Origin of the sequence: Pseudomonas sp. FBF18, from assembly GCF_024261405.1 — a bacterium.
In the GTDB taxonomy this organism is placed as follows: domain Bacteria; phylum Pseudomonadota; class Gammaproteobacteria; order Pseudomonadales; family Pseudomonadaceae; genus Aquipseudomonas; species Aquipseudomonas palmensis.
Map to the genome: position 1 here is coordinate 224066 of NZ_QKRS01000006.1, position 55572 is coordinate 279637.

General features: G+C 64.5%; 56 protein-coding genes (2 of these 56 only partly in view). 31 read left to right on the forward strand and 25 right to left on the reverse strand.

Translation table 11 applies throughout. The annotated features are described in order from the left end of the window. Positions 1–468 carry the 3' end of a hypothetical protein gene (locus DN387_RS12350; protein ID WP_054914964.1) on the forward strand. 753 nt of this gene lie to the left of the window's left edge, so 468 of the gene's 1221 nt are visible here — the last part of the coding sequence; the start codon falls outside the window, past its left edge; the stop codon is at positions 466–468. Here the strand turns inward: DN387_RS12350 and DN387_RS12355 are convergent. From DN387_RS12355 to DN387_RS12365, 3 genes are all read right to left on the reverse strand, one after another. Continuing rightward, complete coding sequence (locus DN387_RS12355; RefSeq protein WP_043864201.1) at positions 465–830, reverse strand: DUF2892 domain-containing protein; 366 nt, start codon at positions 828–830, stop codon at positions 465–467. The genes DN387_RS12350 and DN387_RS12355 overlap by 4 nt on opposite strands. Before the next feature lie 66 nt (positions 831–896). Continuing rightward, positions 897–1367, reverse strand: coding sequence for an RNA methyltransferase (locus DN387_RS12360; protein WP_043864200.1), 471 nt, complete (start codon positions 1365–1367; stop codon positions 897–899). A gap of 65 nt (positions 1368–1432) precedes the next feature. Continuing rightward, positions 1433–1807, reverse strand: a complete 375-nt coding sequence (locus tag DN387_RS12365; RefSeq protein WP_043864199.1) for a YajD family HNH nuclease — start codon at positions 1805–1807, stop codon at positions 1433–1435. Positions 1808–1933: 126 nt separating this feature from the next. Here DN387_RS12365 and DN387_RS12370 point away from each other — a divergent pair, with 126 nt between their 5' ends. Beyond that, entirely contained in the window at positions 1934–2212 is a 279-nt protein-coding gene (locus DN387_RS12370) for a hypothetical protein (RefSeq protein WP_043864198.1), read from the forward strand. Here the strand turns inward: DN387_RS12370 and DN387_RS12375 are convergent. Continuing rightward, the gene (locus DN387_RS12375; RefSeq protein WP_054914963.1) at positions 2209–2682 is read right to left on the reverse strand and encodes a cyclic nucleotide-binding domain-containing protein; all 474 of its coding nucleotides are present in this window, start codon (positions 2680–2682) and stop codon (positions 2209–2211) included. The two genes, DN387_RS12370 and DN387_RS12375, sit on opposite strands and share 4 nt — an antisense overlap. Before the next feature lie 136 nt (positions 2683–2818). Further along, positions 2819–4870, reverse strand: a complete 2052-nt coding sequence (locus DN387_RS12380) for a S9 family peptidase (RefSeq protein WP_054914962.1) — start codon at positions 4868–4870, stop codon at positions 2819–2821. Between the two features lie 84 nt (positions 4871–4954). Here DN387_RS12380 and DN387_RS12385 point away from each other — a divergent pair, with 84 nt between their 5' ends. The 6 genes from DN387_RS12385 to DN387_RS12410 are packed head-to-tail and all read left to right on the forward strand — an operon-like array spanning position 4955 to position 9187. Further along, complete coding sequence (locus DN387_RS12385; RefSeq protein ID WP_043864195.1) at positions 4955–5446, forward strand: hypothetical protein; 492 nt, start codon at positions 4955–4957, stop codon at positions 5444–5446. A 24-nt stretch (positions 5447–5470) separates the two neighbouring features. Continuing rightward, a complete protein-coding gene (locus tag DN387_RS12390) occupies positions 5471–6247 on the forward strand; it encodes a class II glutamine amidotransferase (protein ID WP_043864194.1) in 777 nt (258 codons plus the stop codon). A gap of 12 nt (positions 6248–6259) precedes the next feature. Then, positions 6260–6781, forward strand: coding sequence for a DUF2937 family protein (locus DN387_RS12395; RefSeq protein WP_054914961.1), 522 nt, complete (start codon positions 6260–6262; stop codon positions 6779–6781). Between the two features lie 44 nt (positions 6782–6825). Further along, the gene (locus DN387_RS12400; RefSeq protein ID WP_043864192.1) at positions 6826–7578 is read left to right on the forward strand and encodes a 5-oxoprolinase subunit PxpA; all 753 of its coding nucleotides are present in this window, start codon (positions 6826–6828) and stop codon (positions 7576–7578) included. Beyond that, complete coding sequence (gene pxpB, locus DN387_RS12405) at positions 7575–8270, forward strand: 5-oxoprolinase subunit PxpB (RefSeq protein WP_054914960.1); 696 nt, start codon at positions 7575–7577, stop codon at positions 8268–8270. The genes DN387_RS12400 and pxpB overlap by 4 nt, the downstream gene beginning before the upstream one ends. After that, positions 8267–9187, forward strand: coding sequence for a biotin-dependent carboxyltransferase family protein (locus DN387_RS12410; protein WP_054914959.1), 921 nt, complete (start codon positions 8267–8269; stop codon positions 9185–9187). Before pxpB ends, DN387_RS12410 begins: the two co-directional genes overlap by 4 nt. 40 nt (positions 9188–9227) lie before the next feature. Here the strand turns inward: DN387_RS12410 and DN387_RS12415 are convergent, their stop codons facing one another. The 3 genes from DN387_RS12415 to DN387_RS12425 all read right to left on the reverse strand — a co-directional run bounded on the left by DN387_RS12415 (position 9228) and on the right by DN387_RS12425 (position 12521). Further along, positions 9228–10406: a VWA domain-containing protein gene (locus tag DN387_RS12415; RefSeq protein WP_043864189.1), complete on the reverse strand. Its 1179-nt coding sequence runs from the start codon at positions 10404–10406 to the stop codon at positions 9228–9230. Between the two features lie 18 nt (positions 10407–10424). After that, positions 10425–11270: a MoxR family ATPase gene (locus tag DN387_RS12420; RefSeq protein ID WP_043864188.1), complete on the reverse strand. Its 846-nt coding sequence runs from the start codon at positions 11268–11270 to the stop codon at positions 10425–10427. Positions 11271–11447: 177 nt separating this feature from the next. Next, positions 11448–12521: a DUF748 domain-containing protein gene (locus DN387_RS12425; RefSeq protein ID WP_054914958.1), complete on the reverse strand. Its 1074-nt coding sequence runs from the start codon at positions 12519–12521 to the stop codon at positions 11448–11450. A gap of 130 nt (positions 12522–12651) precedes the next feature. On the opposite strand from DN387_RS12425, the gene cysK reads away from it, so the two are divergent. The 3 genes from cysK (at position 12652) to DN387_RS12440 (ending at position 16005) form a co-directional block, all read left to right on the forward strand. Then, a complete protein-coding gene (gene cysK, locus DN387_RS12430) occupies positions 12652–13626 on the forward strand; it encodes a cysteine synthase A (RefSeq protein ID WP_043864186.1) in 975 nt (324 codons plus the stop codon). Positions 13627–13797: 171 nt separating this feature from the next. After that, on the forward strand, positions 13798–14733 hold the full coding sequence (locus DN387_RS12435) for an aspartyl/asparaginyl beta-hydroxylase domain-containing protein (RefSeq protein WP_043864185.1): 936 nt from the start codon (positions 13798–13800) through the stop codon (positions 14731–14733). A gap of 372 nt (positions 14734–15105) precedes the next feature. Beyond that, complete coding sequence (locus tag DN387_RS12440; protein ID WP_054914957.1) at positions 15106–16005, forward strand: DMT family transporter; 900 nt, start codon at positions 15106–15108, stop codon at positions 16003–16005. Here the strand turns inward: DN387_RS12440 and DN387_RS12445 are convergent. Continuing rightward, positions 15987–16892: a DMT family transporter gene (locus tag DN387_RS12445; RefSeq protein WP_054914956.1), complete on the reverse strand. Its 906-nt coding sequence runs from the start codon at positions 16890–16892 to the stop codon at positions 15987–15989. The genes DN387_RS12440 and DN387_RS12445 overlap by 19 nt on opposite strands. Before the next feature lie 245 nt (positions 16893–17137). Between DN387_RS12445 and aceK the strand changes: the two genes are divergently transcribed. Continuing rightward, a complete protein-coding gene (gene aceK / locus DN387_RS12450) occupies positions 17138–18859 on the forward strand; it encodes a bifunctional isocitrate dehydrogenase kinase/phosphatase (RefSeq protein WP_043864182.1) in 1722 nt (573 codons plus the stop codon). Positions 18860–18935: 76 nt separating this feature from the next. On the opposite strand, the gene DN387_RS12455 is transcribed toward aceK, so the two are convergent. After that, positions 18936–19724 carry a DUF6279 family lipoprotein gene (locus tag DN387_RS12455; protein ID WP_236171545.1) on the reverse strand — a complete coding sequence of 263 codons (789 nt, stop codon included), beginning with the start codon at positions 19722–19724 and terminating at the stop codon, positions 18936–18938. A 186-nt stretch (positions 19725–19910) separates the two neighbouring features. On the opposite strand from DN387_RS12455, the gene DN387_RS12460 reads away from it, so the two are divergent. After that, on the forward strand, positions 19911–20747 hold the full coding sequence (locus DN387_RS12460; RefSeq protein ID WP_043864180.1) for a S1 RNA-binding domain-containing protein: 837 nt from the start codon (positions 19911–19913) through the stop codon (positions 20745–20747). Here DN387_RS12460 and DN387_RS12465 read toward each other — a convergent pair whose 3' ends face one another. Together DN387_RS12465 and DN387_RS12470 are read right to left on the reverse strand one after the other, a co-directional pair. Further along, the gene (locus DN387_RS12465) at positions 20748–21131 is read right to left on the reverse strand and encodes a hypothetical protein (RefSeq protein ID WP_043864179.1); all 384 of its coding nucleotides are present in this window, start codon (positions 21129–21131) and stop codon (positions 20748–20750) included. It lies immediately after the preceding gene. Between the two features lie 132 nt (positions 21132–21263). Further along, the gene (locus tag DN387_RS12470) at positions 21264–22748 is read right to left on the reverse strand and encodes a nitrous oxide reductase family maturation protein NosD (protein WP_054914954.1); all 1485 of its coding nucleotides are present in this window, start codon (positions 22746–22748) and stop codon (positions 21264–21266) included. Positions 22749–22990: 242 nt separating this feature from the next. On the opposite strand from DN387_RS12470, the gene DN387_RS12475 reads away from it, so the two are divergent. The 3 genes from DN387_RS12475 to def all read left to right on the forward strand — a co-directional run bounded on the left by DN387_RS12475 (position 22991) and on the right by def (position 24862). Beyond that, positions 22991–23182, forward strand: a complete 192-nt coding sequence (locus tag DN387_RS12475; RefSeq protein WP_043864177.1) for a CsbD family protein — start codon at positions 22991–22993, stop codon at positions 23180–23182. A 167-nt stretch (positions 23183–23349) separates the two neighbouring features. Next, entirely contained in the window at positions 23350–24333 is a 984-nt protein-coding gene (locus DN387_RS12480; RefSeq protein ID WP_043864176.1) for a YihY/virulence factor BrkB family protein, read from the forward strand. Beyond that, on the forward strand, positions 24323–24862 hold the full coding sequence (def, locus tag DN387_RS12485; protein ID WP_043864175.1) for a peptide deformylase: 540 nt from the start codon (positions 24323–24325) through the stop codon (positions 24860–24862). Before DN387_RS12480 ends, def begins: the two co-directional genes overlap by 11 nt. Here def and DN387_RS12490 read toward each other — a convergent pair. After that, positions 24814–25266 (reverse strand): GNAT family N-acetyltransferase, encoded by a 453-nt coding sequence (locus DN387_RS12490; protein WP_054914953.1) that lies wholly within the window; start codon positions 25264–25266, stop codon positions 24814–24816. The two genes, def and DN387_RS12490, sit on opposite strands and share 49 nt — an antisense overlap. A gap of 282 nt (positions 25267–25548) precedes the next feature. On the opposite strand from DN387_RS12490, the gene DN387_RS12495 reads away from it, so the two are divergent. Then, positions 25549–25806, forward strand: a complete 258-nt coding sequence (locus DN387_RS12495) for a DUF2790 domain-containing protein (protein ID WP_043864173.1) — start codon at positions 25549–25551, stop codon at positions 25804–25806. Positions 25807–25809: 3 nt separating this feature from the next. Here DN387_RS12495 and ada read toward each other — a convergent pair whose 3' ends face one another. The 3 genes from ada to DN387_RS12510 all read right to left on the reverse strand — a co-directional run bounded on the left by ada (position 25810) and on the right by DN387_RS12510 (position 29075). Then, positions 25810–26880: a bifunctional DNA-binding transcriptional regulator/O6-methylguanine-DNA methyltransferase Ada gene (gene ada / locus DN387_RS12500; RefSeq protein ID WP_043864172.1), complete on the reverse strand. Its 1071-nt coding sequence runs from the start codon at positions 26878–26880 to the stop codon at positions 25810–25812. Positions 26881–26973: 93 nt separating this feature from the next. Then, a complete protein-coding gene (locus tag DN387_RS12505; protein ID WP_054914952.1) occupies positions 26974–27597 on the reverse strand; it encodes a DNA-3-methyladenine glycosylase in 624 nt (207 codons plus the stop codon). Between the two features lie 152 nt (positions 27598–27749). Continuing rightward, positions 27750–29075, reverse strand: coding sequence for a PLP-dependent aminotransferase family protein (locus tag DN387_RS12510; RefSeq protein ID WP_054914951.1), 1326 nt, complete (start codon positions 29073–29075; stop codon positions 27750–27752). An 88-nt stretch (positions 29076–29163) separates the two neighbouring features. Here DN387_RS12510 and DN387_RS12515 point away from each other — a divergent pair, with 88 nt between their 5' ends. The 3 genes from DN387_RS12515 to DN387_RS12525 all read left to right on the forward strand — a co-directional run bounded on the left by DN387_RS12515 (position 29164) and on the right by DN387_RS12525 (position 31504). Further along, positions 29164–30120: a threonine dehydratase gene (locus DN387_RS12515; RefSeq protein ID WP_054914950.1), complete on the forward strand. Its 957-nt coding sequence runs from the start codon at positions 29164–29166 to the stop codon at positions 30118–30120. A gap of 309 nt (positions 30121–30429) precedes the next feature. After that, entirely contained in the window at positions 30430–30762 is a 333-nt protein-coding gene (locus DN387_RS12520) for a type II toxin-antitoxin system HicB family antitoxin (protein ID WP_043864168.1), read from the forward strand. An 82-nt stretch (positions 30763–30844) separates the two neighbouring features. Then, positions 30845–31504 carry a LysE family translocator gene (locus DN387_RS12525; protein WP_043864167.1) on the forward strand — a complete coding sequence of 220 codons (660 nt, stop codon included), beginning with the start codon at positions 30845–30847 and terminating at the stop codon, positions 31502–31504. Positions 31505–31697: 193 nt separating this feature from the next. On the opposite strand, the gene DN387_RS12530 is transcribed toward DN387_RS12525, so the two are convergent. The 3 genes from DN387_RS12530 to DN387_RS12540 are packed head-to-tail and all read right to left on the reverse strand — an operon-like array spanning position 31698 to position 33944. Beyond that, positions 31698–32477, reverse strand: coding sequence for an AraC family transcriptional regulator (locus tag DN387_RS12530; protein ID WP_054914949.1), 780 nt, complete (start codon positions 32475–32477; stop codon positions 31698–31700). 9 nt (positions 32478–32486) lie between these two features. Continuing rightward, positions 32487–32957: a MaoC family dehydratase gene (locus DN387_RS12535; protein ID WP_043864165.1), complete on the reverse strand. Its 471-nt coding sequence runs from the start codon at positions 32955–32957 to the stop codon at positions 32487–32489. A 42-nt stretch (positions 32958–32999) separates the two neighbouring features. After that, positions 33000–33944 carry an alpha/beta hydrolase gene (locus DN387_RS12540; RefSeq protein ID WP_054914948.1) on the reverse strand — a complete coding sequence of 315 codons (945 nt, stop codon included), beginning with the start codon at positions 33942–33944 and terminating at the stop codon, positions 33000–33002. 201 nt (positions 33945–34145) lie between these two features. Here DN387_RS12540 and fadD2 point away from each other — a divergent pair, with 201 nt between their 5' ends. Next, a complete protein-coding gene (gene fadD2, locus DN387_RS12545; RefSeq protein WP_043864163.1) occupies positions 34146–35834 on the forward strand; it encodes a long-chain-fatty-acid--CoA ligase FadD2 in 1689 nt (562 codons plus the stop codon). Between the two features lie 283 nt (positions 35835–36117). After that, a complete protein-coding gene (gene fadD1 / locus DN387_RS12550; RefSeq protein WP_043864162.1) occupies positions 36118–37815 on the forward strand; it encodes a long-chain-fatty-acid--CoA ligase FadD1 in 1698 nt (565 codons plus the stop codon). A 90-nt stretch (positions 37816–37905) separates the two neighbouring features. Here the strand turns inward: fadD1 and DN387_RS12555 are convergent, their stop codons facing one another. Together DN387_RS12555 and DN387_RS12560 are read right to left on the reverse strand one after the other, a co-directional pair. Beyond that, positions 37906–39213: an FAD-binding oxidoreductase gene (locus DN387_RS12555; RefSeq protein ID WP_054914947.1), complete on the reverse strand. Its 1308-nt coding sequence runs from the start codon at positions 39211–39213 to the stop codon at positions 37906–37908. 27 nt (positions 39214–39240) lie between these two features. Further along, positions 39241–40605, reverse strand: a complete 1365-nt coding sequence (locus tag DN387_RS12560; RefSeq protein ID WP_054914946.1) for a glutamine synthetase family protein — start codon at positions 40603–40605, stop codon at positions 39241–39243. 443 nt (positions 40606–41048) lie between these two features. Here DN387_RS12560 and hrpA point away from each other — a divergent pair, with 443 nt between their 5' ends. From hrpA to DN387_RS12590, 6 genes are all read left to right on the forward strand, one after another. Continuing rightward, positions 41049–44960: an ATP-dependent RNA helicase HrpA gene (hrpA, locus tag DN387_RS12565; RefSeq protein WP_054914945.1), complete on the forward strand. Its 3912-nt coding sequence runs from the start codon at positions 41049–41051 to the stop codon at positions 44958–44960. A gap of 194 nt (positions 44961–45154) precedes the next feature. Then, the gene (locus DN387_RS12570) at positions 45155–46276 is read left to right on the forward strand and encodes a beta-ketoacyl-ACP synthase III (RefSeq protein WP_043864158.1); all 1122 of its coding nucleotides are present in this window, start codon (positions 45155–45157) and stop codon (positions 46274–46276) included. A gap of 12 nt (positions 46277–46288) precedes the next feature. Next, positions 46289–46897, forward strand: coding sequence for an RNA polymerase sigma factor (locus DN387_RS12575; RefSeq protein ID WP_054914944.1), 609 nt, complete (start codon positions 46289–46291; stop codon positions 46895–46897). After that, positions 46891–47124, forward strand: coding sequence for an anti-sigma factor (locus tag DN387_RS12580; RefSeq protein ID WP_054914943.1), 234 nt, complete (start codon positions 46891–46893; stop codon positions 47122–47124). Before DN387_RS12575 ends, DN387_RS12580 begins: the two co-directional genes overlap by 7 nt. A gap of 206 nt (positions 47125–47330) precedes the next feature. After that, a complete protein-coding gene (locus DN387_RS12585) occupies positions 47331–48644 on the forward strand; it encodes an OprO/OprP family phosphate-selective porin (protein WP_043864155.1) in 1314 nt (437 codons plus the stop codon). A gap of 94 nt (positions 48645–48738) precedes the next feature. Then, positions 48739–49863, forward strand: a complete 1125-nt coding sequence (locus DN387_RS12590) for a GNAT family N-acetyltransferase (RefSeq protein WP_054914942.1) — start codon at positions 48739–48741, stop codon at positions 49861–49863. Between the two features lie 77 nt (positions 49864–49940). Here DN387_RS12590 and DN387_RS12595 read toward each other — a convergent pair whose 3' ends face one another. From DN387_RS12595 to DN387_RS12610, 4 genes are all read right to left on the reverse strand, one after another. Then, complete coding sequence (locus DN387_RS12595; protein ID WP_054914941.1) at positions 49941–51770, reverse strand: ABC transporter ATP-binding protein; 1830 nt, start codon at positions 51768–51770, stop codon at positions 49941–49943. A gap of 68 nt (positions 51771–51838) precedes the next feature. Further along, on the reverse strand, positions 51839–52396 hold the full coding sequence (locus tag DN387_RS12600) for a peptidylprolyl isomerase (RefSeq protein WP_043864152.1): 558 nt from the start codon (positions 52394–52396) through the stop codon (positions 51839–51841). Further along, on the reverse strand, positions 52390–53205 hold the full coding sequence (locus DN387_RS12605; RefSeq protein WP_043864151.1) for an alpha/beta fold hydrolase: 816 nt from the start codon (positions 53203–53205) through the stop codon (positions 52390–52392). Before DN387_RS12605 ends, DN387_RS12600 begins: the two co-directional genes overlap by 7 nt. A 12-nt stretch (positions 53206–53217) precedes the next feature. After that, positions 53218–54141 carry a LysR family transcriptional regulator gene (locus DN387_RS12610; RefSeq protein ID WP_043864150.1) on the reverse strand — a complete coding sequence of 308 codons (924 nt, stop codon included), beginning with the start codon at positions 54139–54141 and terminating at the stop codon, positions 53218–53220. Between the two features lie 50 nt (positions 54142–54191). On the opposite strand from DN387_RS12610, the gene DN387_RS12615 reads away from it, so the two are divergent. The 3 genes from DN387_RS12615 to DN387_RS12625 all read left to right on the forward strand — a co-directional run. Next, the gene (locus tag DN387_RS12615) at positions 54192–54506 is read left to right on the forward strand and encodes a hypothetical protein (protein ID WP_043864149.1); all 315 of its coding nucleotides are present in this window, start codon (positions 54192–54194) and stop codon (positions 54504–54506) included. A 107-nt stretch (positions 54507–54613) separates the two neighbouring features. After that, positions 54614–55213, forward strand: coding sequence for an FMN-dependent NADH-azoreductase (locus DN387_RS12620; RefSeq protein ID WP_054914940.1), 600 nt, complete (start codon positions 54614–54616; stop codon positions 55211–55213). A gap of 249 nt (positions 55214–55462) precedes the next feature. Then, a protein-coding gene (locus DN387_RS12625; protein WP_054914939.1) for a hypothetical protein crosses the window boundary here: on the forward strand, positions 55463–55572 show its 5' portion. The gene runs 712 nt beyond the window's last position; only the first 110 of its 822 coding nucleotides appear in the window; the start codon lies at positions 55463–55465; its stop codon lies off the right edge, out of view.

Below are 55572 nucleotides of genomic sequence, written 5' to 3' on the forward strand. Positions count from 1 at the left end.
TACCACTCGATCTACCTCAACAGCAATCGCCCGTTGGTCAACGAGAACGGCAGCAGCCCGTTGTTGCGCGAACTGGTGCGGGTGTTCGCCCAGGTCAACGACCAGGAGCGCAGTGACTGGATTGGCGAGGGGCTGGCCGAATACTACGGCATCGAACTGCTGCGCCGTGCCGGCGGCATCACCGAGGACCGCTACCAGTCCGTGCAGGCCCGGCTGGCCAGGCAGGGTGAAAAGGTCACCACGCTGCGCGGTGAGCAGATCACCGATGCGGGGGTGGCCCGTGCGGTGTTGCTGCTGCAGGCGCTGGACCGCGAGATCCGCCTGCACACGCATAACCAGCGTTCGCTGGACGACGTGACCCAGGGCCTGATGCGGCTCAACAGCGTCAGCACCGCGGAGTTCATCCAGCTCAGTGAAAACGTGCTGGGGCGTGGCTCCGAGGTGCTGGACACCAAGCTGTTGCGTTAGGCCTTGGGGCTTTTGAGCGAGTCGTTGCCGGTGACCGTGGCGCTGTGGGTGGCCGCTTGCGCATTGGCCTTCAGCACGCTGAGCTCTTCACCGGTGCGTTCGATCTTGCTGCGGATCTGATCCAGGTCGCGGCGCCCGCGCTCGATCAGGCTCTTGGCCGAACTGTGTCCGGTGATGCCCCGGGCCAGCGCCACGCCGCCGATGGCGATCTGGATCAGGCCGAAGAAACCGCCGCGACGCAGCCCCTTGCCGACCATCACCACACCCGTGGCCAGGGAGCCAGCGCGCTCCCAGCCTTGCACGTTGTGTTCGGTCTTGCTCTGAAACGGTGTGGCCAGGGTCAGGGTCTTGTTCTGGGACATGGTCGTACTCCTGTGGGGGCATGGATAGTCAGCAGACCGCCAGGGCCGCCAGGACGTTCCCGCGGATTACTTGAATTTGGGCCCGGAGCGGGTGTTCAGGCCCTTGGCCATGCGGTCGTAGAGCACCACGTTGACGGTGGCAGCGAGGTTCATGCAGCCATTGGTCGGGATGTAGATGGTCTCTTCGCACCAGGCGCGCACGTCGGCATCCAGCGAGCCGTCTTCAGGGCCGAAGATGTAGATCGCGCGGTCGGGGTGAGTGTATTCGGGCAGCGGGCGGGCGCCCTCGACCAGTTCGACGGCAACCGGTGTGCAGCCCAGCGGGATGATCTTCTGCAGGTCGTCGATGCCGATCAGCGGGATGTCATAGTGCACCCGCTTGGTGTCGGTGACGAAGTCGCGGGCGCGCTCGTAGCGCTTGCCGGTGTAGAACACCGAGTTCACGCCATAGCAACCCGCCGCACGCATCACCGAACCGACGTTCTCCGCTGATTTGGGGTTGAACAGACCAATGCAGCTGTACCGTTTGTTCGCCACGTGCCGGGGCCCTTGAGAAAAAAGACGCGATTATACGGGCTTGCCGGCACGGGTGGGGCGCAGGGTCAGTCTTTCTTGAGCAGCCCGGCCAGCCCGGCGAACGGGTTATGGGTGGCCTTGGCGATGCTTGGGCTGGCGGTGGAGCCTTCGCTGAAGTACTGCTGGTCGGTGTAGCGCGAGTGCTCGTTGTCGTGGCAGTACAGGCACAGCAGTTCCCAGTTCGAACCGTCCTGGGGGTTGTTGTCGTGGTTGTGGTCGCGGTGGTGCACGGTCAGTTCGCTCAGGCGCTTGCCGGCGAATTCGCGGGCGCAGCGGCCGCACACGTGGGGGTACATGCGCAGGGCCTTGTCGCGGTAGCCCATTTCCTTGTCGCGCTTGGCATCGGCGAGGATGCGGTCCAGCCGCGCGGTGGCGGCGGCGGAAGAGGTTGCCGAACTCATGGTTGTACCTTTCTCGGGCTTGTTACGGTTATGCCGTGAAGTTTAGCGCCATGACGGGCATTTCGGACAGGCAAACCGCAGCGCTTGCGCGTAGCCTGTAGGCAGCACTCTCCAGGAGCCCGCCCCATGCGCCATGCGAGCATTGCCCTGCTGTTGATTGCCTGGCTCGGCCAGGCCCAGGCTGCGGACCTGCAGCCACGCACCCTCGCACCGGTACCGGGTGCACCGGGTACGCCCACGCCCACCCCTTACCCGCAGGTGGCCCCGTCGACCATCCCCCGTGCAGGGCAGGGCTCGTCGGGTGCGCCGCTGTTGCCGCCGATTCCCTTGCCCAGCCCGCCGAAGGACCAGCCGCTGCCAGGGCTTGCGCCGGATGCCGGCAAGGACAAACCGCGCGAGGGCTAGACCTGCTGCGAGAGACGCTGGCCGTCGAGCATGCGCAGGCGACGCGACAGTGCCACGGCCAGGGCGCGGATGATCTTGGCGGCCACCTTGGGCGTTTCGTTGAGCATTTTTTCCAGTGAGTCCTTGCCCAGGTTGAGCAGTTGACAGTCGCTGGCGGCCACGCAGCTGGCCGATCGGCGTTCGCCGTCCAGCACGGCCATCTCGCCAAAAGCGCGGCCCTTGCGCAGGGTGGCGATCTCCACCTGATGCTCGTCGGGGTCGGTCTTGCGTACCGATACCTGGCCCGAGTGGATGATGCACATGAAGGTGCCGGAATCGCCTTCGTGGAAGATTTCCTCGCCCTGGGCGATGGTGCTGATGCTGAAGTAGCCGGCAGCGGTCTGAAAGTCAGGCGGCAGCAGTTGGTCGAACAGGCCGCAGTCCATGAGCATGTCGCGAATTTCGTTGTTCAGGGAGGTCGGGTCGGGCATCGCGGTTGGTCTTTTTCTTGGAGGTTTGTGGTGTCTGGTTTTCGCCGTCAAGGCCGGCTCCTGCAATGGCCAGTGCATAGCTTGCAGGAGCCGGCCTTGCCGGCGAATTGCTGATTCAGACAACAGAAATCCTGAATTACACCAGGCCCAGCACTTTAAATACGAACGCGTACTCCAGTGCCACGTCCTTGAGCCCCTGGTAGCGCCCGCTCATGCCGCCATGCCCGGCGCCCAGCTCGGTCTTGAGCAGCAGCAGGTTGTCATCGGTCTTGTGCACGCGCAGCTTGGCCACCCACTTGGCCGCCTCCCAGTACTGCACGCGGCTGTCGTTGTAACCGGCCACCACCAGCAGGGCAGGGTAGGCCTGGGCCTTCACGTTCTCGTAGGGCGCATACGCCTTGATGCGCGCGTGCACCTCGGGCTCCTGCGGGTTGCCCCACTCGTCATACTCGGTGACGGTCAGCGGCAGATCGGGGTCGAGCATGGTGTTGAGCACGTCGACGAACGGCACCTCGGCAATCGCCGCCTTGAACAGCTCGGGACGCTGGTTGAGCACCGCACCGATCAGCAGCCCGCCGGCACTGCCGCCACTGATCGCCAGGTGCTCGGCATCGGTCACGCCGGTGGCGATCAGGTGTTCGGCGCAGGCGATGAAGTCGCTGAAGGTGTTGGGCTTGTGCTCCTGCTTGCCGGCCCGGTACCAGGCCTCGCCCAGTTCGCCGCCGCCGCGCACGTGGGCAATGGCGAAGGCCACGCCGCGCTCCAGCAGGCTCAGGCGCGCATGGGAAAACCACGGGTCCAGGCTTTCGCCGTAGGCACCGTAGCCGTACAGGTACAGCGGCACCGGCTTGCCGAGGTCCTCACGGCGCTGAACCAGGCTGATCGGTACCTGCGTGCCGTCGCCGGCGGTGGCCCACAGGCGCTGGCTGACGTAGGCGTCGGGGTCGAACGGGCCGAGCACCGGGGTCTGCTTGAGCACCTGCTGCTGACCATCGGCAAGCGTCAGCTGGCGTACCTGCGCAGGTCGGTTCAGCGCCTCGTAGCGCAGGCGGATGCGTGGGCTGTCGAACTCCAGGCTGTCCTGCACGTACAGGCTGTAGGCTGCATCCGGCAGCTCGACGCGGTAGGTGGGCAGGCCGTGGGGGCGCACCTCGATGATCGGCAGGCCGCCCTCGCGCAGGCTCAGGGTCAGGGCGCTGGCGTTCAGGGTCAGCCCCTCGAGCATCACGGTGTCGCGGTGCGGCACCAGCACCTGCCACTGCTCGTGGGTTGGCAGGGTGTCGGCCGGGCCGTGGAACAGGGCGAAATTGATGCCTTGCTGGTTGCTGCGGATGAACCAGTGCCAGTGGCCGTTCAACTGGCCATGGTCAGGGTAGTACTCATGGCCTTCGACCCGTGGTGCCAGGCAGGTGAACGCCTGTTCCGGGGTGTGCGCATCCAGTACCCAGGCCTCGCTGGTGGTCTTGCTGTTGAGCAGCAGGATCAGCTGGCGCTCGGAGCTGGCGCGGTAGCAGTGCAGGAAGAAGCGACCGTCGGCCTCCTCGAACACCTTCACCGCCCCTTGGGTGCCCAGGCGATGACGCATCAGCCGGTGCGGGCGGTGGGTGTCGTCCAGTTCGGCGAAGAACAGCGTCTGGCTGTCGTTGGCCCAGGTCATGCTGCCGTCGCAGTCTTCGAACGGCAACTGCTCGACCGCGCCGCTGGCCAGGTCCTTGACGTACAGGGTGTAGACCTCGTCGCCGCTGGTATCCAGGCTGTAGGCCAGGCGCTGGTGGTCGGGGCTGATGTTGAAGGCGCCCAGGCTGAGGAAGCCACCGGCGGCCAGCAGGTTGGGGTCCAGCAGCAGCTCTTCGCGGCTTTCATCGACCGTCGGCGAATCGTCTGCCGGGCGTGGGCAGCGGTAATGACGCGGGTACTCGTCGCCGGCGGTGGTGCGGGTGTAGTAAAGGTAGGGGCCCCAGGGCGAGGCCAGCGACAGGTCGGTTTCGAGAATGCGGCCACGGATCTCTTCGAACAGCTGCTCGCGCAACCCGGCCTGGTCGGCCAGTTGCGCCTCCTGATAGGCGTTTTCCGCGTTCAGGTAGGCCAGCACCTCGGGGGTGTCCCGGGCCTGCAACCAGGCATAGGGATCGGTGCCGGCATCCTGGCGGGCGATCGGGGCTTGGGGGGCGTTGGCAGCTGCGGACATGCGGGGTTCTCTTTGCTGGGGCGCGCCTGCGCGCTGAAAAGTCGTTATCATAAGCATCTATTTGCCTAGCTTGCCACGGACGCCATGACCGAGAACGATTATCTGCTCGCCTGGGGACTCTATGCCCTGGCCGCCCTGGGTTGCCTGCTGGTGGGCTTTCGCCTGACCGCGTGGATGTGGCGCTGGTTGCGCGAGCCGCTGCGGGTGATCATGGCAGTGCTGCTGCTGACCCCGACCATCATCGACCCGGTGAAGGAGAAGTTCGCCCCGGCCATTGCCATCACTGCCCTGGACCTGGCCTTCAAGGTCGGCAACAACGTGCTGCGCGCCGCGTCCGACCTGGCCATGTACGGCATGATCGCGTTCATCCTGTATGGCGTGTTCGTGCTGCTGCGCTGGCCGCTGGAGCGCCGTGCCAAGGCCCGCCGCGCCGCTGCCGAAGCCGCCGCCAGGCGCGATGCCGACGAGCCGCTGGACGACCAGCCGTTCGCCGCCGACAGCCGTGACCGCTACCGCAGCGAACCCCCTGAAGCACCCGCCGGCGGCAGCCGCGAGCGCCTCGAACCGCGTTTGTAAGATCCGCCCTGGAGCGACCCCTGCATGTGTGAATTACTGGGCATGAGCGCCAATGTCCCTACCGATATCGTGTTCAGCTTCACCGGGCTGATGCAGCGTGGCGGACGTACCGGGCCGCACCGTGACGGCTGGGGCATCGGCTTCTATGAAGGCCGTGGCCTGCGCCTGTTCCAGGACCCGGCGGCCAGCTGCGAGTCGGAAGTCGCCAACCTGGTGCAGCGTTATCCGATCAAGAGCGAGGTGGTCATCGGCCACATTCGCCAGGCCAACGTTGGCAAGGTGTGCCTGTCCAACACCCACCCGTTCGTGCGCGAACTGTGGGGGCGCAACTGGTGCTTCGCACACAACGGCCAGCTGGGCGACTTCCAGGGGCAACGCACCTTCTACCGCCCGGTGGGCGATACCGACAGCGAGGCCGCCTTCTGCGACCTGCTCAACCGCATCCGCGAGGCATTCCCCGAACCGGTCGAGGTCGAGGAGCTGATCCCGGTGCTGGTGCAGGCCTGCGCCGAGTTCCGTGGCAAGGGCGTGTTCAACTGCCTGCTCAGCGATGGCGACTGGCTGTTCTGCTTCTGTTCGACCAAGCTGGTACACATCACCCGGCGCGCACCGTTCGGCCCGGCGCGGCTCAAGGACGTGGACATGATCGTCGACTTCCAGGCCGAGACCACGCCCAACGACGTGGTCACCGTCATTGCCACCGAGGCCTTGACCGAAGACGAGATCTGGCACCGCTACGAGCCTGGCCAGTGGGGCCTGTGGCGGCGCGGTGAATGCATTGCCCAGGGTCAGGCCAGCTAAGGATCAGCCTTCATGTTCAGAAGTTACCTGCGTTTGCTGTTGTTTACCTTCGGCCTGCTGGTCGGTGTGCAAATCCCCGGGCTGATCAACGATTATACCCAGCGGGTCGAGGCGCACCTGCTCGAATCGCGCGAGGGCCTCAAGGGCTTCAACCAGACCGCGCAGCGCTTTTTCAATGGCGACCTGCAGGCGCTGGTACGTCACTACCGTGCCAGCGACGACCCGGTGTTCAACAGCGATGCCGACAGCATCGACAGCCTGGTGGCGCGCAATCGCCTGCTCGAAGAAGAGTGGCAGACCCTGCAGCGCCCGTGGCTGGTACGCACCTGGCACGTACTGGTGGCGGCCGATCCGGCCTTGCGCGAGGAAACCCTCAAGGGCTACAGCTACCAGATCCTGCTGGCGCCCGAGGCGATGGCCTGGGGCCTGGCCAGCGCCATGCTGCTGGCACTGGTGATCGAGAGCCTGCTGATGCTGATCGGCTGGGCGATCCTCGGCGGTCGGCGCAAGCCGGTGGAGCCGAGCTGGCGCTAGACGGCCTCCGGGCCGCCCCCCCACCCGACACAGGAGCAACGCGCGTGAGCCGCCTGCTACTCAATTGCGACATGGGTGAAAGTTTCGGCAGTTGGAGCATGGGGCTGGATGCCGAAGTGATGCCCTTTATCGATTGCGCCAACATCGCCTGCGGTTTTCATGCTGGCGACCCGGGCATCATGCGCACCACCGTGGCGCTGGCCGTGGCCGGGGGCGTGCTGGTGGGGGCGCACCCGGCGTACCAGGACCTGGCCGGTTTCGGGCGCCGCTCGATGGCCTGCAGCAATGAAGAGATTCGCGACCTGCTGCATTACCAGATCGGCGCGCTGGACGGTATCTGCCGCACCCAGAAGACCCAGGTGGCCTACGTCAAACCCCACGGGGCGCTGTACAACGACATGATGGCCGAGCCGGGCAAGCTGCGTGCGGTGATCGAGGCGGTGGCCGCCTACGACCGCAGCCTGCCGCTGATGCTGATGGCCACGGCCGACAATCGTGCGGCCCAGGCACTGGGTGACGAATATGGCGTCACGTTGTGGTTCGAGGCCTTTGCCGACCGTGCCTACGACCCCGCCGGACGCCTGCTGTCGCGGCGTCTGCCCGGTGCCGTGCACCACGACCCGGCCCTGATCGTCGAGCAGGCCCTGCGCCTGGCACGGGGCGAACCGCTGGTTGCCAGTGATGGCAGCGCACTGCGCCTGCAGGCCCATACGCTGTGTGTGCATGGCGACAATGCCAGCTCGGTGGCTGCGGTGCGGCAGATTCGTCAGGCTCTCGATGCGCAGGCGGCGCCATGAAGTGGCGCGTCGAGGTGGTTGCTGTCGATTGCCTGATGGTGCGCCTGTTCGATGCGATCGATGAGTCCAACATGCCCTGGATGCTCGCTGCCACCCAGCGTCTGCGTGCAGCCTTTGCGGCGCAGCTGATCGATCTGGTGCCGTCGTACACCACCGTGATGGTGCATTTCGACCTGTCGCCCACCCAGGCCCGCGAGCGTATCGCGCAGGCGCTCGAAGGTCTTCGCCCCGACGAGGGCGGGGCAGGGCAGCGCCACGACATTCCGGTGTGGTACGACCCCAGCGTCGGGCCCGAGCTGGCCTTGCTGGCGCAGCGCAGCGGCGACTCCGTGGCGGGGGTGATCCGCCGCCACAGCACGCGCGAGTACCAGGTGTTCGCCCTTGGCTTCGCCCCGGGTTTCGCGTTCATGGGGCTGGTCGAGGAGGCGCTGGCCGCGCCGCGCCTGGCCACCCCGCGCAAGCGCGTGGCAGCCGGCAGTGTGGGCATCGCCGAGCGCCAGACGGCGGCCTACCCGGCGGTGTCGCCCGGGGGCTGGAACCTGATCGGGCGTACCCCCAGCCGCCTGTTCGATCGCCAGCGCGAGGGCTACAGCCTGCTGCAGCCGGGCGACCGGGTGCGCTTCGTGGCGGTGGACCGTGCCGAATTCCTTGCACTCGGCGGCGACGACACGCCCCTGCAGGTGTCGCCGTGAGCCGCTTGCTGATCGAGGCCAGCACGCCGCTGTGCCTGTTGCAGGATGCCGGGCGCTTTGGCGTGCGCCACCTGGGCGTGACCCAGGGCGGTGGTCTGGACTGGGTATCGATGCGCTGGGCCAACTGGCTGCTGGGCAATGCACCGCAGGCGGCGGTGGTGGAGATCACCCTGGGCGGGCTGACGCTGGTGGCCGAGCAGGCGTGCTGCCTGGCACTGGCCGGTGCTGACCTGGGCGCACGGCTCGACGACCAGCCGCTGGCGCCGTGGCGCAATTTCGTGATGGCCAAGGGGCAGCGCCTGCAGTTCACCCAGCCGCTGCAGGGTGTGCGGGCCTACCTGGCGGCGCCAGGGGGATTCGCTGCGCCGCAGGTGCTGGGCAGTTGCGCTACGGTGGTGCGCGAGGAGCTGGGCGGGCTGACGGGACTGGGCAGAGCATTGGCCCGAGGCGAGTGCCTGGGCTACGCCGGCAACGCGCCGGGTGTGCGTGAGGTGCCCGAAGGGCTTCGACCCGTGCCTGGTACCTGCACCGTGCTGGACCTGGTGATGGGGGCGCAGATCGGCGAGTTTGCCGGGCAGAGCCTGTTCGATGCCTTCAACCGCGACTGGACCCTGGACACCCGCGCCGACCGCATGGGCATGCGCCTGCTGGGCCCGGCGTTGCAGTATCAGGGGCAACCGATGATCTCGGAGGGGATACCGCTGGGCGCGGTGCAGGTACCGCCGGATGGACAGCCGATCGTGTTGTTCAATGATCGGCAGACGATTGGCGGCTATCCGCGATTGGGGGCGCTGACCCCGCTGGCGCTGGCCGGCCTGGCGCAGTTGCTGCCGGGGCGTGTGGTGCGGTTGCGGGCCGTGGTGCAGGAGATGGCATGGCGAGAGCAGCAGGTTTATCTGCAGAGGTTTGCCGACTGACAGGGCCTCTTCGCCGGCAAGGCCGGCGAAGGGTTCACCGCTATTTGGACAGAAACCGCATCCCTTCCTCCAGCCCGCGCAAGGTCAGCGGGAACATCCGGTCCTCGACCAGCTCGCGCACGATGTTGGTCGAGGCCGTATAGCCCCAGGTGTCCTTGGGGTAGGGGTTTATCCAGATCAGCTTCTTGTATTTCTCCATGAAGCGGCGCATCCACACATACCCGGCTTCCTCGTTCCAGTGCTCCACGCTGCCACCGGGCTGGGTGATCTCGTAGGGCGCCATGGCCGCATCGCCCACGAACACCACCTTGTAGTCGGCGCCGTACTTGTGCAGCAGGTCCATGGTCGAGGTGCGCTCGGAGGTGCGGCGCAGGTTGTTCTTCCACACCGACTCGTACACGAAGTTGTGGAAGTAGTAGTACTCCAGGTGCTTGAACTCGGTCTTGCAGGCCGAAAACAGCTCTTCGCAGATCTTCACGTGGGCGTCCATCGAACCGCCGATGTCGAACAGCAGCAGCAACTTCACGCTGTTGCGCCGCTCCGGACGCATCTGGATGTTGAGCAGCCCGGCATCGCGCGCGGTGTGGTCGATGGTGCCGTCGATATCCAGCTCTTCGGCCGCGCCCTGACGGGCGAACTTGCGCAGCCGGCGCAAGGCCAGCTTGATGTTGCGCGTGCCCAGTTCCACCCCGTCGTCAAGGTTCTTGTACTCGCGCTGGTCCCATACCTTGACCGCCTTGCCCTGGCGCTTGCCGGCATCGCCCACGCGAATGCCCTCGGGGTTGAAGCCGCCCGAGCCGAACGGGCTGGTACCGCCGGTACCGATCCACTTATTGCCGCCGGCATGGCGTTCCTTCTGTTCTTCCAGGCGTTTCTTGAACGCTTCGATCAGCTTGTCCAGACCGCCCAGGGACTGGATCTGCGCACGCTCTTCATCCGTCAGGGAGCGCTCGAATTCCTTGCGCAGCCAGTCTTCGGGGATCAGCGCCTCCAGGTGGTGGTCGAGGTTTTCAAGGCCCTTGAAGTAGGCCGAGAAGGCCCGGTCGAACTTGTCGAAGTGGCGCTCGTCCTTGACCAGGATGGCGCGCGCCAAATAGTAGAACTCGTCCATGTCGGCGAAGATCACCCGCTGCTTCAAGGCATTGAGCAGGTCGAGCAACTCGCGTACCGACACCGGCACCTTGGCCGCGCGCATTTCATTGAACAGGTTCAGCAGCATGGCAATGACCCCGTTGGCTCAGCGGTTGCCGCGCCGGCTCATGAACGCCAGGCGCTCCAGCAACTGCACGTCCTGCTCGTTCTTGACCAGCGCACCGGCCAGCGGCGGGATGGCCTTGGTCGGGTCGCGCTCGCGCAATACCGCTTCGCCGATGTTGTCGGCCATCAGCAGCTTGAGCCAGTCGACCAGCTCGGAGGTGGAGGGTTTTTTCTTCAGGCCCGGCACCTTGCGCACGTCGAAGAACACGTCCAGCGCCTCGCTGACCAGGTCCTGCTTGATGTTGGGGTAGTGCACGTCGACGATCTGCTGCAGCGTGGCGCGATCGGGGAAGGCGATGTAGTGGAAGAAGCAGCGACGCAGGAAGGCGTCGGGCAGTTCCTTCTCGTTGTTGGAGGTAATGATGATGATCGGGCGCTGTTTGGCCTTGATGGTCTCGTCGATCTCGTAGACGTAGAACTCCATCTTGTCGAGTTCCTGCAGCAGGTCGTTGGGGAACTCGATGTCGGCCTTGTCGATTTCGTCGATCAGCAGGATGACCCGCTCCTCGGCTTCGAAGGCCTCCCACAACTTGCCCTTTTTCAGGTAGTTGCGCACGTCGTGCACCTTGTCCACGCCCAGCTGCGAGTCGCGCAGGCGGCTGACCGCATCGTACTCGTAGAGGCCCTGGTGGGCCTTGGTGGTGGACTTGATGTGCCAGGTGATCAGCTTGGCACCGAAGGCTTCGGCCAGTTGCTCGGCGAGCATGGTCTTGCCGGTGCCGGGTTCGCCCTTGACCAGCAGCGGGCGCTCCAGGGTGATCGCCGCGTTGACGGCCAGTTTCAGGTCATCTGTGGCGACGTATGCGCTGGTGCCTTCGAACTTCATGTACCGATCCTCAAAAATGGTCATGCGGTGACTATCATGCGACGACTATAACGCGGGGCTTGCGTGGCTGTGAACGCGGACGGGGTATTCAGTCTGTGGATGATTGGTCATGGAACCGGGGTGGCAGGCCTGGCCTCGTCGCTGGCTTGCCAGCGAAAGGGCCAGTACCGCCATGGATCAGTCAGCTTTCGGCGGCCCCTGTTCATACCGCGCATTGAATGCCTGCACGAAGCCGTTGCGCAGAATCTGCAAAAACGCCTCGAACGCGCTGATATCGCTGTGATGCACGCTGCCGCTGAGCTCCACGCGCGTGGCGAACTGGTTCTTGCGCTGGTTCTTGAGCACCGTTTCGGTACCGCCCACCAGGGCTTCCCAGATCGAGCGCAGAAACCCCTTGTCCTTGTTCTCCACGTCCTGCTGCCAGTTGAACACTTCGACATCGCGCAACAACGGCTTGATGTAGCCCTTGAGCTGGCCCTTGTTCGCCTCGGCCTCGATCACCACGTCGCCGTGCCCGGCATTGAAGTCGAACTTGCCGTAGGCGCTGGCAAAGTCGTTCATCTGGCGCAGCTGGATGCCGGTGGCGCGCAGGCGGAACTGGAAGTCCTCGAAGTTGCTCAGCGGGTCGAAGGTGGCCGTGCTTTCCACCCGCGCGTCGCCCAGCAGCCGGGCCTTGCCCTCGAAGCGGGCGTCGCGCTTGCCTTCGACGTCCACCACGTTGGTCAGGTTGTAGACGCTGGCGTTGAGCTGGGTCGCTTCAAGGCTGACCGGCGGTTTGGAATTGAAGTTGCGAAAGGTCAGGGTGCCGTCGTCTATGCGCAGCTCGTTGAGGGTGATCGGCAGCAGCTTGCTCAGCTGCGCGCGCCAGTCGGTGCCCTTACCGGTCTGCGACGCCTGGGTGTTGCCGCCATCGACGAAGTTCAGTTTCGGGCGCAGGAAGGTCACTTCGGCCACCACGGCATGGTCGTACCACAGTGAATGCCAGCTCACCGACAGGTCGATCAGCGGCGCCTCCAGAAACGGCACCGGCACCTTGCCCGTGGTCTTGACGATGGTCAGGCCGTTGATCTTGTAGGCACCCCGCCACAGGGCCAGGTCGACATCGGTGACCTGGCCGCGGTAGTCGCCCATGTCGGCGAGCTTTTCGTTCAGGTAGTTGCGTACCAGGATCGGCAGCGTCAGGTGCAGGGCCAGCAGCAACAGTGCAATGCCCAGCAGCCCCCACAGGGGCCAGCGGTAGCGGCGTTTCATCAGCGTGGGTTCCGTGATTGAGGATGATCGGTTGACCGCCGCACGGGCGCATCGGTTCGTTCGGGGTGGACGCACCGCAGGGGCAGGCATACCCTTGAAGTTTTCGCACGGTGCCAAAAGGACCCAAGCCATGAGCCGTATCTTCGCTGACAACGCGCACTCCATCGGCAACACGCCGCTGGTGCAGATCAACCGCATCGCCCCGCGGGGCGTGACCATCCTGGCCAAGATCGAGGGGCGCAACCCCGGCTATTCGGTCAAGTGCCGGATCGGCGCGAACATGATCTGGGACGCCGAAAGCAGCGGCCGGCTCAAGCCGGGCATGACCATCGTCGAGCCGACCTCGGGCAACACCGGTATCGGCCTGGCCTTCGTGGCCGCTGCGCGCGGCTACAAGCTGATGCTGACCATGCCGGCCTCGATGAGCATCGAGCGGCGCAAGGTACTCAAGGCGCTGGGCGCCGAGCTGGTGCTGACCGAGCCTGCCAAGGGCATGAAGGGCGCGATCGAGAAGGCCGCCGAAATCGTAGCCAGCGATCCGGCCACCTACTTCATGCCGGCGCAGTTCGACAACCCGGCCAACCCGGCCATTCACGAGAAGACCACCGGACCGGAAATCTGGAACGACACCGACGGCGGGGTCGATGTGCTGGTTGCCGGCGTGGGCACCGGCGGCACCATCACCGGTGTGTCGCGCTACATCAAGAACACCCAGGGCAAGCCGATTCTGTCGGTGGCGGTCGAGCCGCTGGTGTCTCCGGTGATCACCCAGGCCCTGGCCGGCCAGGAAATCAAGCCCAACCCGCACAAGATCCAGGGCATCGGCGCAGGTTTCGTACCCAACAACCTGGACCTGTCGATGGTCGACCAGGTCGAGCTGGCCAGCGACGAGGAGTCCAAGGCCATGGCCCTGCGCCTGATGCAGGAGGAAGGCATCCTGTGCGGTATCTCCTGTGGCGCGGCGATGGCCGTGGCGGTACGCCTGGCCGAAAAGCCGGAAATGCAGGGCAAGACCATCGTGGTGATCCTGCCCGATTCGGGCGAGCGCTACCTGTCGAGCATGCTCTTCAGCGACCTGTTCACCGAGCAGGAAAACCAGCAGTAACCACCGCCAGGCTCCACCGAGGCTGATCCGCCTCAATGTTCGGCGCACTGCGTTGTTGCACAATTGCCAACACTGAATGTCCGGCCCCGGTTGTTTTTACCGGGGCCGGATCGGTTTATCATGTCCGATTATCCGGCAGCGATGGCCTGATCGAAATTCAAGGAGTGTTGCATGACCTTTTCCTTTGTCGCCAAGGCAGGTGTACTGCTGCTGTTCTTCGGCAGCACCCTGTACGTGCACCTGCGCGGCAAGGCGCGTTTGCCCGTGTTGCGCCAGTTCGTCAACCATTCGGCGCTGTTCGCCCCCTATAACGCCCTGATGTACCTGTTTTCCGGGGTGCCTTCCAAGCCCTACCTGGACCGTAGCCGCTTCCCCGAGCTGGACGTGCTCAAGGACAACTGGCAGGTGATCCGCGAGGAGGCCATGCACCTGTTCGACGAGGGCTACATCCGCGCCGCCGAAAAAGACAACGATGCCGGCTTCGGTTCGTTCTTCAAGAAGGGTTGGAAGCGCTTCTACCTGAAGTGGTACGACAAGGCGCTGCCATCGGCCGAGGCGCTGTGCCCCCGCACCGTCGAGCTGGTCAACAGCATCCCCAACGTCAAGGGCGCGATGTTCGCCCTGCTGCCGGGCGGCAGCCACCTGAACCCGCACCGCGACCCGTTCGGCGGTTCGCTGCGCTATCACCTGGGGCTGTCCACGCCGAACTCGGACGACTGCCGCATCTATGTCGACGGCCAGGTGTATGCCTGGCGCGATGGCGAAGACGTGATGTTCGATGAAACCTACGTGCACTGGGTGAAGAACGAAACCGAGACCACCCGGGTGATCCTGTTCTGCGATATCGAGCGACCGCTGACCAGCCCGCTGATGACCCGCATCAACCGCAAGGTCAGTGCCTTCCTGGGCCGGGCCACCGCGCCGCAGAACACCGACGACGAGCGCGTGGGCGGCATCAACCAGGCGTATGCCTGGAGCAAACGCTTCAGTACCGTGATCAGCAGCCGGGTCAAGACCTTCAAGCGCGCCAACCCCAAGGCCTACCGCGTGCTGCGCCCGGTGCTGGCGGTGCTGGTTGCTTACCTGCTGTACCGCTGGCTGTTCTGACCACACTCGGTGCAAGGTTGGCCCCTGCCGGGGCGGGCCTTGCACCGTGTCGCGAGTGTGGCTATATTCACCCACAGTTCACCTCACCGAAGACCTGCACATGCCAGCTTCCCGCCCCACCACCGTATTCGCTACCGCGCCCGACGCGGTCGTGGTCGTGCGTGGGTCCCAGCAGCCGGTCATGATCAGTCACTACCCTCCACCTGTCAGTAGCCCCGTGGCGTGCGTTGTCGCACCACCCGGCGTGGTTGTAGTGCTGGGCTGAGCGGCCACTGGCTGCGCCCCCACCACACCTGAACCCTACTGAATACGGCCGGCTGCACCGCGCAGCTCGACCGTTCGGCTTACTTGCCCGAATACAGGTGGCATTTCATGTCAGTTATCTCGAAACAATCCGTGGCCTCGGCGGCCACCACCAGCCTGTTCGTCCTGCTCTGGAGCAGCGGCGCCATCGTCTCCAAGCTCGGCCTGGCGCAGGCCTCGCCCTTTGCCTTTCTGCTGATCCGCTTTGCGATTGCCTTTGTCGGCCTGCTGCTGCTCGGCCCGTTGCTGCGCCTGCACTGGCCACGCGGTCGCGGCCCGTTGCTGCAAGCCATCGCCACCGGCTGCGTGCTGCTCGGTGCCTACCAGATCTTCTACCTGCTGGCGCTGGACCTGAAGGTGACGCCCGGCATCATGGCCACCGTGATGGGCGTGCAGCCGATCCTCACGGTGGTGCTGATGGAGCGCAAGCGTTCGTTCAGCCGGCTGTTCGGCCTGAGCCTGGGGCTGATCGGGCTGGTGATGGTGGTGTACCAGGGCATCGGCCTGGGCGGCATCTCGCTGGCGGGCATGCTGTTCGCGCTGCTGGCGCTGGCCAGCATGACGTTCGGCTCGATCATGCAGAAGCGCATCACCAGCAACCCGGTGGGCACGCTGCCCTTGCAGTACCTGGCGGGCCTGCTGATGTGCGCGCTGTTTGCACCGTTCCAGCCGCTGGCGGTCAACCCCAATGCCAGCTTTGTGTTCTCGGTGCTGTGGATGGGCCTGGTGGTGTCGTTGCTGGCGACCTTGCTGCTGTACCGGCTGATCGCCAAGGGCAACCTGGTCAATGTCACCAGCCTGTTCTACCTGGTGCCGGCGGTGACGGCGGTGATGGACTACCTGATCTTCGGCAATCGCCTGGCGGCCTTGAGCCTGCTGGGCATGGGCTTGATCGTGGTGGGCCTGCTGTTCGTGTTCCGCAAGCCCGCGACCAAGCCTGACACGGTGGATCAGTCGCTGGCCAGCTGACGGGCCTGGCGGGCCGGCTTGAGCACCAGCCACAAGGCCACGGCAATCAGCAGCCCGCCATACAGGTGCGCCATCGACAGGGGCTCGTCCAGCAGCCACGCGCCCCACAGCACGCCGAAGGCCGGGATCATGAAGGTCACGGTGGTGGATTTTACCGGGCCGATTTCGCTGATCAGGCGAAAGTACAGGATGTAGGCGAAGGCGGTGCACAACAGGCCCAGCCCCAGCAGCGACAACCACACCTGCCAGCCGCCCCAGCTGGCAGGTGGCTGGGTGATCACGCTGAAGCCGAACAGCGGCAGCAACAGCAAGGTGGCGCCCATCATGCTGCCCAGCGCCGACAGGCGACTGTCCAGGCCGCCCTGCTGGTCGAGCCAGCGCCGCGCCAGATACCCCGAGAAGCCATAGCAGGTGGTGGCCGCCAGGCACGAGAGGGCGCCCTGCATGAGCCTGGCGTCGAAGGCCACCGGCCCCGCGCCACTGAGAATCCCGACCCCGAACAGGCCCAGGAAGATGCCGCCCAGCTTGGGCAGGGTCATGGCCTCGCGAAAGAACAGCGCGCCGATCAGCACGCCCATCAGCGGCGTGGTGGCGTTGAAGATCGCCGAGTAGCCGGCGGGCAGCACCTGTGCGGCCACCGAGTAGAGCGTTGCGGGTATTCCCGAGTTGATCATGCCCAGAAACAGGCAGGCCTTGAGTTTGCCCTGGAAGTCCCAGCGCACGCGCAGCAGGGCGAGAATCACCAGCAACCCGGCGCAGGCGATGGAGACGCGAAAGAAGGCGGTGGGCAGGGTGCCCAGCACCGGCGCAATGATGCGCATGAACAGAAAACTGGCCCCCCACACGGCAGCGAGAATCAACAGTCGGGTGATGGCGATGGGGCTCACGGGGGTTCTCCGGGTAACAGGGGCAGGGGCGGGAGTTTACGGTAAAAGCCAGGGTGGGCTCTCTCGCTTTCTTGCGGTGTCAATTCGGGCGCTTTCGCCAGCACCGCTGGCTCCTGCTGTGGGGGCGGTATCTGTAGGAGCCGGCCTTGCCGGCGAAGGGCGCGAAACGGTTCCTAAGTAGGCTATCGCAGCCTTGCGTGACTGGCTAAGCTCAGGTCTTTGAAATTCCCGCAGAGGTCTTACCCATGCCCCAACAATGGCCGGCCGCCGCCATCGCCCGGATGATTCTCGATGGCTTCGACAGCTACCGTGAGCACTTTCGCCAGATCACCGACGGGGCACGCCAACGCTTCGAGCTCGCGCAATGGCAGCAGATCCAGACGGCCTCGGCGGCACGTATCAATCTCTACGAGGAAAAGGTCAGCGAGGTCAGCGGCTGGCTGGCCGGCGCTTTCGAGCCCGAGGTTCTGCTGGATGCGACGTTCTGGCCGCTGGTCAAGAGCGCCTACATCAGCCTGATCGACCCGCGCCTGGACGATGAGCTTTCCGAAACCTGGTACAACTCGATCTTCTGCAGCCTGTTCAGCCATGACCTGATCAGCGACGGCTGCATGTTCATCCATACCACGCGCCCGGCACTGCGCGCCCATGAGCGCGCCGCGCAGACCCGCACCTACCGTCCCCAGGGCGGGCTGGGCGAGATGCTCGCGCAGGTCTTCGCCGACTACGCCTTCGCGGTGCCCTTCGCCGACCTGCCCGGCGACCTGGCGCGCCTGGAGGCGCAGTTGCGCGAGAACCTGCCCGATTGGGTGTGCAAGGACCCGCAACTGCAGGTGGAGCTGTTTTCCTCGGTGCTCTATCGCAACAAGGGGGCCTACCTGGTGGGCCGGCTGTTCACCCACGATGAACAGTGGCCGCTGGTGATTCCGCTGCTGCACCACGAAGGCCACGGCATCGAAATCGATGCGCTGATCACCGATGAAGCCGATGTGTCGATCATCTTCTCGTTCACTCGCTCGTACTTCATGGTCGATGTGCCGGTGCCGGCCGAGTTCGTGGGCTTTCTCAAGCGCATCCTGCCGGGCAAGCACATCGCCGAGCTGTACACCTCCATCGGTTTCTACAAGCACGGCAAGTCCGAGTTCTACCGGGCGCTGATCAATCATCTGGCCAGTACCGATGACCGCTTCATCATGGCCCCCGGCGTGCGCGGCATGGTCATGAGCGTGTTCACCCTGCCGGGCTTCAACACCGTGTTCAAGATCATCAAGGACCGCTTCTCGCCGTCCAAGAGTGTCGACCGCGCCACGGTCATCGAGAAGTACCGCCTGGTAAAGAGCGTCGACCGCGTGGGGCGCATGGCCGATACCCAGGAGTTCGCCGACTTTCGCTTCCCGCTGGGCAAGTTCGAGCCCGAGTGCCTGGCCGAGCTGCTGGAAGTGGCGCCGTCGACCGTGGTGGTGGAGGGCGACACGGTGCTTATCCGCCACTGCTGGACCGAGCGGCGCATGACCCCGCTGAACCTGTACCTGGAAAACGCCAACGAGGCCCAGGTGCGCGAGGCGCTGGAGGACTACGGGCTGGCGATCAAGCAATTGGCGGCGGCGAACATCTTCCCCGGCGACATGCTGCTGAAGAACTTTGGCGTTACCCGGCATGGGCGGGTGGTGTTCTATGACTATGACGAGATCTGCTTTCTGACCGAAGCCAACTTCCGCTATATCCCGCCGCCGCGTTTCCCCGAGGACGAGATGGCCAGCGAGCCGTGGTACTCGATCGGGCCGCTGGACGTGTTCCCCGAGGAGTTCCCGCCGTTTCTGTTTGCCGATATCGGCCAGCGGCGCCTGTTCAGCCAGCTGCATGGCGAGTTGTATGACGCCGATTACTGGAAGGGGCTGCAGGCGGCGATACGGGAGGGGAAGGTGATCGATGTGTTCCCGTACCGGCGCAAGTGCCGGGAGAACTGAGCAGCTTCGCCGGCCTTGCCGGCGCCAAGGGGAAGCGCGTCGCGCCTGTAGGAGCCGGCCTTGCCGGCGAATCGGTTCAGGATTGCAGGCACTTGAGCTTGCTGAAGTCCTGCTGCACCTTGGCCAGCCTGCCCTGCAGGTGCTGACGTTGCTGCTCGCTGCTCTGCGCCATCAGGTCCACCAGCAGGCTGCGCGCCTCCTGTTCGGTACGCTGGTAGGCCATGCGGTACTCCGGCGTCCACAGGCTTTCGCGCTGCTTGAGCAGTTGTTCCAGCCTTGGTTCGAATGCCTCGCTGCGCCGTTGCTCCATCGCCGCAGTGAACTGCGCCTGCCAGTGTGCGCGGTTGGCGATCCACTGACGGTTCTGTTCGCCCAACGCCTGTGACCACTGCGCCACGCGCAGGCGCTGCTGCGGGTTCAGTTCGCCCAGCCATGGCGTCAGGCGTTTTTCCATGCGCTGCTGGCGCTGCTCGATCTGCCTGGCCAGCGGCGTCTTCACATACTTGGCCTCGCGCTCGCGAATGTCTTCGGCAAACGCCTCGCGCATGTCGCTGACCTGTTCGTCGTCCATGCCGCGCAGCAGCTGCGTGGCCGACGGCATGATCTGGTCGGCCACCTCGGCGATGGCCTGCTTGGCCTGCTCGGTGCGCAGCCTTAGCTGCGCGTCGGTGACCTCGTTGTGCGCGACCATCTGTCGAATATCGCCCAGCCATGTCAGATAGCCCGGCAGCTGTGTACGACAATGCCATGCCAGGTGCGCCTTGAGTCGTTCGTCCAGCCAGCCTTTCTGCTGGCGATTCATGCTCAGGTAGTCGCTCAGCGACCAGGGCACCAGTACATCGAGGTTGCGGTAGGCGAGGTCCATGCGGTTGCAGCCGACCAGCAGCAGCGTCGACAGCACCAGCAGCGAAAGGCAGCGAAACAACGTGGACAGGCAGGCATCCATGGGTGCATATCCTTGCAGGGGCGTGCTTGTGTTTATAGAACAACGGCGCGCCTGGCGGTTCCCGTAGCGTGTAGAATGCCAGCCTCGCAACGAGGATTTCAGCAAATGGCTTTAGTTGGGCGTTACAACACTTTGCAAGTGGTCAAGCACACGGATTTCGGTCTGTACCTGGACGGCGGGGCGGACGGCGAGATCCTGCTGCCCAACCGTTACATCCCCAAGGACACGCCCACCGAGGTCGAGGACTGGCTCAACGTCTTCGTCTACCTCGACAGCGAAGACAAGCTGATCGCCACTACCGAGAAGACCAAACTGCAGGTGGGCGAGTTCGCCAGCCTCAAGGTGGTGGAAATCAACAGCATCGGCATCTTCCTCGACTGGGGCCTGCCCAAGGACCTGTTGATGCCGTACTCCGAAGAAAAACGCCAGATGAAGGCGGGCGAGTACTGCGTGGTGCATGCCTACCTCGACAAGCGCACCCGGCGCATCACCGCCACCGCGCGCCTGGACCGCTACCTCGACAAGCTGCCGGCCAACTACAGCGTGGGCCAGGAAGTCGACCTGCTGGTGGTCGAGGAAACCCCGATGGGGTTCAAGGCCATCATCAACAACAAGCACTGGGGCCTGATCCACAAGAACGAAGTGTTCAAGTTCTTGCGTTCGGGCAAGCAGGAGAAGGGCTACATCAAGGAGCTGCGCAGCGACGGCAAGATCGCCCTGAGCCTGCAGCCGGTCGGCCAGGCCCTGGCCAGCACGCTGAACGACAAGATCCTCGACAAGCTCAAGGCCGCCAACGGCGTGCTGCCGGTCAGCGACAAGAGCGACCCGCAGGTGATCAGCGACCTGTTCGGGGTGAGCAAGGGCAACTTCAAGAAAGCGATCGGCGCCCTGTACAAGGACGGGCGCATCGTGATTCACGCCGACCGCATCGAACTGGTCTGATCAGACCTGCACGAAGGCGGCAAAACTCAGGTTTTCGCCGCCTGGACGCAAGTCCTGCAGCAGCGAGTCGCGGTCGGCGCTCAGCGCCAGGCTGATGGTCGAGCGACGCTTGCCCGGCTTGCGTACTTCCATCTTCTCCAGGTGCGCGCGCAGGAAGTTGACCGGCACCTTGAGGTGCTGCAACTGGTCGGTCTCCGGGGTGTAGAGCAGCAGGTTGACCCAGTCGGCCACGCTCTTGGGCAGCACCAGCTTCACCGGCACATCGAACCACCACAGGCTGCGCTTGGTATCGAGCACGGCAAACAGGGTGTTGTCGCTGTTGAGCACAGGGCGTTCCAGCGCCTGGTTGCGACGGGCGATGGCGGTGGGTTTGTCGAGTTTCATGCAGGTTCCTACGGGTGACGCTTGAAAGGTCGGCCATTGTGCTGGGATTGCGCTGAAAACTAAAGCGGGGCCTGCTGACAGGGCCGACCATTCGCAGACGATCCCTGCCGACGAATGGCCACCCCGCGGTCCTCAGCGTGCCAGCGCCTTGCTCAACTCCGAGGTGGCCCCGTCGGACCGGGTGACCGTCGCGGTGAACGCCTGCAGCCCATCTGCTTGCGGCAATACATACTCGAACTGCGCCTGACCCTTGGCATCCGTCGCCACCATCACTTCGCCCAGATACTGCTCCGCTTCACCGGCCTTTGAGTCAGCATTGCCGAACACCTCCACCCGCAACAGGCTGTCGGGCTCGCCACTCACCTGGCCCAGCAAGCGGTCACCTTTGACTGCCTTGAGCAGCGGGGCCGCCTGATCGTGATTGGGTACCGGCTGGCAACCCTGCGGTGCGGCCTTGTCGGTGCAGATGATCGCCCGGTTGGTGCCCGACGGGTCGACACCGATGCCACGCGAGCCCACATAGATCGCATGCTCCAGCGCCGGCACCGAAAACACGATGGCACCGGTGCGCTGATCGGGCACGCACGAACCGCCCGCTTCGCAGCGCCGGATATCCTGGCTGTTGTTCCAGATGCGGTTGGCGGTCAGGCGGTTGCTGGTGGAGGTCGGCTCCGGGCGCAGCGCCACGCCGATGCGGTTGCCGTGGATCAGGTTGCCATCGAGGATGTTGCCCGCACCGCTGACGCTCACGCCAATGGAGTTGCCGGTAAAGGTGTTGGCCCCCAGGTAATTGCGCTGGCCCCAGTTGATCTGCAGACCGTCGGAATAGTCCTCGAAGCGGTTGCGCACCACCGTGTTGTCATTGCCCCACAGGATCTCGATGCCCTGGGAGGGCTCCGCGTTGGCCGGGGTGGAGCGAAACAGGTTGTCGGCCACCAGGTTGAACGCCGCGCCGCGGGTCAGCTCCAGGCCGTCGCCGTTGTCCACCAGCTGGTTGCGCAGCACCTTGTTGTTCACCGTGGTGGTGGCGGTCGAATTGCCCTGGCCGTCGTCGCCGGTCAGCATGATGCCGGCGCCACCCTTGTTGGCGGTGATGCGGTTGTCCTGGATGACGTTGTGGCTGGCGCGGTTGACCAGGATGCCGATGCAGAAATTACGCACATCCAGGCCGGAAATCTCCACGCCCTGGGTATCGCGTATCACCAGCCCCGGGCCGGTGGTGGTGCGCACATTGGTGCCGAACTGTCCGGGCACGGCGCCAGGGCATGCGCGCGTGCCGTTGCCGACGATATAGGCCGAACCGTCGATGGCGATGTACTCGCCGCTGCGCTTCCAGGCCGCACCTTCGAGGCTGACCGGGCCGAGAATCGGCGGCAGGGCCGAAGCGGGCTTGATCACGTAGGGCGGCTGGCCGACCGGGCGGATCTCGATCCGGTAGGCGCCGGGCGCCTGGTTGTTGCGCTCGATGGCCCAGCGCAGGCTGCCGGGCTGTTCGTCGTCGGCATAGCGATCGACCACCAGGGTGGTCAGGGCGGCGGGCTGTACGGCAGGTGCTGCGTGCAGGGCATGGGCAGGTACGGCCAGCAGCAGGGCTGCCAGCAAGGGGGAGATACGCATGGGTAGTGATCGCTGTGTCTGTTGTTTTTATCGCGCCCGGGCTGCAGGGCGCTGGTGCCCGATTCTAGGCAAAGCCGACAGCCCCTGGCGCAGGCCAGGCACGATTGGGTGCGATATTCGCCCGCTGTTTATCCATTGTGGGAATCCACACCGCACAAAAATATTTGAAACTCTCGCAGAAGCGGGCGGGTCCATTGACTGTCGACACTGACAGCTATCTGTTCCCCTTCAGGAGAAATGCCATGAGCAGCACTTCGGACAAAGCAAAAGGCTTGGCCAACGAAGCGGTAGGCAACATCAAGCAAGGCGTGGGCAAGGTGACCGATAACGATAAACTGCGCGCCGAGGGCAAGGCCCAGGAAGTCAAGGGCGAAACCCAGCAGGCAGTGGGCAAGGCCAAGGATGCGGTCAAGGATGCTGTGAAAAAGCCCTGACCGGCTGCGCGTGTAGCCGATAACGGCCATCTTCGGGTGGCCGTTCTGCTGTCTGTGGCAATCAATCGTAACCTCACAGACGTGGTCTACTAGACTACCGTCAGGTAAAACACCCCCCCAACGCTTGGATTACTGCCTATGACAGTGGAGCGGCGAAAGGAGACGCTATGATTTTCCCCAACTTGCACGGCCTGCCGTTGCATCGTGTTCTGGTGCGCACGGTAAGCGAGTTTCTCGATGACGAGATGTCCACCTATGCGTCGGCCCTGGCCTACCAGATGCTGTTTTCGCTGTTCCCCTTCCTGCTGTTCCTGATCGCCCTGATCGGGTTTCTGCATCTGCCCGACTTCTTCACCTGGCTGCGCCTGCAGTCGGAACTGGTGTTGCCGCCCCAGGCGCTGGAGCAGGTCAACCCGGTGATCGACCAGTTGCAGCAATCCAAGGGCGGGCTGCTCTCGGTAGGTATCGTGATCGCCCTGTGGACCGCGTCGGCGGGCGTGCGCCTGATGATGAGCGCGATGAACGCCGCCTATGACGTGGTGGAAGGGCGCCCGGTGTGGAAGCGCATCCCGCTCTCGGTGCTGTATACCGTCGGAATCGCCGGCATGCTGCTGGCCGCCGCCGCCTTGATGGTGCTCGGCCCGCAGGTGATGGAATGGATCGCCTCGCAGGTAGGCATGCAGGAGTTCATCGTCACGCTGTGGACCATTCTGCGCTGGCCGGCCATCATCATCCTGATGATGGTGGCGGTGGCATTGATCTATTACGTGATGCCCGATGTGGAGCAGGAATTTCGCTTCATCACCCCCGGCTCGGTACTGGCGGTGGTGGTGTGGATCATCGCGTCGCTGGGGTTTGGCTACTACGTCAAGACGTTTGCCGACTACAACGCGATGTACGGCAGCATCGGTGCGATCATCGTGCTGTTGCTGTACTTCTATATTTCTGCCGCAGTATTGCTGCTGGGGGCGGAGATGAATGCGGTGATCGAGCACATGTCGGCCGAAGGCAAGGACCCTGGCGAGAAGGAAATGCCCGACGACGATGCGCCGGAACATGATAAAAAGCATGTTTCCGGGTTGGGGCGCGATCACTCCATCCCGTCCGATTCCGCGCCTGAACCCGTGAGCCGAGCCCCGCATGATTCGTGACATCCTGAAGATGGGCGACGAGCGCCTGTTGCGCGTTGCACCGCCCGTACCGGCCCGCCTGTTCGGCACTGCCGAGCTGGAGCAGCTGATTGCCGACATGTTCGACACCATGCAGCACGTGGGCGGCGTGGGGCTGGCGGCGCCGCAGATCGGGGTCGACCTGCAACTGGTGATCTTCGGCTTCGAGCGTAGCGAGCGCTACCCGGATGCCGAGCCCGTGCCGCAGACCATTCTGCTCAACCCGGTGATCACCCCGGTGGGCACCGAGGTCGAGGATGGCTGGGAGGGCTGCCTGTCGGTGCCCGGCCTGCGCGGCGTGGTCAGCCGCTACCGGCACATTCGCTACAGCGGGGTCGACCCGCAGGGCCAGCCCATCGAGCGCTCGGCAGAGGGTTTTCATGCGCGGGTGGTGCAGCACGAATGCGATCACCTGATCGGTCGCCTGTACCCCTCGCGCATTCATGACTTCAGCAAGTTCGGTTATACCGAGGTGCTGTTCCCGGGGCTGGACCCGGCCAGCGACGACTGATCCCGCGCCAACGCGATCAACGATTTGCTGCGCTGATAGCGCGCCAGGCGCTCATTGAGCTGCAGCGGCAGTGCGCCGGCAGGGCTGAACCCCAGTGGCTGGTAGAAGGCCAGCAGGTCCGGGTGGCAGAACAGCCACACCGTGCCCGGCTTGCCGGCGCAGGCATGCTCGATCAGTTGTCGTGCAATGCGCCGGCCGCGCCAGGCGGGTGCCACCAGCAAGCCGGTCAGCCAGAACCCCTCGGTTACCGCGCTCATGTTCACTGCGGCGACAAGCTCACCCGCACGCGCCACCCAGGCCTCGCCCTTGGCACTGGCACGCATGGCCGTACCTTCGGCGCGATAGAATTTGTTCAGCAAAGGGCGCTCGGCAGCGCTTAGCAGGCTGTAGCGTATTTCACTCACGGCGGTTTCCAGCAAGGGCTCTGGCACGGGCTTTTACACGGGCTTGGGTAGGCTGTCGAGGGCTTGTCGTGCGGTTATTGTTACCGAGGCGGTAACAGTGAATGTCTGGCTTCGGGCTTCAACCACCTTCGCAACCTTATAAACTTGACCCATCCCAGCAACTAGAAGCGTAACGGGATCGGTACTTCGTGTTATGTCCATTCGTTGATATGACAACTTCTCCGCGCCAACTCGGCTGATGAAGTCAAACACTTCGTTTGATTGCTTTGCAGGCCTAATACCATGAAAACCTTACTTGCACTTGTATTGGTGGGTGTCTCTTCGTTCGCCTTGGCGGACGAGGTCAAGACCGCTGCTGCGCAGCCGGTGGTCGAGCAATATGACTATTCGACCAACCTGGACATCGCCCGGGTGATCAGCCTCTCGACCCTGCCCAATGTCTGCGAAGTGGTGCCGGCCACCATGACCTATGAAGACCATCAGGGCCAGCGCCACACCATCGAGTACCGCGCCATGGGCGATGGCTGCAGCCAGGGCTGATCATTACAGGTCACTGGGCTGTTGTTCCCGGGCCAGGAGCGCCTGCTTGCGCTCCACGCCCCAGCGGTAGCCGGACAGGTTGCCATCACTGCGTACGACCCGATGACAGGGCACTGCCACCGCCAGGCTGTTGGCGGCGCACGCCTGGGCCACCGCCCTGACTGCCCTGGGCGCGCCAATGCGCTGGGCGATCTCGGCGTAGCTGGCGGTGCTGCCTGCCGGGATGCTGCGCAACGCCTGCCACACCCGCTCCTGGAAGGCCGTGCCGCGCAGGTCCAGCGGCAGGTCCAGGCCCAGGGCGGGCGCTTCTATGAACCCCACCACCTTGGCCACCCACTGCTCGAATTCGGCGTCGGCGCCAATCAGTTCGGCCTTGGGAAACTTGTCCTGCAGGTCGTGCAGCAACGCCTCGGGGTCGTCGCCCAGCAGGATGGCGCACACCCCGCGCTCGCTTTGGGCCACCAACAGCGCGCCGAGTGAGCACTGGGCAATGGCAAAGCGGATCGAGGCATTGGCGCCGCCCGCGCGATAGGCGGCTGGGGTCATGCCCAGCCGGGCGTTGCTGTCTTCGTAGAAACGGCTGTTGGAGTTGTAGCCAGCCTTGTACAGGGCGTCGGTGATCGAGCCCGGCTGCTCAAGCTGCCGGCGTACCTTGTGCGCGCGTCTGGCATTGGCGTAGGCCTTGGGGGTGAGGCCGGTCGCCGCCTTGAACACCCGGTGGAAGTGATACGGGCTCATGCCGACATGGGCGGCCACTTGCTTGAGGCTGGGCTCGACCTCGGCCGTTTCGATCAGCTGGCAGGCCCGGGTGACCTGGGTGGCATGCTGCTCGGCCAGTTGGCGCGGGTCGGCGGCGTAGTGCCGGCTGGGGCGATAGCCGGCGGCCTCGGCCTGGGCGGCAGTGTCGAAGAACTCGACGTTCTCCGGGCGCGGCAACCGTGACGGGCTGGAGGCGCGGCAGTAGACCCCGGTGGTGCGAACCCCATAGACGAAATCATCATCCGCCGCGGCGTCGCGGGCCAGCACGGCTTGCCAGCGTGGGTCGTTGACATCGATCGAAGGTGTGCGGGGCATGGCGTGTGGCTCTTGGCTGAGGGCGATGTGGTGAGGGTAGGTGGCGCCGTGCGGGGCGGCACTCCGGGTCTTGCGGTGGAATTCGCCCGGGTTTCAGCCGGTGGCGGGTACGCGCCACAGGTACCAGGCGGCCACGGTGCGATACGGGCTCCACGGGGCGCCGAGTTCCAGCATCTGCTTGCGCGTGGGCTGGGCGGGCAGGGCGAACAGGCGACGGTAGCCTTCGCGCACGCCAAAGTCATCGGCGGGCAGGGTGTCCATGTGTTCAAGGGTGTAGATCAGCAGCATCTCCACGGTCCAGCGTCCAACCCCGCGCAGTTGCGTCAGGCGCTCGATCAGGCTGGTTTCGTCGAGACGGCGGGCCAGCTCATGGTCGGGTACCAGGCCGTCGAGGCGAGCCTGGGCGATGCCCTGGATAGTGGCCAGCTTGCTCGCGGAAAACCCGCAGGCACGCAGTTGCTCGGGCGCGGTGGCCAGCAGTTGCTCGGGGCTGGGGAAGGCCTGCCCGGGGTACAGCGCCAGGAACCGCCGCAGGATCGCTTCGGCGGCCCTGGCGTGCAATTGCTGGTAGGCAATCGACCTGACCAGCGCCTGATACGGGTCGCGGGTGGGCAGCGTTTGGTGCAGGCATGGGCCGATGCGCTCGATATGCGCGGCCCACTTCGGGTCGAGGCTGGCCAGGTGGGCGCAGGCCTGGGTGTAGAACAGCGGGTTCATGCCGGTTTCCGTGGGTAAGGGAGCAGGTTCAGTGTAGAAAAGGTGACTGGGGTTTCACTCCGGATGTTGCGATTGAATTGGAGGGCCTCTTCGCCGGCACCGGTACCGCGTTCTCTGCAGGAGCCGGTCTTGCCGGCGAAGGGGCAGCCCGCTCACCCTGAAACCACTGCCGCCACCCTTTCCAGCGCCTGCTTCAACTGCGCCCGGCTCTGCGCCGCCGACAGGCTGATGCGCACCGCTGCCCGGTCGCCCTGGCGCACCGCGAACACCTCGGCTGGCACCACTGCCACGCCGGCATCACGGCACGCTGTGGCGCGCACACCGTTGACCCAGACATGCGGCGAAGGCACATCCCCCACCAATGCCTTGCCCAGTATCCGCCTGGCCATCCGCCAGCGCTGACCCACTTCTTCACGCTGCCAGGCCACGCGTCGCGTCGCGGTGCCGTCATCGATCCAGCGGCAGGCGATCTCCAGGTCCAGCGGCGACACCGGCCAGTGTGTTGCCTGGGCATGCGGGTCGATGCGCGCCAGCAACTCGGCGCTGCCGACGATCCAGCCCAGGCGCAAACCGGCCGCGACGCTCTTCGACAGGCTGGTGACCAGCACGCCGCGCCCGCCCACCTGTGCCAGCAGCGCCGGGGTATCGGCCAGGGCACCGTAGACATCATCTTCGATCAGGGTCAGGGCATGGCGCTCGATCACTGCGGCAATGGCGGCCTGGCGCGCAGCGCCCATGCAGGCGCCGGTGGGGTTCTGCAGGGTCGGCGTCAGCACCACGACCCGCGCGCCGGTGGCCCGTGCGACACGGTCCAGGTCGTCGGGCAGGATGCCCTGGCCGTCCAGCGCAACCTCGTGCAACGGCAGGCGCAACTGTCGACAGGCCGCCTTGATGCCGGGTGCGGTCAAGGCCTCGACCATCACGGCGTCTCCTGGCTGGCACAGCGAAAGCAGCACGTTGAACAACCCCAGCTGGGCACCGCCGCACAGCAGCACCTGGCGCTCGTCCAGTTGCAGGCCGCGCCGGCGCAGCCAGGCGGCGCCCTGAAGGCGCCCGCGCAGCAACTGTTCGGCACCCAGGTAATGCTCGAGCTGGCCGGCAGGGCCTTGTTCCAGCAGATGGCGCAAGGCATGCGCCAGGTCGGGGTTGCTGTCGTCGGCCACCGGCACATTGGTCGACAGGTCGATCTGCGTCGCTTGCTGGCCGGGTTGCTTGAGGCGGAACAGCGTGGCTTCCTTGCTGCCCGCCAGCACGTAGGTGCCTCGCCCTACCTCCCCGGACACCAGGTGCCGGGCCGCTGCCTCGCGGTACGCCTGCTGGGTGGTGCTGGGGTTCAGGCCCAGGTTCCAGGCCAGGCGCCGCTGCGGCGGCAGGCGCTCGCCCACTTTCAGCTCGCCGCTTTCGATCGCCCGCGCAATCGCCTCGACCAGTTCGAGGTAGCGGGGCAGGGAGGTGTCGCCTAGGGTGGGGGTCCACATTTATTGTTGGCCATGCAATATAAGGGTTCACCCATACAATGCGGCGCGACTAGGATCAGGTCAATTCCCCTGGCCATCGAGGTGCCTCATGTTCGACCTGTCCGCCCTGCGCGACGCTGCCCGCCTGGTACACACCCGCGTTCCTGCCACGCCCCAGTACGCCTGGCCGCGCCTGGCCGAACGCGTGGGCTGCCAGGTGTGGGTCAAGCACGAGAATCACGCGCCCACCGGTGCCTTCAAGGTTCGCGGCGGGCTGCTGTACGTGCAGGCGCTGCTGGCGCGCTCACCCACGGTGCGCGGGCTGGTCACCGCCACCCGTGGCAACCACGGGCAGAGCCTGGCGCTGGCGGCGCGCAGTGCCGGGTTGCCGATCATCATCGTGGTGCCCGAGGGCAACTCGCGGGAAAAGAATGCCGCCATGCGCGCGCTGGGTGCGCAACTGGTGGAGCATGGCGCCGATTTCGACCTGGCGCGGGCCGAGGCGGCGCGACTGGCGCAGGTGCACGGCTATGAAAGCGTGCCGCCGTTCCACCCGGACCTGATCCGCGGCGTGGCCACCTACGCGCTGGAGCTGTTCGAGGCCGTACCGGCGCTGGACTGCGTGTACGTGCCGATCGGCATGGGCTCGGGCATCTGCGGGCTGATTCGTACCCGTGACCTGCTGGGGCTGCACACCGAGATCGTCGGGGTGGTGTCCACCGAGGCCGATGCCTTTGCCTCGAGTTTCGAGCAGAACCGCATCGTCACCACCGAAACCGCCAACACCTTCGCCGACGGCATGGCATGCCGCATGCCCTTGCCCGAGGCGTTCGAGATCATCCGCCAGGGCGCGGCGCGGGTGGTGCGCGTCAGCGACCCTGAAATCGCCAACGCCATGCGCATCTTCCACGAAGACACGCACAACACCGCCGAAGGCGCCGGTGCGGCGGGGCTGGCGGCGTTGTTGCAGGAGCGCGAGCGCCAGCAGGGGCGCAAGGTGGCAGTGGTGCTCAGTGGCGCCAATATCGACCGGGAGCGGTATGCGCAGGTGCTGTCGGGTCACTGAAAGATCCTGAATGACTCCTTTGGAAAAAATGCTATCTTATTTTGATAGCATTTTCCGATGAACAATCGATATCGAAAGACCCTCGATGCCATTTTTCGGATACCGACCCTTTCTTCTGTGGTCTTCTCCGATATTGAAGCGCTGGTTCTCCATCTTGGGGGGGCGGGTCATCGAGCGTGAGGGCTCAAGGCTCAAGCTGGTGCTGGGCGATCAGCAGTGGCGCTGCCACCGCCCGCACCCAGGCAAAGAGGCCAAGCGATATCAGGTTGAAGAAGCCCGTGAATTTCTCTCGCGGGCAGGAGTTCAGGTATGAGCAGCATGACTTACAAGGGCTATTCGGCTCGTGTCGAATACGACGCACGCGACGATATCTTCGTCGGGCGGGTACTCGGGGTTCGAGACATCATCAGTTTTCACGCAAGCTCCGTGAGTGCGCTGCATGAAGCGTTTAGCCTGGCGCTTGAAGACTACCTGGCCGATTGTGCTGAACAGGGCATCGCTCCCGAGAAACCGGCTTCTGGCAAGGTGATGCTGCGTATCCGGCCAGAGGTGCACGCCGCTGCCAGCATCGCGGCGCAGGCTGCAGGCAAGAGTCTCAATCAATGGGCCGATGAGGTCTTCGAGCGGGCCGCGCGGGCCTGAGCACGGCAATTTCTTCCAATACACCACCCTCCCTCACTGAGTCTAATGGCGCCTGCCCTTCATCGTCGGTAGTCGAGCGTTCATGCCATTTTCCAACGGATTTCTTCTCAGCCTGTCGTTGTGCCTGGATATAGGCGTGGCCAATATCGCCATGATCACCCTGGCCATGCAGCGCGGCTTTCTGCAGGGCTTCTGGCTGGGGCTGGGCACCTGTGTGGGGGATCTGATCTATGCCGTGGCCGCATTGCTCGGCATGACCGTGCTGCTGCAGTTCACCAGCGTGCGCTGGGTGTTGTGGGTGGGCGGTTCGCTTTTGCTGGTGTGGTTTGCACTGAAGATGCTGCTGGCCGCCTGGCGCGGCAATGCGCATATGGACACCAGCCAGCAGATGGTGCGCGAATCGCCCTGGCGCGAGTTTCTGCGCGGCATCTTTCTGGCCATGTCTTCGCCCAGCGCGATCCTGTGGTTTGCCGCGGTCGGCGGGGTGCTGATCTCGCGCTCCGGCGCAGGCGGCATGCTCGAGGCCGGGTTGTTTCTCAGCGGGTTCTTCATTGCCGGGCTGCTGTGGTGCGCGTCGCTGTGCACCTTGGCCAGCCACGGCGGGCGCCTGCTGGGCGACCGTCTGCTGACCTGGTCGTACCTGGCCTCGGCGGGCATCTTCTGCTATTTCGCGGTGTACGTGATCGTATCGGGCTACCGCGAATTCATCCTCGCCGCGCCGGTCGCCGGGGCGGGTCTATAATCAGTCGGTCACCGGCAAGCAGGTGTCGCGCTCAGCGGAGGGCCTGTCATGAAAGGTCTGGATGCGAAAAAATCGGTCAAGAAGAAACCCGCCAAAACCGCCAAGGAAAAACGCACGGCAAAACGTTCCAAGGACGGGACGGCAGGCTTTTTGCCGCATTGACCGGTCAGGGCTGCGCCAGCAGCTCTTTTGCTTATGAAGGCTTGAACGCCTGCCAGTAATGATGGGGCGTGGCGCCCATTACCCGGCGAAAACTGTTGATGAAATGGCTCTGGTCGTAGAAGCCCAGAAGCTGGGCCACGTCCAGCGGGTGCAGGCCGGCGCGCAGGCAACGGCGTGCCTCGATCAGGCGCAGTTGCATGTGGTACTGCAGGGGTGCCAGCCCTGTGGCCTTCTTGAAGCTGCGCACGAAGTGGTACTTGCTCAACCCGGCCACCTGCGCAAGCTCGTCCAGCTCAAGCTTGTGCCCCAGGTGCTGGCGCATGAACTGCAGCGCCTGGGCCAATGCGTGGCTGTATTCGCCGGGCCTGCCGGGCGACTGCTCCAGCCATTGCGCCAGCAGGGCCAACAAGGCTTCCTCCTGATGGCCGGAGTGTGCCGGCGCACGGGCGAAGGCCACGATCGCCTGGCACAGCGCAGGCTGGTCGAACACGCCTTGCTCGAACAGCGGGCTGTTCAGGTTGTTCTGGCTGACCAACCGGGCTATCGCCTCGGGCGCCATGTGCAGGCTGATGTACTCCACGCCTGCCGGGTCGAAGGTGGAGGCCTGCACCGCCAGCGGGTTGTACAGGGTCACCTGACCCGGCGCCGCCTGCAGCTCACGTCCGTCCAGCCAGATCTGCTCGCAACCGCTCAGGTTAACGCCCAGCACATACTCGTCATGGGCATGACGCGGAAAGCTGGCGGCGCTGGCCCTGACCCAGTAGGCCTCGACCAGGCCGCCCGCCTGCAGGTGCTCGGTAACCAGCGCCATGGGACGCTATCAGCCGATGGTGATCGGCGGCGGGCTCACCAGATCGACGCTCTGCTGCTTGCGCGGGGCGAGGATCTCGGCTTCGCCGTCCACCACCAGTTCGTCGTGCTGGTTGAACACGCGGGTGGCAATGCGCACGCGGAACTTGGGCAGCTTCTCGAGGATTTCCAGGCGCACGGTCAGGGTGTCGCCGATCTTCACCGGCTTCTGGAAGCTCATCTGCTGGCCCAGGTAGATGGTGCCGGGGCCGGGCAGTTCGCAGGCCACTGCGGCACTGATCAGCGCGCCGCTGAACATGCCGTGGGCAATGCGTTCCTTGAACATGCTCCTGGCCGCGAATTCGGCATCCAGGTGCACCGGGTTGTGGTCACCGGACATCGCGGCGAACAGCTGGATGTCGCGTTCTTCGACCGTCTTGCTGAAGCTGGCGGTCTGGCCCACTTCGAGGGCTTCGTAAGGCGTGTTGGTGACCTGGGTCATGCAGGCTGTTTCCTTCAAGGTTCGGACAAGGTGCGTACTGTATCACTCGCTGCGGGCCGGGCGGCCCTGGGTCAGCGCCTGCTCGAGCCAGGCGATGAGCGCCGCCGTCACCTCGTCACGGTTGGTTTCGTTGAGCAGTTCATGGCGTGCCTGCGGGTAGAGCTGCAATTGCACGCGCTGATTGCCGGCAAGGCGCAGGGCGCCGACCAGATCCTTCAGACGCTTGCCGGCGCTCACCGGATCACATTCGCCGCCCATCACCAGGATCGGCAGGTTGGGATCGATCTGTGCCAGGTGCCGCGGCTGGCTGATGTGTTCCAGGCCCATCAGCAGGTCGACCCACAGGCGGTTGGTGCAGCGAAACCCGCACAGCGGGTCGGCCACGTAGGCGTCGACCTCGGCGCTGTCGCGGCTGAGCCAATCGAAGGCCGTGCGGTTGGGCTTGAACGCCTTGTTGAACGAACCGAACGACAGCCAGTCGATCAGGGCGCTGCGTCCCAGCGGGCCCTGGCGCCAGGCTTCGAGGCGGGCGATCACGCAGGCCGCGCGGTACAGCGCCGGTGGCTGGAAGTTGGAGCCGCTGAGCACCGCCCCCTGCAGGCTGGCGCTGTGGTGCAGCAGGTAGGCCTGGACGATGTAGCTGCCCATGCTGTGGCCGAACAGGAACAGCGGGGCGCCCGGGTGCTGCTGGCCGATGTGCTGGGCCAGGCTGGCCAGGTCGTTGACCACGCTGTCCCAGCCCTGGTGGCTTGCGAACAGCCCCAGGGTGCCGTGTTCGGCGGTGCGCCCGTGGCCGCGCTGGTCGTGGGCATACAGCGCGAAGCCGGCAGCGCTCAGGGCCTGCCCGAGGCGCTGGTAGCGCCCGGCATGCTCGGCCATGCCATGGGCCAGCAGCACCACGGCCCGGATCGGCGCGGCGGGCAGCCATTGATACACATGCAGGCTGCAATGGTTGCTGGCCGGCAGCCAGAACACGTCGTGGTTCATGGCGGTTCCCTTGCGCAAGTGGCTGATCCTGCAAGTGTATAGCCCATTTGTGTAATTGAACGGATGATGGCAACAAGATTCAGAATGTTAATGACAGGTCTTGGCATGTTTGCCCCCTGCGGCTTAACTGCTAACGTCGGCACACGATGCGATTTTCTGCATGCAGGCAGCCCACAGGCTCAGGAATGAGGACAAGAATAAATGCAAGCTGACTTCTGGAATGACAAGCGCCCCGCGGGCGTGCCCTCACATATCGACCTGACTGTCTACAAGTCGGTGCTGGAGGTGTTCGAGCGCTCCTGCAAGCGCTTCGCCGACCGCCCGGCGTTCACCAACCTGGGCGTCACCCTGACCTACGCCGATCTGGATCGCCAGTCCGCGGCCTTTGCCGGCTACCTGCAACAGCACACCGACCTGGTCCCGGGTGATCGCATCGCGGTGCAGATGCCCAACGTGCTGCAGTACCCGATTGCCGTGTTCGGCGCGATGCGCGCCGGGCTGATCGTGGTCAACACCAACCCGCTGTACACCGCGCGCGAGATGCGCCACCAGTTCAAGGACTCCGGCGCCCGTGCCCTGGTGTACCTGAACATGTTCGGCAAGCTGGTGCAGGAGGTGCTGCCCGATACCGGCATCGAGGTGCTGATCGAGGCGAAGATGGGCGACCTGCTGCCGCTGGCCAAGGGCTGGCTGGTGAACACCGTTGTGGCACGGGTCAAGAAGATGGTGCCGGCGTATCACCTGCCCCAGGCGGTGCCGTTCCGGCAGGTGATGCGCCAGGGCCGTGGCCATGCGCTCAAGCCGGTGCAGGTGACGCTCGATGACGTGGCGGTGCTGCAGTACACCGGCGGCACCACCGGCCTGCCCAAGGGCGCGATGCTCACCCACGGCAACCTGGTGGCCAACATGCTGCAGGTGCTGGCGTGCTTTTCGCAGCTGGGGCCGGACGGGCAGAGAATGATCAAGGAAGGCCAGGAGGTGATGATCGCGCCGCTGCCGCTGTATCACATCTATGCCTTCACCGCGAACTGCATGTGCATGATGGTCACCGGCAATCACAACGTGCTGATCACCAACCCGCGCGACATACCGGGCTTTGTCAAAGAGCTGAAAAAGTGGCGCTTCTCGGCATTGCTGGGCCTGAACACGCTGTTCGTGGCACTGATGGAAAATCCGGATTTCAAGAACCTGGACTTCTCCTCGCTGAAGGTCACCAACTCCGGCGGCACGGCGCTGGTCAAGGCCACTGCCGAGCGCTGGGAGAGCATCACGGGGTGTCGCATCGTCGAAGGCTATGGCCTGACCGAAACCTCGCCGGTGGCCAGCACCAACCCCTACGGCCAGCAGGCGCGCCTGGGTACGGTCGGCATACCGCTGCCCGATACCGCGTACAAGGTGATCGATGATGACGGCAACGAGCTGGCCCTGGGCGAGCGCGGCGAGCTGTGCATCAAGGGGCCGCAGGTGATGAAGGGCTACTGGCAGCGTCCGGACGCCACCGCCGAGGTACTCGATGCGCAGGGCTGGCTCAAGACCGGCGATATTGCAGTGATCGACCCGGACGGCTTCACGCGCATCGTCGACCGCAAGAAGGACATGATCATCGTGTCGGGCTTCAACGTGTACCCCAACGAGATCGAGGACGTGGTGATGGCGCACCCCAAGGTGGCCAACTGCGCGGCCATCGGAGTGCCGGACGAGCGTTCCGGCGAGGCGGTGAAACTGTTCGTGGTGCCACGCGATGGCGGCGTGAGCGTCGAGGAGCTCAAGGCCTACTGCAAGGCCAACTTCACCGGCTACAAGGTGCCCAAGCAGATCGTGCTGCGTGATTCGCTGCCGATGACCCCGGTGGGCAAGATCCTGCGCCGGGAATTGCGCGATATCGCCTGAAAGCCATTCGCCGGCCAGGCTGGCTCCTACTTTGCCGTGTAGGAGCCGGCCTTGCCGGCGAAGCTTTTGCTGAATAGACCCTTTACTCTAAAAATGACTACTGGGTATTCGTTAGTCATTTATGTGACTTTGCGGCCCACTTTGGCTCTAGGCGCCCTCTGGCAAAGCTGCTACTCTCGGCGCGCTTCTGATGCTTCGGTTTGTAGCAATCCGTCATCACATATCAATAATAATCGCGTCGACTGCGGAGAAGATTTCGCTGTTGCTGGAGGAGTGGGCTTCCATGATCGAACACTTTTGGAAGGATAAGTACCCAGCCGGGGTTGCCTCGCAAATCAATCCTGATGAGTATCCGAACATTCAAGCGGTATTGAAGCAGTCCTGCCAGCGTTTCGCCGACAAGCCGGCGTTCAGCAACCTGGGCAAGACCCTCACCTATGGCGAGCTGTATGAGCTGTCGGGGGCGTTTGCCGCCTACCTGCAGCAGCATACCGACCTGCAGCCCGGTGACCGCATCGCGGTACAACTGCCAAACGTATTGCAATACCCCGTGGCCGTCTTCGGTGCGATGCGCGCCGGGCTCATCGTGGTCAACACCAACCCGCTGTACACCGCGCGGGAGCTGGAACACCAGTTCAACGATTCCGGTGCCAAGGCGCTGGTGTGCCTGGCCAACATGGCCCACCTGGCCGAAAAGGTCGTTCCCAAGACCCAGGTCAAGCACATCATTGTCACCGAAGTGGCCGACCTGCTGCCACCGCTCAAGCGTCTGCTGATCAATAGTGTGATCAAGTACGTGAAAAAGATGGTGCCGGCCTACCACCTGCCCAAGGCCGTCAAGTTCAACGATGCGCTGGCCAAGGGGCAGGGCAAGGCGGTCAACGAAGTCAGCCCCGACAGCGGCGATGTCGCCGTGCTGCAGTACACCGGTGGCACCACGGGTGTGGCCAAGGGTGCGATGCTGACCCACCGCAACCTGGTGGCCAACATGCTGCAATGCCGTGCGCTGATGGGCTCGAACCTGGGCGAGGGCTGCGAGGTCCTGATCACGCCGCTGCCGCTGTACCACATCTATGCCTTCACCTTCCATTGCATGGCGATGATGCTGATCGGCAGCCACAACATCCTGATCAGCAACCCGCGCGACCTGCCGGCGATGGTCAAGGAACTGTCCAAGTGGAAGTTCACCGGCTTCGTCGGCCTGAATACTCTGTTCGTGGCCCTGTGCAACAACGAGACCTTCCGCAAGATGGACTTCTCGGGGCTCAAGCTCACCCTGTCGGGCGGCATGGCCCTGCAGGTGGCGGTGGCCGAGCGCTGGAAGAGCGTCACCGGTTGCTCCATCTGCGAAGGCTACGGCATGACCGAGACCAGCCCGGTGGCGGCGGTCAACCCGGCCGAGCACAACCAGATCGGTACCATCGGCATTCCGCTGCCGTCGACCCTGTGCAAGGTGATCGACGACAATGGCAAGGAGCTGGCGCTGGGCGAGATCGGCGAGCTGTGCATCAAGGGCCCGCAGGTGATGAAGGGCTACTGGCAGCGCGAAGAGGCGACCACCGAGATCCTGGATGCCGACGGCTGGCTCAAGACCGGTGATATCGCGGTGATCCAGACCGATGGCTACATGCGCATCGTCGACCGCAAGAAGGACATGATTCTGGTGTCTGGCTTCAACGTTTACCCGAACGAACTCGAAGACGTGCTGGCGACCCTGCCGGGCGTGTTGCAGTGCGCCGCCATTGGCGTGCCGGACGAGAAATCGGGCGAACTGATCAAGATCTTCATCGTGGCGCGGCCGGGTGTGACCCTGACCAAGGACCAGGTGATGGAGCACATGCGCGCCAATGTCACGGCGTACAAGGTGCCGCGCCTGATCGAGTTCCGCGATGCCTTGCCGACCACCAACGTGGGCAAGATCCTGCGGCGCGAGTTGCGCGATGAGGAGTTGAAGAAGCTGGGCCTCAAGAAGATCGCCTGAGGTTTAACCTTCGGGCCTCATCGCGGGTCAAGCCCGCTCCCACAAGGACAGTAGTGATCCCTGTGGGAGCGGGCTTGACCCGCGATGTTTTCAACGCAGCTTCTCAAGCATCTGGTAGTACCACATCCCCGCCGCCAGCAATGGATTGCCCAGCACATCGCCCATCGGCACCTTGATGTGGCTGCAGCCGGCAAAGGTATCGAATCGGCTCAATGTGCCGGTGATCGCTTCGGCCATGATCTCGCCCATGATGTGGCTGGTGGCAATGCCATGCCCCGAATACCCCTGGCAGTACCACACGTTGTCCGACAGCTTGCCCAACTGCGGAATGCGGTTGACCACGATGCCCATCGCGCAGCTCCACTGGAACTCGATCGGCACGCCCTTGAGCGCCGGAAAGGTCGCCTCGATGCACGGGCGCAGCTCCCCCGCGATATCCCGCGAATCACGTCCCGAATAATTGGCCCCGCCACCGAACAGCAGGCGCCCGTCTGCGGTCATGCGGTAATAGTCGAGCACGAAGCGGCAGTCGTACACCGCCAGGTCCTGCGGGTTGAGCTTGCGGGCCAGCTCGCCCAGTGGCGTGGTGGTCACGATGCCGCCCATGGCCGGGAAGATCTTGCCCTTGAGCTGGGGCTTTTCCAGCTTGTGGTACACGTCGCCGGCCAGCATCACCTGGCGTGCGTTGACCCGGCCCTTGGCCGTGACAACCGCAGGTTTGTCACCATGCACGATCTCCAGCACTTCGGAGTTCTCGAAGATCAGCGCGCCCAGCTGGTGCGCTGCCCGCGCCTCACCCAGGCACAGGTTGAGCGGGTGCAGGTGCAGGTTGCGCAGGTTCTTCAGTGCGCCCAGGTACAACGGGCTGTCCAGGTGCTGGCGCACCGCCTCGCGGTCGAGCATCTGCACCTGCTCGCCCATGCCGCGCCGCTGGGCTTCGTCGGCGAAGGCCTGCAGTTCGGTCATGTGCGCAGGCTTCATGGCCGCGTGCAGGTGGCCGTGCTTGAGGTCGCAGTCGATGGCGTAGCGTTCGACCCGTTGCTGGATGATGTCGTGGCCGCGAAAGCGCAGTTGCCAGATGAAATCGTCCACGTCATCGCCCAGGCGCTTGCGCATCTGTTTGCGCATGGCCTCGTCACCCGACAGGCTGCCGGTGACCTGGCCGCCGTTGCGCCCGCTGGCGCCCCAGCCGATACGGTTGGTTTCGACGATGGCCACCTTCAGACCGCGCTCGGCCAGTTCCACCGCGCTGGCCACGCCGGTGAAGCCGCCACCGATGATCACCACGTCGACCTCGACCGTGCCCTGCAGGGTCGGGTACTGGGTGGTGTCGTTCAGGCTGGCGGTGTAGTAGGAGGCGCTGCGCTGGGCGGTGCCGTGGTTGAGGGCTGCATTCATGGGTGTGTTCCTTGAAGAATAGGGGGCTCAGGCCTGGGTCAGGTACCAGCGCCAGTCCTGCTCGCCGACCTCGGCCATGAACTGGCGGAACTCGGCGCGCTTGACCGCCAGGTACACCCCGAGGAAGGCCTCGCCGAACGCTTCGCGCGCCCAGCTGGAGCGCTCCAGCGCGGTCAGCGAGGTCAGCCAGTCGGTGGGCAGCAGCGTCTTGGCCTGGGCGTAGCCGTTGCCCTGCACCGGGGCGCCGGGGTCCAGTTGCTGGCGGATGCCATGGTGGATGCTGGCCAGAATGGCTGCGGCTGCCAGGTACGGGTTGGCATCGGCGCCGCAGATGCGGTGTTCGATATGTCGGGTGTTGGCCGGCCCGCCGGGCACGCGCAGGCTCACGGTACGGTTGTCCACACCCCAGGTCGGCGCCAGCGGTGCATAGCTGTTGGCCTGGAAGCGGCGATAGGAGTTGGCGTTGGGGCAGAACAGCAGCAGCGAGTCGAGCAGCATGGCCAACATGCCGCCCACCGACTGGCGCAGCAGGGGCGTGCCGGCCTTGTCTTCGCTGGCGTACAGGTTGTGGCCGGCGGCGTCGGCCAGGCTCACGTGCATGTGCATGCCGGTGCCGGCCAGGTGCTCGAACGGCTTGGCCATGAAGCAGGCCTGCATGCCGTGCTTGTGTGCCACGCCCTTGACCAGGCGCTTGTAGCGCACCGCCTGGTCCATGGCCAGCAAGGCGTCGCCGTGCTCCAGGGTGATCTCCACCTGGCCGGGGGCGTATTCGGAAATCGCGGTACGCGCAGGAATACCCTGGGCCTTGCAGGCGCTGTACAGGTCGGCCAGAAACGGTTCGATCTGCTCCAGCTCGCGCAGGCCGTATACCTGGGTAGCGCGGGGGCGGCCGCCGTCGGTATCCAGTGCCGGTTGCGGGTGGCCCAGGTGATCGCGCTTCTGGTCGAGCAGGTAGAACTCCAGCTCGCAGGCCATTACCGGCTCATAGCCATCGGCCTTGAGCGCGTCGACCACCTTGGCCAGCAGTTGGCGTGGGTCGGCGACGGTGGCCGGCAGGCCTTCGCTGGGGTGCATGCTCACCTGCAATGCCGCCGTGGGGATCTGCCGCCACGGCATGCGCACCAGGCTGCCGGCCAGCGGGTATGCGCGGCAGTCGATATCGCCCACGTCCCACACCAGCCCCGAGTTCTCCACATCGTCGCCATTGAGGGTCAGGCCGAGGATGGTGCTGGGCAGCGGCCGCCCGCTTTCATACACGGCCAGCAGTTCCTCGCGGTGCAGCAGCTTGCCGCGGGGCACGCCGTTGGCGTCGAGGATGAACAGCTCGATCATCTCGATATCGGGGTTGGCGGCCAGGAAATCCTCGGCCTCGGAAACAGGGGCAAACTGCATGGTGCACTCGCTTACGCCGTGACGGCGTACAGGATCGCGCGCCAGTGGGCACGTCGATCGGTCGACAGGGTGGCCGCAACCGGGCCAGCGGTATCAGTGGGGTGCGAGGGCGGTATCTGGTGGGCGGGCATGGCGGCAATGCCACAAGGCCCAGAACGCGAGGATGCTATTGAACAGCGGATTTTCACCGGGGCGCGCCCGCACCTTCGGGAACGAAGGGCGCATCAGGGGGCGGGGCGTACACGCTGGCAAAGTCATGCATGGATACTCCCACGCGTGGGAAGGTTCATTAAATCGGCCTTTGTATACCTTCAGTTAATCAATGGCTAAACAATGGCCCTGCATGGCGAACCGTGCCGTGGCAGGGCAAATCTGCGACAATCCCCGACCAAACTACGCCGATCATGTGAAAGCAGGCTCACCTGCATTATTAAAAAGACGTCATGACTGACCAGAACGCCGCCATCGAGCAACTGCTGAAAAACCTTGACCACGCCATGATCGCCGAGCGCCATCGCCTGCGTCGGCAACTGCATGACCTGCGCAAGCGCCCTGACGAGGCCAAGCTGGCCCAGTGGGCCGCCCGGGTACAGGCCTCCTGCGATCAGGTCGCCGCGCGCAAGGCCAGCGTGCCGCGCATCCACTACGACGACAGCCTGCCGATCGCGGCCAAGCGTGACGAAATCAAGAAGGTGCTGGCCGCCCACCAGGTGCTGATCATCGCGGGCGAAACCGGCTCGGGCAAGACCACCCAGTTGCCCAAGATCTGCCTGGAACTGGGCCGCGGCCAGCACGGCCAGATCGCCCACACCCAGCCGCGCCGGATTGCCGCGCGCAGCGTGGCCACCCGCGTGGCCGAAGAGCTGGGTACGCCGCTGGGCGCGCTGGTCGGCTACCAGGTGCGCTTCGAAGACCAGAGCGATGCCAACACCCTGGTCAAGCTGATGACCGACGGCATCCTGCTGGCCGAAACCCAGCACGACCGCTTTCTGGAACGCTACGACACGATCATCGTCGACGAAGCCCACGAACGCAGCCTGAACATCGACTTCCTGCTCGGCTACCTCAAGACCCTGCTGCCGCGGCGCCCCGACCTCAAGGTCATCATCACCTCCGCGACCATCGATCTGGAGCGCTTTTCCAGGCACTTCAACGATGCGCCGATCATCGAGGTGTCCGGGCGTACCTACCCGGTCGAGACCTGGTACCGGCCGCTGACCAGCGAGCAGGACGAGGAGGGCAACCGCGTCGAGGACGATCTGACCGTCGACCAGGCGATCCTGGCCACCCTCGACGAGATTGCCGCCCATGAGCGCAGCATCGGCAAGGGCCCGGGCGACGTGCTGGTGTTCCTGCCCGGCGAGCGCGAAATTCGCGATGCCGCCGAGATGCTGCGCAAGGCACAGCTACGCCACACCGAAATCCTGCCGCTGTATGCACGGCTGTCGCCGGCCGAGCAGCAGAAGATCTTCCAGTCCCATCCGGGGCGGCGCGTGGTGCTGGCCACCAACGTTGCGGAAACCTCGCTGACCGTACCGGGCATCCGCTACGTGATCGACAGCGGCACGGCGCGCATCAGCCGCTACAGCTACCGTGCCAAGGTACAGCGCCTGCCCATCGAGGCGGTGTCCCAGGCCAGTGCCAACCAGCGCAAGGGCCGTTGCGGGCGGGTCGAACCGGGCATCTGCGTGCGCCTGTACAGCGAGGACGACTTCAATGGTCGGCCCGCCTTTACCGACCCCGAGATCCTGCGCACCAACCTGGCTGCGGTGATCCTGCAGATGCTGCACCTGCGCCTGGGCGAGATCGACGCCTTCCCGTTCATCGAGCCGCCGGATGGCAAGGCAATCAGCGACGGCTTCAACCTGCTGCAGGAACTCTCGGCAGTCAATCGCGAGAACCAGCTGACCCCGCTGGGCCGCCAGCTGGCGCGCCTGCCGGTGGACCCGCGTCTGGGCCGCATGCTGCTCGAAGGCGCCAAGCAGGGCAGCCTGCAGGAACTGCTGATCGTGGCCAGTGCACTGTCGGTGCAGGACCCCCGCGAGCGTCCACCCGAGCGCCAGCAGGCTGCCGACCAGGCCCATGCGCAGTGGAAGGACAGCGACTCGGACTTCGCCGCGCTGGTCAACCTGTGGCGTGGGTTCGAAGAACAGCGTCAGGCCCTGACGGCCAGCCCGCTGCGCAACTGGTGCCGCAAGAATTTCCTGAATTACCTGCGCCTGCGCGAATGGCGCGATGCACACCGGCAACTGAGCCTGATCTGCCGCGACCTGCAGTTGAGCATCAACAAGGAGCCGGCCGACTACCCGCGCCTGCACAAGGCAATTCTGTCCGGGCTGCTCAGCCAGATCGGCCAGAAGACCGAGGACGGCGACTACCTGGGCGCACGCCAGCGGCGGTTCTGGGTACACCCGTCCTCGGGCCTGGGCAAGAAACGCCCGCAATGGCTGATGACCGCCGAACTGGTCGAGACCACCAAGCTGTATGCGCGCATGGTGGCCAAGATCGAGCCGGACTGGATCGAGCCGCTGGCCGGGCACCTGATCAAGAAGAACCACTTCGAACCGCACTGGGAGAAGAAGCGCGGCCAGGTGGTGGCCTTCGAGCAGGTCACGCTGTACGGCATGATCGTGGTCGGCCGGCGCCCGGTGCACTACGGGCCGATCGACCCGCAGGCCTCGCGCGAGCTGTTTATCCGTCAGGCCCTGGTGGGCGGTGAGATCCAGTCGCGGGCCAAGTGCCTGGCGGCCAACACGCGCCTGCTCGAGCAGCTGGACGAGCTGGAGGCCAAGGCCCGCCGGCGCGACATCCTGGCTGATGAAGAGACCCTGTACGCCTACTACGAGGCGCGCCTGCCGGCCGAGATCCACCAGACCGCGACCTTCGACAGCTGGTACCGCGTCACCAGCCAGAAAGACCCGCAGTTGCTGATCATGCGCGAAGAGGACGTGCTGGCCCGCGAGGCCAGTGAAGTCACCGCCACGCAGTACCCCGATACCCTGCGCATCGGCGACCTGAGCCTGGCGCTGAGCTATCACTTCGAACCCAACCACCCCCGCGACGGCGTTACCGTGCGGGTGCCGGCGCCGCTGCTGCCCAGCCTGCCGGGCGAGCGCCTGGAATGGCTGGTGCCGGGGTTGCTGGAAGCCAAGTGCATTGCGTTGGTACGCAACCTGCCCAAGGCCTTGCGCAAGAACTTCGTGCCGGTGCCCGACTTCGTCAAGGCCGCCTTGCAGCGCATGACCTTCGCCGACGGCTCGCTGCCCCAGGCGCTGGGCCGCGAACTGCTGCGCATGACCGGTGCGCGGGTCAGCGACGAGGCCTGGGCCGAGGCGGCTGCGCAGGTGGAAGGCCACTTGCGCATGAACATCGAAGTGGTCGATGCCCAGGGCAAGTTCCTGGGTGAAGGCCGCGACCTGACCGAGCTGACGGCGCGCTTCGTTGCTGCCAGCCAGGCCGCGCTGGCCGTGCCGCAATCGGCCAAGGCCCAGCAGCCGGTGCAAGCCAAGGTGTTTGCCGAGGTGGCCCAGACCGCCCAGCAGAAGATCGCCGGGCTGTCGATGACGGTGTACCCGGCGCTGGTGGAAGAGGGCGGTACGGTCAAGGAAGGGCGCTTCTCGACCCAGGCCGAAGCCGAGTTCCAGCACCGCCGAGCCTTGCAGCGGCTGCTGCTGCAGCAACTGGCCGAGCCGGCGAAGTTCCTGCGCGGCAAGCTGCCGGGGCTGACCGAACTGGGCCTGCTGTACCGCGAGCTGGGGCGTGTCGATGCGCTGGTCGAGGACATCCTGCTGGCCAGCCTGGACACCTGCATCCTCGACGGCGAGAGCAGCCTGCCGCGCGACGGTGCCGGGCTTGCTTCGCTGGCCGAACGCAAGCGCGGCCACTGGGCCGATCACGCCGAGCGCCTGGCCCGCCTGACCCTCGAGATACTCAAGCTCTGGCACGGTCTGCAGAAGCGCTTCAAGGGCAAGATCGACCTGGCCCAGGCCGTGGCGCTCAACGACATCAAGCAGCAACTGGCCAACCTGGTGTACCCGGGTTTTGTGCGGGAAACCCCGGGCATCTGGCTCAAGGAACTGCCGCGCTACCTCAAGGCAGTGGAGCTGCGTCTGGAAAAACTCGGTTCGCAGGTGCAGAAGGACCGCGTGTGGAGCGGCGAGCTGAGCGGTCTGTGGGCACAGTACAAGGCGCGTGCCGACAAGCATGCCCAGGAGGGCAAGCGCGACGAGCAACTGGTGCTGTACCGCTGGTGGATCGAGGAATACCGCGTGTCGCTGTTTGCCCAGCAGTTGGGTACCAAGGTACCGATTTCCGACAAGCGCCTGGCCAAGCAATGGAGTCTGGTGGAAGCCTAATCCCCGGAACTTGTGGCACACTTGGCGAACTTCGCTACCGTGTCAGGTACCTGCCACGGTAGCTACAGAATGCAGCACAGCGTACTGCCCCGCTTGCCGGGTGCATTGCCTGTATTAATTGGTACTTTCGTGCCATTTGACCGACAGAACAGGCCGTTGCCCGGCAGGCAGCGGCCCCGAACAGAGGAACGACCGTGCATAACGTCGTCATCAGCGGCACCGGCCTGTACACCCCGGCCAACAGCATTTCCAACGAAGAGCTGGTCGAGTCTTTCAACACCTATGTGCAGCAGTTCAATGCCGACAATGCCGCTGCTATCGAACGGGGCGAAGTGCAGGCACTGGCCGAGTCGAGCGCTGCGTTCATCGAGAAGGCCTCGGGCATCAAGAGCCGCTTCGTGATGGACAAGGCCGGCATCCTCGATCCGCAGCGCATGAAGCCGCGCCTGCCGGAGCGCAGCAACGACGAGCCGTCGATCCTCTGCCAGATGGGCGTGGCCGCCGCCGAGCAGGCCCTGGCGCGTGCCGGGCGCACCGCAGCCGATGTCGACGCGGTCATCGTCGCCTGCTCCAACCTGCAGCGCCCTTACCCGGCCATCGCCATCGAAGTGCAGCAGGCTTTGGGCATCGCCGGTTTCGGTTTCGACATGAACGTGGCGTGTTCGTCGGCGACCTTCGGCATTCAGGTCGCCTGCAACAGCGTGCAACTGGGTCAGGCCCGTTCGGTGCTGGTGATCAGCCCCGAGATCTGCACCGGCCACCTGAACTTCCGTGACCGTGACAGCCACTTCATCTTCGGCGACGCCGCCACGGCGGTGCTGGTCGAACGTGCCGACCTCGCTACCTCGGCGCACCAGTTCGATATCGTCAGCACCAAGCTGCTGACCCAGTTCTCCAACAACATCCGCAACAACTTCGGCTTCCTCAACCGCGCGGCGGAAGAGGGTATCGGTGCGCCGGACAAGCTGTTCGTGCAGGAAGGCCGCAAGGTGTTCCGCGAGGTGTGCCCGATGGTGGCCGAGCTGATCGGCCAGCACCTGAGCGAAAACAACCTCAACGTCAGTGACGTCAAGCGCTTCTGGCTGCACCAGGCCAACCTGAGCATGAACCACCTGATCGTCAAGAAGCTGCTGGGCCGCGACGCGCTGGTCGAGGAGGCCCCGGTGATTCTCGATACCTACGCCAACACCAGTTCGGCCGGCTCGGTGATCGCGCTGCACAAGCACCAGGACGACCTGCCCAAGGGTGCCCTCGGGGTGCTCAGTTCGTTCGGTGCCGGCTACTCGATCGGCAGCGTGATCCTGCGCAAACGTTGATCGCCCACGCCAGTGACGGCTGACGAACAGCGCTTGCTCGACCGCTTGCTGGCGGGAGAGCAGCGCGCGTTCGCCGAACTGGTTCAGACCTGCCAGGGCGCCATGCGCGCGGTGGCCTATGCCATCGTCGGCGAACGTGGCGCCGACGAGGTGGTGCAGGATGCCTGGCTGGCGGCGGTACGCGGTCTGGCGGGCTTCCAGCGCCGCTCCAGCCTCAAGACCTGGTTGCTGACCATCACCTCCAATACGGCCAAGACCCGTTACCGGCAAAACCGCCGCGAGGTGCTGCTCGACGACCTGCCGGCCCCCCATGGCAGCATCGACGACGCGCGTTTCGCCAGCGACGGTCACTGGCTGCTGGCGCCTTCGGCTTGGCACGAAGACAGCCCCGAGGCCCTGCTCAGCCAGGAGCAGTTGCGCGAATGCCTGGAGCACACCCTGCTCAGCCTGTCGCAGCTGCAGAGCAGTGTGCTGTTGTTGCGTGAGCGCCAGGGCCTCGAACTGGTGGAAATCTGTAATCTGCTCGACCTGTCGCTCTCCAATGTACGTGTGCTGCTGCACCGTGCACGCCTCAAGGTCTTCGCGACCCTGGAACATTTCGAGGACACCGGCCAATGCTGACCTGCAAGCAACTGGTCGCCTGCTCCAGTGATTACCTGGACGGGCAACTGACCCTGGGCGAGCGCCTGATGACGCGCCAGCACCTGCTGTTCTGTCGCAATTGTCGTCGCTTCATCAAGCAGTTGCGCCTGGCCCAGGCAACCCTCAAGGCGCTGCCGCCGGCGCCTGTGGAGGGGGCCGAGGCCCTTGCGGCGCGGCTGGCCGCCGAGCGCCGGGCAACGCGCTGAAACCCCGCAACCAGCCCTGCAACGGGGCGAATTTTCTTATTCACATTCGAAGTAAAAAGTTCCCCTGTCACTAAATATTTATCTAACAGCCACTGATCTGAAATAACCCCCCGCCAAGATTCGTCCCCAGCACAAGTGGCCTGAGCCGCGTGTTTTTTCAACGTAATCAAGACCATAAACGTTATGAACGTAGGGGAGTTCCTTCGATGATCCGTAAGCACTTCGCAGGTTTCGCAGCCAGCGCCTTGGCAATGGCCGTTACCGCCCAGGCTTTCGCGGGCACCGTGACTACTGACGGCGCCGATATCGTAGTCAAGACCAAGGGTGGCCTGGAGGTCGCTACCGCTGACAAGGAATTCAGCTTCAAGCTGGGTGGCCGGGTCCAGGCCGACTACAGCCGCTTCGACGGTTTCTACACCAAGAACGGCGATACCGCCGATGCGGGCTACTTCCGCCGTGCCTACCTGGAACTGGGCGGTGTGATGTACACCGACTGGGCCTACCAGATCGCCTACGACTTCTCGCATAACTCCGGTGGCGACAACCGTTCCGAAGACGGTTACTTCGACGAAGCGTCGCTGGCCTACAACGGCTTCAAGCCGGTATCGATCAAGGTCGGTCGCTTCGACCCCGAGTTCGGCCTGGAAAAAGCCACCAGCTCCAAGTGGGTGACTGCCCAGGAGCGAACCGCTGCCTACGACCTGGTGGACTGGACCAACTCGCACAACGGCGGCTTCGGTATCCAGGCATCGGGTAACGCCGGTGACTCGCTGTACGGTTCGGCCGGCCTGTTCGCCAAGGACGCCACCAACCAGGACAAGGACGGCGACAGCTCCAAGCAGTTCAACCTGCGCGGTGTGTTCGCACCGATGCACGAGGCCGGCAACGTACTGCACGTTGGCCTGAACTACGCCCAGCGCGACCTTTCCGATACCGCGTTCGACGGCCGTATCCGCAGCCGCCTGGGCATGCGTGGGGTGAGCACCGACGGTGGCCAGGACGCCGGCAACAACGGCAACCGCCTGGTGCTGGGCGGCAACGCCACCACCCCGGCCGGTGCCTACGACACCGACAAGGCCTGGGGCCTGGAAGCCGCCTACGCGCTGGGCCCGTTCTCGGTGCAGGGCGAGTACATCAAGCGTGATGTTCAGGCAGACGACTCGGCCTTCTCCGACATCAAGGCCAAGGGTTACTACGGCCAGGTGGCCTACACCATCACCGGTGAAGCGCGTGGCTACAAACTCGGCAAGTTCGACAGCATCAAGCCTTCCAACAAGCAGATTGGCGCGTGGGAAGTGTTCTACCGCTACGACCACCTGAGCGTCGACGACAACAACGGCGCATTTGCCGACATCGGTGACGTGGAAGCCAAGGTGCACAACCTGGGTGTGAACTGGTACGCCAACGAGTCGATCAAGCTCAGCGGCGTGTACGTCAAGGCCAAGACCGACAACGCGCAGAACGCTGCCGGCGACGACAGCGGCGACGGTTTCGTGATGCGCGCGCAGTACGTGTTCTAAGCGTTACCCCTGCAACACACTCCTTCATCCGTTAGATCTTCGCCCCGCACCTGCGGGGCTTTTTTTTGCTCGCACGAGGGGGCAGACTGCGCGCATGCCCATCTCAATTCTGCCGCACCTTGCCGATATCGACGCCGCCACCTGGGATGCCCTGGTGCCGGATGCCCAGCCGTTCCTGCGCCATGCCTTCCTGCGCAGCCTGGAAGACAGCGCCAGCGTCACCCCGCGCACCGGTTGGGCACCGGCCCACCAGGTCCTGACCGACACTCAGGGCCAGGTACGGGCGGCCATGCCGGCCTACGTGAAGACCCATTCGTTCGGCGAGTACGTGTTCGATCACGGCTGGGCCGACGCCTGCGACCGCGCCGGTATCGACTATTACCCCAAGCTGCTGTGCGCGGTGCCGTTTTCACCGGTCAGCGGCGCGCGCCTGCTGGGTGACGCGCAGGCGGCGGGTGAGCTGATCGACGGCGTCAGCGATGCTTTGCTCGAACAGGGGCTGTCGGGCCTGCACGTGAACTTCACCGACCCGGCCAGCGACGAAGTATTGCGTGGGCGTGCGGGCTGGATGGAGCGTCTGGGGTGTCAGTTTCACTGGCGCAACCAGGGTTATCGGGACTTCCAGGATTTTCTCGACAGCCTCAGTTCGCGCAAGCGCAAGCAGATGCGCAAGGAACGCGAGCAGGTGTCGGGGCAGGGTATCGAGTTTCAGTGGTACCACGGCCATGAGCTGAGTGAGGCGCAGTGGGATTTCGTGTACGCATGCTATGCCAACACCTACGCCGTGCGCCGCCGTGCCCCGTACCTTACCCGGGCGTTTTTCAGCCTGCTGGCCGAACGCATGCCCGCGTCGATCCGCGTGGTGATGGCGCATCAGGGCGGGCGGGCGGTGGCGATGGCGTTCAGCCTGGTGGGTGGTGACAGCCTGTATGGGCGCTACTGGGGCTGCCTAGCGGAGTTCGACCGGTTGCATTTCGAGACGTGCTTCTATCAGGGTATGGACGTTGCCATTGCCGAAGGGTTGCAGCGTTTCGATGCCGGGGCGCAGGGCGAGCACAAGCTGATTCGCGGGTTCGAACCGGTGATCACGCGGTCCTGGCATTACCTGCTGCATCCGGGGTTGAAGGCGGCCGTGCAGGACTTTCTGGCGCAGGAGCGGGTGGGGGTGCTGGGGTATGCCGAGGAGGCGCGTACGGCGCTGCCCTTCAGGCAAGCCTGAGGGCCGAGCCCGCACCCGCAGGCGCAGTGAAATCCCTGTGGGAGCGGGCTTGACCCGCGATACCGTCGCCGCGGTGTTCAATCGACCCCGACAAACCCTCCCGTCTGGTGATGCCACAACCGTGCGTACAGCCCCTGGTGCGCCAGCAGTTCGGCATGGGTGCCCATCTCGGCAATCCGCCCCTGCTCCAGCACCACCAGCCGGTCCATCCGCGCGATGGTCGACAGGCGGTGCGCAATGGCGATCACCGTCTTGCCCTGCATCAGGGTCTCCAGGCTCTCCTGGATGGCTGCCTCCACTTCCGAATCCAGCGCCGAAGTGGCTTCGTCCATGATCAGGATCGGTGCATTCTTGAGCAGGACCCGCGCAATCGCGATGCGCTGGCGCTGGCCGCCGGACAGTTTCACGCCACGCTCGCCCACATGCGCATCGAAACCGGTGCGCCCCTGGGCATCGGACAGCTGAGGGATGAACTCATCGGCCCGCGCCCGGCGCACCGCCTCCCACAACTCCTCTTCTGTCGCATCCGGCCGGCCATACAGCAGGTTGTCGCGAATCGAGCGGTGCAGCAGCGAGGTGTCCTGGGTGATCATGCCGATCTGTGCGCGCAGGCTGGCCTGGCTCACCCGGGCAATGTCCTGGCCGTCGATCAGGATACGGCCACTTTCCAGGTCGTACAGGCGCAGCAGCAGGTTGACCAGGGTGGACTTGCCGGCGCCCGAGGGGCCGATCAGGCCGATCTTCTCGCCGGGGCGAATGTCCAGGGTCAGGTTGCTGATGATCCGGCTGCCCTGACCGTAATGAAAGTCGACGTTGTCGAAGCGCACCGCGCCGCGATCGACCTTGAGCGCCGGAGCATCTGGCGGATCGGTGACGGTGACCGGCTGGGCGATGGTCTTGAGGCCATCCTGCACCATGCCGATGTTCTCGAAGATGCCGTTGACCACCCACATGATCCAGCCCGACATGTTGACGATGCGGATCACCAGGCCGGTGGCCAGGGCGATGGCGCCCACGGTGATCAGCGACTGGCTCCACAGCCACAGCGCCAGGCCGGTGGTGGTGACGATCAGCAGCCCGTTGAGGCTGGTGATGACCACATCCATGCTGGTGATCACCCGCGAGGCCAGCTGGGTCTTTTCGGTCTGCTCGCGAATCGCTTCGCGGGCGTACTGGCGCTCGAAGTCGGTGTGGGCGAACAGCTTGAGGGTGGCGATGTTGGTGTAGCCATCGACAATACGGCCCATCAGCTTGGAGCGCGCATCCGATGACACCACCGAGCGTTCCTTGACCCTGGGCACGAAATAGCACAGTGCGCCGATGTAGGCGAAGATCCAGACGGTCAGGGGCAGCATCAGGCGCCAGTCGGCCTCGGCGAACAGTACCAGCGAGCTGATCGCGTAGATCAGCACGTGCCACAGGGCGTCCACCGCCTGCACGGCCGAATCGCGCAACGAGTTGCCGGTCTGCATGATGCGCTGGGCGATGCGCCCGGCAAAATCGCTCTGGAAGAAATTGAGGCTCTGCTTGAGCACATGGGTGTGGTTCTGCCAGCGGATCATGCTGGTCATGCCCGGGCTGATGGTCTGGTGCACCAGCAGGTCGTGCAGGCCGAAGAACAGCGGGCGCAGCAGCAGCGTGACTACCACCATCCAGATCAGCTCGCTGGCGTGATCGCTGAAGAAATCGGGGTTTGGCGCGCCCTGGGCCAGGTCGATGATGCGGCTCAGGTAACTGAACAGCGCCACTTCGATGAGCGAAGCCACCAGCCCCACCACCAGCAGTGCGGCAAAGCTGGGCCACACCTGGCGCAGGTAGTAGAAATAGAACGGCAGGACCTTGCCCGGCGGCGATGCGGTCGGTGCTTCGCGAAAGATATCGATCAGCTTTTCGAAATAGCGATACAACCTCAAAACTCTAACTCCTGTCTGACTCGACCGGGCCGGTCGTGGTTCACGTCCCTGTGAACACGGGCTCAGTCAATGCGTTTGGCGGACTTGATCAGCACGGGATCGACCGGTACATCGGCCATGCCGTTCTTGCGCGTGGTCGGCGAGTTGACGATCTGGTCGACCACGTCCATACCCTTGACCACCTTGGCGAACACGGCGTAGCCGGCATCGCGGCCCGGATCGAGGAAGGCGTTGTCGGCCACGTTGATGAAGAACTGGCTGGTGGCCGAGTTCGGGTTGGATGTGCGGGCCATCGACAGGGTGCCGCGGGTGTTGTGCAGGCCGTTGCTGGCCTCGTTGCGGATCGGGTCCTTGGTCGACTTCTGTTGCATCTGCGCGGTGAAGCCGCCGCCCTGGACCATGAAGCCCGGGATCACGCGGTGGAAGATGGTGTTGGTGTAGAAGCCGCTGTCGACATACTCGAGGAAGTTCTTGGTCGAGATGGGCGCCTTGACCGGGTCCAGTTCCACTTCGATCTGGCCGAAGCTGGTGTCGAGCAGTACGTGCGGGGCTTTTTCGGCAGCCATCAGGCTGGTGGCGAAGACGACCGAGCAGGCGCCAAGCAGAAGTTTTTTCAGCATGAACTCAATGATCCTTGAGAAGTGGTTGAAGCCGTTGCCAGAAACTGCAGCAGGGTCTGGTTGAACAGCCGGGGTTGATCCAGCGGTGTAGCGTGCCGTGAATCTTCGATGACCGCCAGTCGTGCTTGAGGAATAAGCGCGACGTAGCGCTGCTTGAGCTGTATCGGGGTGTAATCGTGGTCGGCGCTGATGACCAGCGTAGGACAGCGGATCTGGCCCAGGCGTTCCTGTACCCCCCAGCCGACGATGGCATCGAAGCTGGCCAGGTACGCACGCTTGTCGTTGCGCGCCCAGCGCTCGGCCATCTTGCGTCGCAACTCGGCCTGCTCCGGCTTGGGAAACAGGCGTGCGGCCAGGCCTTTGCCGATGGTCTCCAGGCTCAGCAGGCGGGCCAGGCTCCAGCGCTTGAACCATTGCCAGTAATCGTCGCGGCTGCGCAGCTTGACCTCGGGTGCGCTGTTGACGATGCACAGGCTGCGCAACCGGTGGGGATGGTCGACGGCAAACTGGAAGCCGATCATGCCGCCCATCGACAGGCCAGCCAGGTGTACCGGGCCGGTGTTCAGGTGCTCCAGCAGGGCCAGCAGGTCGGCGCTGAAGCCGGCGATGCTGTAGCGCTCGCGAGGCTTGTCGGAGCGCCCGTGGCCGCGCACATCGAGCAGGATCACGCGGTACTGACGGGCCAGCTCCGGTACCTGGTATTCCCAGTCCTGGCAGCTCGAGCCCAGGCCGTGCAGCAGTACCAGGGGCTCGCCCTGGCCATATTCCTCGTAATGCAGGGTGCAACCTTCATGTTCGAAATAGGCCATGGGCGTTACCTGTCAGGCTTGGGCGGGGGCGGCGAAGGGCACGTCCAGCGGCGCAGTGTCGAAGTTGCGCAGCAACTCGATGAGGATCTGCGTGGCCGGGCCCAGGGGTTTGTCCTTGTTCGAGTAAAGGTAGAACAGCGGGTGACGGCTGCCACCCTGGTCCAGCGGCAGTGGCTTGAGCACGCCTTCGCGCAGTTCGCGCTCGATCAGGTGGCGTGGCAGCCAGGCAAAGCCCAGGCCGCTGCTGACGAAGGTGGCGGCGGTTGCCAGGCTGCCGACCGTCCAGCGCTGTTCGGCGCCCAGCCAGCCCACATCCCGCGGTTGTGCCCGGCCAGAGTCGCGGATCACCACCTGCAACTGGCTCTCCAGGTCCTGGAAACTGAGCTCGCGGCCCAGGCGGTGCAGGCTGTGCTCGGGGTGTGCAACGGCCACGAACTCCACCGCGCTCAATTCGGTGCCCAGGTAGCCGGGGATGCTGAAGCCGCTGATGGCAAGGTCCGCCACCCCTTCGTGCAGCACTTCCTCGACCCCTGACAGCACCTCCTCGCGCAGGCGCACCCGGCAGCCGCGACTTTGCGGCATGAACGCACTCAGGGCACGTACCAGTCGGGCATTGGGGTAGGCGGCATCGACCACCAGGCGCACCTCGGCTTCCCAACCCTGCTCCATGTGATGGGCGAGGTCTTCGAGCTGGCTGGCCTGCTTGACCAACTGGCGCGAGCGGCGCAGCAGCACGCTGCCGGCATCGGTGAGCACCGCCTTGCGCCCGTCGATGCGCAGCAACGGCACGCCGAGCTGGTCCTGCATGCGGGCCACGGTATAGCTCACCGACGATTGGGAGCGGTGCAGGGCTTCGGCGGCCTGGGCAAAGCCGCCGTGGTCGACCACCGCCTGCAGAGTCCGCCACTGATCCAGGGTAACGCGCGGCGCTTTCATCTTCGGCTCCTGTTGTCCTAAGCTGGCGCACTTTCATGGAGAGCGCCGTTATGAAGAAAATCTGTGTTGCACTGCTGGCCCTGCTGCCGCTGACGGCCCTGGCCTACCCCATCGACGTGACCAAGAACACCGACGGGGTGAAGCTTGACTACACCACCTACGACACCGACCGTGACATCGGCTCGATCAGCCTGAACAACTACGGCGATGTGGCAGCGACGTGCAAGGTCACCTTCCGCAACGGCCCGGAGGCCCCCAGGGTACGGCGCATACAGGTACCGGCGAAAAAGAGCGTCGACGTGACGGCCAAATTCAACCGCGAAATCCTCAAGCTGCGCATCGCGCTGGACTGCAAACCGCAATAAAACAGGTTAACTGATAGATTTAACCCAGTTTTTACGCTTTTTTATCGATAGGTCAATCTCTAATCTTGCCTCCATCGACTTAGCGAACTTGCCGATGGAGGCAACCCATGTCCCGCGTACTGATCATCGAAAGCAGCGCCCGCCTGCAGGACTCCGTGTCTCGTCAGCTGACCCGTGATTTCATCAGCCAGTGGCAGGCGGCCAACCCGGCCGACCAGATCAGCGTGCGCGACCTGGCATTGAACCCGGTACCCCACCTGGACAGCCATCTGCTGGGTGGCTGGATGAAGCCCGAAGCCCAGCGCAGCGCCGAAGAAGTGCAGGCACTGGCACGTTCCAACGAACTGACCGACGAAGTGCTGGCCGCCGATGTACTGGTGCTGGCGGCGCCGATGTACAACTTCACCATCCCCAGTACGCTGAAGGCCTGGCTCGACCATGTGCTGCGTGCCGGCGTCACCTTCAAATACACCCCCACCGGCCCGCAGGGCTTGCTGACCGGCAAGCGCGCCTATGTGCTGACGGCCCGCGGCGGTATCCACGCCGGGGCCGGTAGCGACCATCAGGAGCCCTACCTGCGCCAGGTGATGGCCTTCATCGGCATTCACGAGGTGACGTTCATTCACGCCGAGGGCCTGAACATGGGCGGCGACTTCCACGAAAAAGGCCTGAACCAGGCCAAGGCGCTGCTGGCTGCGGTAGCTTGAGCCGTACCGATTTCCCCCCCGCCTGACACCTTTGCTCCTTTGGGTGTACCTGCCCGGTCAGACACTGGTTTGACCGGGCTTTTTTGTGGGTGGTTATAAAACTTGTCATTGCCAGGTTGATTGTTTATAGAGAACTGACAGTTTTGTCAGGTGCGCGCTTGAATGCCTAGCTGTTTATATACAGGTGACGGACAGACTTTCCGCAGTGAAAGTTTGTAACTTGCCTCGCGGATATAAGGATGCGTACCTATGCCTGCTAAAATTGAGTCCAAGCTATATGCCTGGGATGCCCCGACGATCGACTGTTCGATTGAACATCCCGATTACCCCCAAGACCCGTCGAGAAGGTATTTCCTGAT

Coding starts and splice junctions, on each gene's coding strand:
- DN387_RS12465 (WP_043864179.1), bottom strand. CDS start 21,131: ATGAAACTCGACAAACCCACCGCCATCGCCCGTCGCAACCAGGCGCTG.
- DN387_RS12440 (WP_054914957.1), top strand. CDS start 15,106: ATGTCAGTTATCTCGAAACAATCCGTGGCCTCGGCGGCCACCACCAGC.
- DN387_RS12355 (WP_043864201.1), bottom strand. CDS start 830: ATGTCCCAGAACAAGACCCTGACCCTGGCCACACCGTTTCAGAGCAAG.
- cysK (WP_043864186.1), top strand. CDS start 12,652: ATGAGCCGTATCTTCGCTGACAACGCGCACTCCATCGGCAACACGCCG.
- fadD1 (WP_043864162.1), top strand. CDS start 36,118: ATGATCGAACACTTTTGGAAGGATAAGTACCCAGCCGGGGTTGCCTCG.
- DN387_RS12505 (WP_054914952.1), bottom strand. CDS start 27,597: ATGAACCCGCTGTTCTACACCCAGGCCTGCGCCCACCTGGCCAGCCTC.
- DN387_RS12585 (WP_043864155.1), top strand. CDS start 47,331: ATGATCCGTAAGCACTTCGCAGGTTTCGCAGCCAGCGCCTTGGCAATG.
- DN387_RS12510 (WP_054914951.1), bottom strand. CDS start 29,075: ATGTGGACCCCCACCCTAGGCGACACCTCCCTGCCCCGCTACCTCGAA.
- DN387_RS12530 (WP_054914949.1), bottom strand. CDS start 32,477: ATGGCGCTGGTTACCGAGCACCTGCAGGCGGGCGGCCTGGTCGAGGCC.
- DN387_RS12425 (WP_054914958.1), bottom strand. CDS start 12,521: ATGAAACGCCGCTACCGCTGGCCCCTGTGGGGGCTGCTGGGCATTGCA.
- DN387_RS12380 (WP_054914962.1), bottom strand. CDS start 4,870: ATGTCCGCAGCTGCCAACGCCCCCCAAGCCCCGATCGCCCGCCAGGAT.
- DN387_RS12460 (WP_043864180.1), top strand. CDS start 19,911: ATGGCTTTAGTTGGGCGTTACAACACTTTGCAAGTGGTCAAGCACACG.
- DN387_RS12415 (WP_043864189.1), bottom strand. CDS start 10,406: ATGCTGCTGAACCTGTTCAATGAAATGCGCGCGGCCAAGGTGCCGGTG.
- DN387_RS12560 (WP_054914946.1), bottom strand. CDS start 40,605: ATGCAGTTTGCCCCTGTTTCCGAGGCCGAGGATTTCCTGGCCGCCAAC.
- DN387_RS12470 (WP_054914954.1), bottom strand. CDS start 22,748: ATGCGTATCTCCCCCTTGCTGGCAGCCCTGCTGCTGGCCGTACCTGCC.
- pxpB (WP_054914960.1), top strand. CDS start 7,575: ATGAAGTGGCGCGTCGAGGTGGTTGCTGTCGATTGCCTGATGGTGCGC.
- DN387_RS12395 (WP_054914961.1), top strand. CDS start 6,260: ATGTTCAGAAGTTACCTGCGTTTGCTGTTGTTTACCTTCGGCCTGCTG.
- DN387_RS12495 (WP_043864173.1), top strand. CDS start 25,549: ATGAAAACCTTACTTGCACTTGTATTGGTGGGTGTCTCTTCGTTCGCC.
- DN387_RS12365 (WP_043864199.1), bottom strand. CDS start 1,807: ATGAGTTCGGCAACCTCTTCCGCCGCCGCCACCGCGCGGCTGGACCGC.
- DN387_RS12620 (WP_054914940.1), top strand. CDS start 54,614: ATGTCCCGCGTACTGATCATCGAAAGCAGCGCCCGCCTGCAGGACTCC.
- DN387_RS12610 (WP_043864150.1), bottom strand. CDS start 54,141: ATGAAAGCGCCGCGCGTTACCCTGGATCAGTGGCGGACTCTGCAGGCG.
- DN387_RS12615 (WP_043864149.1), top strand. CDS start 54,192: ATGAAGAAAATCTGTGTTGCACTGCTGGCCCTGCTGCCGCTGACGGCC.
- DN387_RS12455 (WP_236171545.1), bottom strand. CDS start 19,724: ATGGACCTCGCCTACCGCAACCTCGATGTACTGGTGCCCTGGTCGCTG.
- DN387_RS12520 (WP_043864168.1), top strand. CDS start 30,430: ATGAGCAGCATGACTTACAAGGGCTATTCGGCTCGTGTCGAATACGAC.
- fadD2 (WP_043864163.1), top strand. CDS start 34,146: ATGCAAGCTGACTTCTGGAATGACAAGCGCCCCGCGGGCGTGCCCTCA.
- DN387_RS12420 (WP_043864188.1), bottom strand. CDS start 11,270: ATGAAGTTCGAAGGCACCAGCGCATACGTCGCCACAGATGACCTGAAA.
- DN387_RS12555 (WP_054914947.1), bottom strand. CDS start 39,213: ATGAATGCAGCCCTCAACCACGGCACCGCCCAGCGCAGCGCCTCCTAC.
- DN387_RS12475 (WP_043864177.1), top strand. CDS start 22,991: ATGAGCAGCACTTCGGACAAAGCAAAAGGCTTGGCCAACGAAGCGGTA.
- DN387_RS12385 (WP_043864195.1), top strand. CDS start 4,955: ATGACCGAGAACGATTATCTGCTCGCCTGGGGACTCTATGCCCTGGCC.
- def (WP_043864175.1), top strand. CDS start 24,323: ATGATTCGTGACATCCTGAAGATGGGCGACGAGCGCCTGTTGCGCGTT.
- DN387_RS12390 (WP_043864194.1), top strand. CDS start 5,471: ATGTGTGAATTACTGGGCATGAGCGCCAATGTCCCTACCGATATCGTG.
- DN387_RS12535 (WP_043864165.1), bottom strand. CDS start 32,957: ATGACCCAGGTCACCAACACGCCTTACGAAGCCCTCGAAGTGGGCCAG.
- aceK (WP_043864182.1), top strand. CDS start 17,138: ATGCCCCAACAATGGCCGGCCGCCGCCATCGCCCGGATGATTCTCGAT.
- DN387_RS12600 (WP_043864152.1), bottom strand. CDS start 52,396: ATGCTGAAAAAACTTCTGCTTGGCGCCTGCTCGGTCGTCTTCGCCACC.
- hrpA (WP_054914945.1), top strand. CDS start 41,049: ATGACTGACCAGAACGCCGCCATCGAGCAACTGCTGAAAAACCTTGAC.
- DN387_RS12375 (WP_054914963.1), bottom strand. CDS start 2,682: ATGCCCGACCCGACCTCCCTGAACAACGAAATTCGCGACATGCTCATG.
- DN387_RS12515 (WP_054914950.1), top strand. CDS start 29,164: ATGTTCGACCTGTCCGCCCTGCGCGACGCTGCCCGCCTGGTACACACC.
- ada (WP_043864172.1), bottom strand. CDS start 26,880: ATGCCCCGCACACCTTCGATCGATGTCAACGACCCACGCTGGCAAGCC.
- DN387_RS12590 (WP_054914942.1), top strand. CDS start 48,739: ATGCCCATCTCAATTCTGCCGCACCTTGCCGATATCGACGCCGCCACC.
- DN387_RS12480 (WP_043864176.1), top strand. CDS start 23,350: ATGATTTTCCCCAACTTGCACGGCCTGCCGTTGCATCGTGTTCTGGTG.
- DN387_RS12580 (WP_054914943.1), top strand. CDS start 46,891: ATGCTGACCTGCAAGCAACTGGTCGCCTGCTCCAGTGATTACCTGGAC.
- DN387_RS12525 (WP_043864167.1), top strand. CDS start 30,845: ATGCCATTTTCCAACGGATTTCTTCTCAGCCTGTCGTTGTGCCTGGAT.
- DN387_RS12605 (WP_043864151.1), bottom strand. CDS start 53,205: ATGGCCTATTTCGAACATGAAGGTTGCACCCTGCATTACGAGGAATAT.
- DN387_RS12540 (WP_054914948.1), bottom strand. CDS start 33,944: ATGAACCACGACGTGTTCTGGCTGCCGGCCAGCAACCATTGCAGCCTG.
- DN387_RS12370 (WP_043864198.1), top strand. CDS start 1,934: ATGCGCCATGCGAGCATTGCCCTGCTGTTGATTGCCTGGCTCGGCCAG.
- DN387_RS12435 (WP_043864185.1), top strand. CDS start 13,798: ATGACCTTTTCCTTTGTCGCCAAGGCAGGTGTACTGCTGCTGTTCTTC.